Below are 57,671 nucleotides of genomic sequence, written 5' to 3'. Positions count from 1 at the left end.
CACCACATTGTTTTCAAGTTATAAACAAGAAAAGCCGTTATATAAAGATGCCAAGCAGCCTATTGAGAAACGTATAGACGATTTACTGACCCGTATGACCTTGCAAGAAAAGGTCATGCAGTTGAACCAATACACCTTGGGACGAAACGATAACGCTAATAACATGGCCGATCCTGTAAACGATATTCCGGCAGAAATTGGCTCTTTGATTTATTTTGGCAGCAATGCCGATCTACGTAACAAAGTGCAGAAAAAAGCAATGGAGCAGAGCCGTCTGGGTATTCCAATTATCTTCGGCTACGATGTGATCCATGGTTTTCGTACCATTTATCCTATTTCTTTAGGGCAGGCTTGTTCTTGGAACCCTGCATTGGTAGAAAAAGCCTGTGGGGTAGCAGCGCAAGAAGCTAGGATGTCAGGAGTGGATTGGACTTTCTCGCCCATGATCGATGTGGCAAGAGATGGTCGTTGGGGGCGTGTTGCCGAAGGATATGGTGAAGATACTTATACCAATGCCATTTTTACGGTGGCTTCGGTTAAAGGTTATCAGGGAAAGGATCTTTCGAGTGAAAAAAACGTGGCTGCTTGTTTGAAACATTATATCGGCTATGGCGCCTCAGAAGCTGGACGCGATTATGTGTATTCGGAAATTTCTAACCAAACGCTTTGGGATACTTACATGTCTCCGTATGAAGCAGGAGTGAAGGCTGGTGCGGTAACTTTGATGAGTTCGTTCAACGATATCAGTGGAACCCCAGGCTCTGCGAACCATTATACTTTAACGGAAGTACTGAAAAAACGCTGGAAACACGATGGTTTTGTGGTTTCGGATTGGGGTTCTATAGAACAACTTCGTCCGCAAGGCGTAGCTGCAAACAAAAAGGAAGCCGCTTTAAAAGCATTTATGGCTGGCGTAGAAATGGACATGATGAACAGGTCTTATGATAGCCATCTTGGCGAATTGGTTAAGGAAGGTAAAGTGTCTGAAGATTTGTTGAATGACGCGGTAAGACGCGTACTCAGGGTAAAATTCAGATTAGGATTATTTGATAGGCCATACACACCAGCCAGTACTGAAAAAGAACGTTTTTATCGCCCAGAAAGCTTAAAAATTGCCGAACAGTTGGCCGAGGAGTCTATCGTGCTGCTTAAAAATCAGCATAAGGCATTGCCGCTAAATAACGTTTCTAAAATAGCAGTAATCGGCCCAATAGCAAAAACAAAGTGGCATTTGCTGGGTTCTTGGGCGGCTCAAGGCAATTCGGAAGATATCATTACCATTCATGATGCTTTGCAAGCAGAGTATAAGGGCAAAGCGGAAGTGTCTTATGCTTTAGGCTGCGATTTTGAGGGTCAGGATAAAAAAGCTTTTGAGGAGGCTAAGGCTTTAGCAGCGAAATCTGATGTGATTGTGTTGTGCTTAGGTGAAAAGAAAAACTGGAGTGGCGAAAATGCTTCTCGCTCCACTATTGCTTTGCCACAAATACAGGAAGAATTGGCTATGGAACTAAAAAAGCTAGGTAAGCCTATAGTCTTAGTCTTATCTAATGGTCGTCCTTTAGCACTTAACCGATTAGAACCAATAAGTGAGGCGATCTTGACCATGTGGCAGCCAGGAACTCCGGGAGGCAGACCACTTGCAGGTGTTTTATCTGGTCGTGTAAATCCTTCTGGTAAATTGGCTATGACTTTTCCCTTTTCAACGGGTCAAATTCCTATTTATTACAACTACAGACAAAGCGCTCGTCCGCACCAGGGCAAATATCAAGACATCCAAAGTACGCCTTTGTATGAGTTTGCTCACGGATTAAGTTACACTACTTTTGAATACGGTGATCTGAAAGTTTCATCCACTCAATTAAAAAGAGGTGAAAAACTAACGGTAGAAATTGCAGTGAAAAATACTGGAGAAAGAGACGGGGTGGAAACAGTACACTGGTTTATTCAAGATCCGGTTTGTACCATTTCTCGGCCAATAAAAGAGCTTAAATACTTCGAGAAACAGTTGCTAAAGAAAGGCGAAACCAGGATTTATAAATTTGAAGTAGACTTAGACCGCGATTTGAGCTTTGTTGATGGAGATGGCAAACGCTTTTTAGAGGCTGGCGATTACAATATCATCGTTAAGAACAAGAAAATTAAAATAGAAATCGTAGATTAAGGGCTCAAAATCCATCTAAATATTTATCGAATAAATATATCATGGATGGTGGGGAAAGCTATTCGACAGTGCATTTGCAACGTTTGGCGTCCACGCTAAACACTAGCTTTAAATTATTTTCCATTTTTTTAAAATTATGGACCAATTGAAAACGAAGCCTTAATTAAATGAAGAAATACGTCCTTGTTGCTTGTTTTATTACGCTACTTTTTCACAGTGTTTTTGATATTGATATCTCCAAGTATCGATTTCATGTAATGCCCGAAACTTCCTATTACGGGGGAATACAGAGTATTGCAAAAGATAGTTTGGGAAGAATGTGGTACACAGGACCTGATGCCCTTTTCATGTACGATGGCAACAGCTTTTATCAGTTAAATGATATTGTTTTTGCCATTCAACCCAAAGTGAAGTGGGGCTATGGTTCGGTAATTAGAGACAAAAAAGGAAACCTATTTCTAGGTACTGGACATGGCCTATTAAAATTCGATTACGAGAAATTTTCATTCGATCTAATTGTTAATGGAAAAATTCGATCACTTTGTTTGCACGATGACGGTAAACTATACATGTTGTCGGGAGATACGGTGAAGCGTTATGATCAACAGGCTAACAAAACACAAGTCTTTGCACTGCCTAAAAATCAATCCTATAATCATCTCATTAGTGTGAAGGGCAATATTTATATTACGCAAGATGCTATTCTTCAAAAAGTGGATATGGTTAAACGTAAATTGGTGCCGTTTGCCAATTTCGGAGCAACAGTAAATGCTGTAAATGATGGGCTGGAATATCGAGGACTGTATTATTTCCTCACTCAGCGGGGTGGAATTCACGTTACTGATGCATCTGGAGCTTTGAAACAACGAATTCCTGTAGTGGTTGCGGGCAATCAATCTATGTTATCTAAGAAGCTATACATAGATCAAACAGGGGTGATATGGGTAGCCACACAAGCAGGACTTTTCTTCTATGATCCAGTTAAGGAGATTAGCAATTACCTGCGCATGAATCTGAACGATGCCTTTTCATTGCCAACCAACTCCATTTGGACCATTTATCCCGACCCTGACCAAGGTGCGTGGATAGGAACTTATGGAGGTAAAATTGCCTATTGTTCCCTTTATGATTCGCAGGTTCGTTACTTTAATCCAAGCCCAGGTGGTCTTAACCATCCCATTGTAAGCAGTTTTCAGGAAGATTATTTAGGGAATATTTGGATTGGAACAGAAGGTGGGGGATTAAATTATTGGGACAGACAGAGTGATGCCTTTACCCACTATTTAAAGTCGCAGGGTAATTCGCCAAATTCTAATATGATTAAGCGTTTAAAGTTTGATTTTGAAAATAAACGTTTATCCATTTCGGCATTTAGCGGTGGAGTGGGTACCTACGATATGGGGAACAAAATCTTCAGAAGTTTTGACTTCCTTTCGCCAGAAAGCAAACAGCCGCTGACGGTTTATGATTTTGTACAAGGTCAGCAAGGTACCTGGTGGATGAGCGATCCTGATAAAACATTTTTTTATCGGAAAAAACCACAAGGAGCCATAGAGATGGTAAGGGTGACGGGAGCCGATGGGAAGGCATTGGGTTTAGAAGTGGAGGCATTGTATATTGATAAGCGAAATCAACTTTGTTTGGTTACCCATCAGGGCTTTTTTATAGTAGATCAAAACACATTGAAAGTGTTAAAACACTATTTGATAAATGATCCTTCTTACTCTGCCAACTACCTTTGCAGTTTTAACCAAGCATCCAACGGCGATTTATGGTTTGGAACCCTGGGCAAAGGTGTAAATGTGCTTAAAAAAGACGGAACCTATGTAAATTACAGTGCAGCTAATGGTCTGCCTGCCAAAATGGTGTTCGGTATATTGGAAGATTACAATTCGAAAAACATGTGGTTGAGTACAAGCGATGGATTGTATTTTTATGATAGCAAATCTAAGGGATTTGAGAAGGCAAGATTTTATCAAGAAAATAGCTGTGGATCATTCTACATGCGCGCTGCATATAAAACAGCCAAGGGCGAAATGCTATTTGGTGGCACCAATGGATTTATGCTATTTGATCCGGCTTACCTGAATAAGAACCCCCAAAAACCAAAAGTATTTTTTACCGGATTTTTTGTGAATAATAAACAGGTAACAGCGTACTCAGAAGATTCGCCCTTGGCAAAGGATATAGCCAGTCTTTCTAATCAAAAGGATAATAGAATACGACTTTCGAGCAGCCAATCTAATGTAGAGATCAGATTTTCGGCCAATAGTTATCTGTCTTCAGATAAGAACCAGTTTGCTTATCGAATGAAGGGGCTTGGCGAAAAATGGCAAATTAGCCATGCCAACCAAAAATCGGTACAGTTTCTTAATCTGCCTAGTGGCGATTATACCTTCGAGATCAAAGCTTCTAATAATGATGGTTTATGGGGCGATCAAATATCGAGGTTATATATTCATGTAGATCCGCCATTTTTCCTGTCTTGGTGGGCTTATTGCTTTTACAGTACTATAGCCCTTTCTTTGCTGTTCTTTATTACTAGATACTACACCAATAAAAAAGTTTTCAAAGAAAGATTGGCCCTGGAAGCTTTGAAAGAACAAAATATGCGTGAGCTCAACCAAGCACGTACAGATTTTTTTACCAATATCTCCCATGATTTAAAAACACCATTAACCTTGGTTATTCAACCGTTAAAACAATTAAAGCAAACGTTAGCAGCCAATGATAGTGCGGTTGGCTATATGGAGTTGATAGAAAAGAACGTATCCAGAATACAGCGAATGATTAGCCAGCTGTTGCGCTTTCGCGAAATTGAAAGTCAAAAAATTACACTTAACCCGCAAGTTGGCGATTTTATCAACTTTGTGAGAGATCTTTTTGGGCTTTTTGAACTCTATGCCAACAAAAAGGAAATTGAAACCAATATTGCTACACATATGGATAATTTGTATGTAGCTTTTGATTATGATGTCATTGAAAAAATCTTGACCAATCTCTTCTCAAATGCATTAAAATATACGCCAAATAAAGGTTATGTTGGGGTACGTATCTACCATTCTACCGATGAAGAAAAGGAAAGGTTTGCGGAAAAACCGGACGAGCAAGAAACAGAATATATTTCAATTGAAGTATTAAATAGTGGTGATGGGTTTTCTGAAGAACAGATTGCAACGCTTTTTACTTCATTTAATCGCTTGTCATCTCACCGACCAACTTTTGAGGAAAGTTCGGGTCTTGGCTTGGCCATTGTGAAAGAACTTGTTGAGGTGCTGGAGGGAAAAATCTGGATGGTAAACAAAACGGACAAAATCTCATTTACGATTATGTTGCCGCTAAAAAAACAAGCTGGCTCGGGAGATATGCAACCAAATGTGTACGATTATACCATTTCTGAAATCGATGATATCATTATGCAAGATACCGCAGCGCCAGAAAATGGAGCTACCAGTGCAAGGAAAACAGATAGCATATTGTTGATTGAAGATGATCCGCAAATGCGTGCCTATTTAGAGCAAAGATTGGCAGAAAAGTACAATGTTTATACTGCAAGTGATGGAGTGGAAGGATTGATCAAGGCAGAGAAAATCTACCCCCAATTAATCATTACCGATTTGATTATGCCAAACCGAAATGGTTTGGAAGTTTGCCGTAGTTTAAGGCAAAATTTTAAGACCAGTCATATCCCTATAATCATGATTTCCGGTAACGGAGATGATAACCAGAATAAGATTAAAGCACTGGAATACGGTGCTAGTGTGTTTATTGATAAGCCTTTTAATGTTGATTATCTGCTGCAACAAACAGAAACCATTCTTAAAAACCAACAAGAACTAAAAGAAAAATACAGCAAACGTATACAAGTAGACCCTTCGAATGTGACGGTAACTTCTATGGATGAAGAGCTACTGAGAAAAGCAATGAAGGTGATTGAAGAGAACATTGCCAATGCCAATTATTCGGTAGAAGATTTTGAGTCGGATATGAATGTGGGCAGAACCATTCTTTATCAAAAAATCCATGATATTGTTGGGATGTCTATCAAAGAATTTATCTTAAATATCCGACTCAAAAGAAGTGCATATCTATTAGAAAAATCAGATTTGACGGTTGCAGAAGTTGCTTACCAAACGGGTTTCAATAATGCTAAATACTTCAGCGTATGTTTCAAAAAACAGTTCGAATTAAGTCCTTCAGATTTTAAGAAAAAAACTTCTGTTGGTGCAGGTAAGAAATAGTTTGATTTGGCACTTTCTTTTCTACATCATCCTCTTTTAGGCGAGAATATCAATACCTTATAGAGGTTTCAGGCATATAATGTAAAAACTCCCATAGCATTAAGATCCCAAACTAAATCTGAGATGACGCTCTTGGGAAGGGCGTAGTAAAACAGACCTACAAAGTTTAACTTGGTCTTTGTTATTTTTATTTGTAAAGTTGATGGTTTCGCTATTTTAAAACTTCGTAAGTCTTTATAACACTCAAATCACCTCTTAAAGTACAAAAGCGAACCATTTCTGTACAAAAGTGAACCCTTCTGATTGGCGTTTATGATAGTTTTGACCCTACCGAATCTATACTTGGTGCCAAATATTTCAAACCTAAATAAATGAACAAAAAAGGAACACGCATTTCAGTGCTATTTTTGATTGCGTTAGTCAGCTTTGGTAACGTCAAAGCACAATCTTTGAAAAACGTAATAGACAAAGCTTTTCAAAATGCAGAGCAGCAAAGCTTGTTAATGGCTAAAAAGTACGAAAATCAACCAGGGAGATTTCCTAAGTCTTTTGAAGGTGGTAAAGATACTTCTTCAGATTCGAGGTGGTGGTGCAGTGGTTTCTTTCCGGGTTCGCTTTGGTATTTGTACGAAAACAATAAAAATGAGGAAGTGCTTAAATACGCTAAACTATATACCGATAGGGTAGAAAGGGAGAAATACACAACAGACAACCACGATGTTGGTTTTATGCTGTATTGTAGCTTTGGGAATGGTTTACGCATTACCGGAGAAGAACGCTATAAAGAGGTATTATTAACGGGTGCTAAGTCTTTGGCTACGCGTTTTGATCCCAATGTTGGTTTGATCCGTTCTTGGGACCACAATACGGCCGTTTGGCAATATCCTGTCATTATTGATAACCTCATGAACCTTGAGTTGTTGTTATGGGCAGCTGATTATGCCAAAGATGAAAACCTAAGAAAGATAGCGCTTTCGCATGCCGATAAAACGATGCAGTACCATTTTCGTCCAGATTACAGTTCCTATCACGTAGTGTCTTATGATCGAAAATCTGGAACTCCCCATAAGAAACAAACACACCAAGGCGCTGGTGACGATTCTGCATGGAGCCGCGGCCAATCTTGGGGGCTATATGGTTATACCTATCTCTATCGCGAAACCAAGGACAAACGCTATTTGGAACAAGCAAAGAACATTGCAAATTTCCTCATTAACCATCCGCAGATGCCTAAAGATTTTATTCCGTACTGGGATTATAATGCACCACAAATCCCAAATACAACTCGCGATGCTTCTGCCGCTTGTGTAATGGCTTCGGCATTAATAGAATTGAGCGATTTTGTAGATGCCAAATTAAAAAAGAAATATATGCAAGTGGTTGATACCCAAATTAGAACCTTGGCATCTGATAAATACACTGCCAAATTGGGCGAAAATGGAAATTTCATATTGAAGCATAGTACCGGAGCATATCCTTTCAAATCGGAAATAGATGCTCCCTTAACTTATGCAGATTATTATTATCTGGAAGCATTAACAAGATGGAAGAAAAGGCTTTAAATAATCGTAAAAACAGGTATTCTTGTGTTTCAAATATATAATCAATACAAACTTACAGCAATGGCGATCTTTAAGAAAGCATTATTTACACTCTGTATCTGCGTGTGCAGTTTCAATTTTTTATCGGCAACGTTAATTAAAAAGGCTAACGAGATTTATTTCAGTCCAAATAGGTATAAAACTGGTACGCAATCAGAACGGATACAACGGGCCATAAATGAGGCAAAGAAAAGTACCGGAAAAGTAGTAATTCCCAGATATGATGAGGTCGCAAAGACAACCATTTGGTTGATAGATCAGGCCATTTTGCTGCCTGGAGATTTTGAGCTGGAGCTTAATAACTGTAAAATCAAACTTTCTGACAAATGCAGGGATAATTTTATTCGTTCGGCAAATGCAGGTTTGGGAATTAAGGATATCGTCCCTTTAAAGAACATAAAAATAGTTGGTATAGGCAATGTAATGCTAGAGGGAGCTAATAATCCCCGTTCTACTGGCGATCATAATAAAACATTATCCACTAATCCTAACGGATATGTACAATCTTATGGTACTGATGCAGGCAAACCCAACGAAAACCAAAAAGGAGGTTGGCGAAACCACGCCATTATATTGGCACATGTAGATGTTTTTGAAATTAGCGGTATTACGCTAAAAGATTACCATGGCCATGGTTTGGTATTAGAGCGTAGTACCAATGGTGTGGTTAAAGATATCACCTTTGAGGTAAGGCAAGCGGTGAATGTTGCAGGAGTAGAGAAACAAGTATTAAACCAAGATGGCTTAGGTCTGCGTTTTGGATGTAGAAATATCATCATTTCAAATTGTAAGGGAAGAAGCGGTGATGACTTTATCAATATCGGTTTAACGGATACGGGTGTAGAAGCAGGTAAAGAAAATGTGAATGTAGTGAGCGGCTCAATTTATAGCGGAGAACAGGACAACATCTCAAATATTTATCTTCAGAATTGGCAGGATTTCTATTCCATTTCGCACCGAGCTATCCGCATTATGCCAGTTGGTAAGCTTAAGATCAAAAATGTCTTCATAGAAAATATGGTTATCAACCCCTTATCTAAACAAGGCTTGGTGGCAGAATATGCAGAAAATATTAAAGGGTTATTTGTAAGGAATATGATCAGCCATCATCAAATAAAAGCTAAGGGAATATCAGACGCTAGTTTTAGGGATATTTTCTATGTCGGGGAAGGGTCGGCTATAGATGTTCAACAGAGTGGTACAGTGGTGGTCGACAATGTGAAAAATATTAGAAATTAAATGACTGATGACGTGTTTTTCTTAAAAAAGAAGAAAAAAAGCATTTATAGCTCTATATGTACAAAACCAAACCATTTTCGTACAAAAACGAACCCTCTGAATGGGTGATGTAGATAGTTTTGTTCTAACCATTTATAACAAACCAAATCCAGTATGAAAACTAAACAAATGATAGCCTTAGCTATTATAAATGAAATGGACAGCTCAAAGTCTAAAGTTGCCAGAACACTTAAATAGTGCAGAATGACTGGCCAGGTCCCAATAGCTTATTCATCTAAAAAATTACCGGTAGTTCTCACTGAATATTGCGAACCATCGGGGATAAAAATTGAACTATAACCAAATAAAAACAATGCCTATAGCTGAATTCATAAGAACCTAATTTTCTTCACTTCATTATCATGTGAAGATACACCTAGTAAAGTTTTATTAATCCTAACCAATATAAATCTAAATGATAAAAGAATTACACATTAAGCTAAAAAGCTGGCTAATGATTGTCGCAATGCTAGTGATGGCGACAAATTACAGCTATTCACAAACCACAGATCCAATCAGGATAAAGGGAAAAGTTACCGATGATAAGGGCGAGGCCCTAGTTGGCGTTTCGGTACTCATTAAGGGAACGAGTAAAGGAACATCAACTGACATAGATGGAAATTATGCTATTGAAGTACCATCGACGGCAATCTTGCTTTTCTCCTATATAGGATTTGATCCGCAAGAAGTTAAAGTTAACCCATCGGGGGTCATCAATATTAAGATGGCTGGAGATAAAGTACTTGATCAAGTAGTGGTAGTGGGTTATGGTACTGCTAAGAAAAAAGACTTGACAGGCGGACTGGCAGTAGTGGGCAAGGAACAATTAAGTATGGTTTCTACGCCTAACTTAATGGATCGTTTGGTTGGACAGGTAGCTGGTTTTAGCATCACTACTGGCAATGCGGCTCCCGGTGCCGCACAAACCTTGCTTATCCGCGGAGAAAACTCCATTTCTGCTAATAATTCCCCGTTAATTATTTTAGACGGGATTCCTTACAGTGGCTCTTTAGCAGACATTGATCCAAATAACACTGAAAATATAAGTGTTTTGAAAGATGCTTCAGCGGTGGCTATTTATGGATCTCGTGCTTCTAATGGTGTTATCCTAATCCAAACCAAACGTGGTGCTTTAGGCAAAGCTCAGGTTGCTTATCGTGGCCAGTTAGGTTTGGCCGAACCTATGCAACAGATCGAGGTAATGGGCCCCAACGAATATATCCGTTTTCAACAAGATATTGGTAGGTTAAGACAAGGATACACGGGTTATTTGCTAGACCCAGTTGCGGGAGATATCATTAGCGTAACCGAGCGTGGTAACTACCTAAACGGCATTACCCACAACTGGCAAGACTATATCTTTAGAAGGGCAGCGACGATGGACCACCAGTTGAGTATTTCTGGAGGTACGGAGAATACCAAGTATATGGCTTCCTTAGCTGCCCTAGATCAGGATGGAGTAGTGTATAATTCGCGTTTGTCTCGTCTAAACATGACAACAAATCTCGATCAAACTTTTAATAAATGGTTGACCATTGGTGTCGGCATGCAGTATACTCGAAGAAGCGATGGCGGAGTTACACCCAATATAGAACACGCCATTAAGCAAAGTCCTTATGGCAGTTATAAAGATGCGGCAGGTAATTATGTTCCAGAGCCTATGGAATATTCGCTTATCGCCAATCCAATGCGTAACGTAAATGCTATCCAAGATAGATATAACAATAACTTTTTTCTTTCTGGTTATGCCAATATCTTGTTGCCGGTAAAAGGTTTGTCTGCAAGATCGAACTTCGGATATAACTACAGAAGTGGTTTTACCGGAACTTACTACGGACGCAATACTTTTGATGGTAGAGAGCAGGCAGGTTTAGTAGGCGGTAGTGCTTCCATTAGCAATTCGCACTACAACGACTATACCTGGGAAAATATATTGAAATATGAGCGTGAACTGGGAGACCACCGTTTCGATGTTACAGGTTTATTCAGTATGCAGCAAACGAAAAGTGTAGGTTCTTCTCAAAGTGGACAAGGATTTGTTACTGATGATACACAATATTACATGATGAATACGGCAGCACGTAACATCATTAACGATTCCAGCTTATCGGAAACTGCCTTACTGTCTTACATGGGCCGACTGAACTATAGTTATAAAGGAAAGTATATGCTTACTTTAACCGGACGTAGTGATGGTGCTTCTGTTTTTGGAATAAATAATAAATATGCATTTTTCCCTGTAGCAGCAGCAGCTTGGCATATTGGTGAAGAAAGTTTCTTAAAAGATAATGTAAAATGGATAGACATGTTGAAACTACGTGTTTCGTATGGTGCAAATGGTAACCAGGCCATTACGCCATACAGAACGTTAGATCGTCTGTATTCAAACGTAAAATACATATGGGGAGATGCAGGTATAGCGGTAAATACGGCTTACTTAGCTGGCGATGGCGTTGGTAATCCCAACTTAAAATGGGAAACTACCTACTCTACCAATATAGGATTGGATTTCCAATTTTTTAAAAATAGATTGGGCGGTACCATTGATGTCTATAACTCTAGAACAAAGGATCTGTTAATGACACGTACTGTTCCGATTATGAACGGATATAGCAGAATTTGGGACAACATTGGGGAAACGCAGAATAGAGGTGTAGAAGTAACCTTAAATACGGTTAATGTAAATGGAAGAGATTTCAAATGGAACTCTACCGTTGTTTTTTCGCTAAACCGTGATAAGATCGTAGAGCTAAGAGGCGATGGAAAGGACGATATTACCAACAACTGGTTTATAGGTAAACCATTAAGAGTATTCTACGATTATAATATGATCGGTATATGGCAAACGGGTGAGAATTACAGCATGCAACCGGGAGCAGCTGCCGGTGCTGCTAAACTGGAAGATGTAGATGGTAACGGTGTAATCAATACTAATGATAGAACCATTATTGGCTCTAAAAATCCACGTTATATGGCATCTTTTGCCAATAGATTAAACTATAAGAATTTTTATGCCTCTGCATTATTAACAGGCGTTTTTGGGGTATGGCGTGACGATCACATGGCTAATCTGGGGGCTTGGACTTTCGGCATTACCAATTATGTACACGGTGCTAATTATTGGACACCAGAAAATCCAAATGCCACTATTGTTTCTCCTGGTTATCTAAATACCCAAGGACATGGTTACTACAAGAAAGTGAACTACGTGCAGGTTAGAAATATCACTTTCGGATACAGGGTTCCTCAAAATATAACCAAAAAAGTAGGTGTGAGTGGAATTGACATCAATGCAAGTGTGAACAACCTGCATACCTTCTCCAACATCAGGCAGGTGCTCAATTACGACAACACCTGGATGGCCTCTTATCCAACCGCACGTTCATATATGTTCGGCCTAAATGTAAACTTCTAATTTAATACAACACGAAAAATGAAAAATATTATCAAAACAAGCATTGCGCTTATCGTATTAATCTCATTAGGTGGCTGTAAAAAGTTTTTGGAAGAAGATTTGAAAACTGAATTAGCCCCAACCAATACCTATACTAGTACTTATGGATTTGAAGTGGGTAGTGCCGGATTATATGCACTTGCCCGTTCTGAATATAATACTTATGGCGAGGGCGGAGCTTACATCCACAACGGTGCTGCTCCTTACGAAGCTTTGCAGGCAGCAACAGATATTGCAGATGTAATTAACAGCGATGCCTCTTTAATGGCTTTTGCCAACCTTACCCTTACGCCTACAGAACGTTTTGTAGGGACCTACTGGAACTGGGCTTACAGCTTAATCGCTTCGGCTAACTTAATGCTCGTTTATTCAGAGCAGAATACAAATTGGGATTCGCCAACAGACAAAGTTCGTTTCCAGGCCGAAGCACGTTTTTTCAGGGCGTATGCTTATCGTACATTAGTATATCTTTATGGAGATGTACCTTACGTAGAAACGATATTGTACGATTTCAAACTTAATTTCACACGTACGCCAAAAGCTGAAGTAATAGCCCACATGGTAGATGATTTGAAATTTGCAGTACAACATTTACCTACCAATCCAGATCAGGTAAAAGATGGTAAGGTCACCAAATGGGCTGCCAGTCATTTGTTAAGTGAAATTTATTTATTGCAAGGTGATTATACTGCTGCCGAACAAGCTTCTTTGGCTGTAATCAATAGTGGTTATTATGGTTTAATGAAAACTAGATTTGGCGTAAACAAGGATAAAGCAGGCGATGTATTTAGCGATCTGTTTTTAGAGAATAACCAAAATAGATTGGGTGCTGCCGCAAATAAGGAAAGTATTTGGGTATTGCAATTTCAATTTAATGTAGTGGGTGGTGGTACAAATTCTGATGATTGGACACGTAGGGCATGGATACCTAATTACTCTTCGATAACTGGTTTTGTGTTGGCAGATACCTTGGGAGGTCGTGGTATTGCACAGTTGGTACCTATGAAATGGTGGACAGGTACAAATGGTACCAATGCCACCGGAAATGTTGCCGGTATTTTTAGTGCAACGGATATCCGTAACTCAAATTATAACATTAAACGTAATTGGTATTACAATAACCCTAGCGAAGCAGCTTTATTTGGTAAAAAAGCCAATATTACAGAGCAAACCTGGTTTACTACTAAAAATCTGTTCCCTGCTATCACCAAGTTTTTTTATGGACGAGCAGAAAATTTAAGTCTAACAGGTAGTTATAAAGATCGTATGAAATTCCGCTTGGCAGAAACCTATTTGTTGTTGGCCGAAGCTTATCTAGGACAGAACAATCCGGGAAAAGCAGCCGATGCGGTGAACGAAGTGCGCAGAAGAGCTGGCGCCGGAGATGTAGCCGCCGCTCAAATGAATATGGATTTCCTATTGGACGAACGTATCCGAGAATTGGTAGGAGAGGAAAGTCGACGATTTACATTGGTACGTACCAAAAAATACGTAGATCGTGTAAAAGCGTACAATACGGCAATTCAGAATAAGGTTACCGAAGATCACATGCTGTGGCCAATTCCGCAGGCCATTAGAGATGCAAATAGAGATGCGCCATTTCCTCAAAATCCGGGATACAATTAGTAGAATCAAATAAAAAAATGATCTTGATTTAAGAACATCATGAACCCGACATGATTAGTCTAATCGGTAAACACATGGAACAATGATTATGCTAATTATCAAAGGTCCCATCTGAGAACCAGAAACAAAAAAATAAACAGATGAAAAGAATAAACTATTTATATAAAACCTTACTGTTTTTGAGCTTTTTGCTTGGCGTTTCGGCCTGCAAAAAAGAAATTAAGGACATCGAAAAAGTTCAGGAAAAAATGGAGCTTAAGGCTTCGTCAGCAAACATAGTGCTAGACGAAAATAACTTGTCTAAGGACATCATCACCTTCACTTGGAAACCTGCCAGACCACAATCAGATGACCACATGGTAACCTATACAACGAGGTTAGATGTTGTAGGGAATAATTTCGGTACATCAACCGCAATTATGAATTACGAAGATGATGGTGTGTATAGTAAGAGCTTTAGCTCTGAGCAAATACAAAATTGGGCAAATGAAAAATGGAAAATACCTGCCAATCAAACTTTTGTATTAGAGTTTAGGGTGATAGCCGATTGGGAAGGTGGAACCACATTTGAAGCACCAGAAGTACGAACGATAAGAGTGAATGTCACGCCAATTAAAACGGTAGTGTTCGATGCAGATAAGATATTTTTGGGAGGAAGCGCCATCTTAGGGATCAATAAGATCGAGATGCCTAAGACACAGGAAAATGAAAATCAATACGCCTACGTGTTAAATCTTCAGCCAGGTGATTTAGAAATTCCTGTAGAATATAAAGGGGCGACGAATTACATCGCTGCCGCTGATGCAAACACCACCTTAAATGATGGTACTGCCGTGGCTATAAAAACGCGTGAAAACACTTTTGCTTGGAAAATTGAAACTGCTGGTCAATATCGTGTGGTGGTTAATATGCAAAAGGCTACAGCTACAATTTATTCGCCAGCTCAGGCGCTAAAGCCAGCCCTTGCAAATTGGACGTTAGATGGTGCTACCACCACCACAGAGGTTAATGCGCTGTGGACGTATGGAGAACCTACCGGATGGGCATGGAGAGCAGGTAGCTGGACACAGAGTTTGGCCGATCCACAAGTATTCGTATATGTTGGTGCAGCATTATCGGGAAGGACAAAGTTTGGCGTTGCAGCAACCAATCAGGCTTATGTGTATACGGGCAATAATACTGCTACAAATACTGCAGTGACCCTAGGTATATCATATCCTTTGTATAGCGGTTTCAGTGCTAACGAACGCAACGCCTATTTTACCCTGCCTGCAGGAACTAATTTTATGGTGCTAGATATCAGGAACAGGACATTTGTGGCCACAAAACGCTAAAGCAAGTTTGAATAGAAATCAGTTTAATTTATTAAGTATGAAAAAAAATAATTATAAAGCAGTGGTTTATCAAACATTCATGGCCTTGACCTGTTTACTGCTTTTTGCCTGTAAAAAAAATAAGGACGAAGCCTCAAAAGATGCTGAAGGAACTTTGGTCAAACCTAACTATAACAGAAGTACGGTCTTTCGTAATCCATTAAACGGATGGGTAATGTATGGTTCGGGTACTGGTGTTCCATCTTATTGGGATACCGAATATTATGTGCCTGATTTGGGTAAGAGAGTGAAAGCTATAGATTATGCGTCTGCTTGCTATATCCGAACTAATTGGGCCAATTTTAATCCTTCAAATGGTGTTTATGCTTGGAGAGATCCAAGTTCTGCCTTGTATAAAATGATCAAGGGAGCAGAAGAAAGAGGCCTGCCAATTGCATTTCGTATTGTAGTTGATGGACGTGACCAAGGTTTGAACACCCCCCAATTTGTGTTTGATGCAGGAGCAAAGTATTATGTAGAAAATCCTTCCTACCCGAATAGAAAAACTCCTTATCCCCAAGATCCAGTTTTCAGACAGTATTATGCTAAATTCATAGAAGAGTTGGCGAAGGATTTTAATGATCCAAGGAAAACTTCATTTATAGACGCTTACGGACTTGGTAAATGGGGCGAGGCACATAACGTGATCTATTTCGATCCAGCTACCGCTTCTGGTCAAAATGTAGAAGCAGCTAAAGAGGAAGTGATGGATTGGATTTCCGATCTTTATGTTAGAACATTTACCAAAATACCTTTGGTGATCAATTACCATCGTGTAATAGGCGATCCGGTAAGCTGGGGTTCGGCAAATCCCAATGCAGATCGATTGTTGACCAAGTTGATCAATAAAGGTTATAGCCTTAGGCAAGATGCTTTTGGAATGACCGACTACTACCAAAGTTGGGAAAAAGCCTTTGCTAAAAGTTGGAACTTTAAACGCCCAATTCTGATGGAAGGTGGTTGGATTACCAGTGGTACACATCGTTACTGGACCGATCCGAGCGGTAAATACAGAGAGAATTTCCCAGAAGATGTAAGAAAAGGCGAATTTGATGCTTCATTGGAAGCCGCAGTAAATATGATGGACTTCCGTATTGGAGAAACAGAAAGTTGGTTCACAAGAGCATTTTCATTGGTACAACGTTTTACTTCTGAAGGTGGGTATCGTGTATATCCCGATCAGATTTATCTGCCAGAAAAAGTTAACAGTGGGGCCGAAGTTACCATTACACACCGTTGGAGAAACATGGGATGGGCTTATTTTCCTAATAATATCCCGCAATGGAATTTTAAATACAAGGTTGCTTTTGCACTGCTAAATGCTGACGGTAGCGTTAATAAAGTTTTCCTGGATAAAGATGCTGAACCTTCAAATTGGCGGAAGAATGCTCCGGTAAAATATGAACTAAAAGCGGCCTTAGGCGTGCCGGCCGGAACATATACTTGGGCAGTTGCCATTGTCGATACCACAAAAGACAACCAGCCAGGAATTAGGTTGTCTGTAAATGGCGATATCACTACCGAAGGTTGGTTGAAATTGATGAACGTGACTATACAATAGGTTTTTATATAAAAACGCTTAAGCTTTTTAAGTTCACTATATTCTAAAAATGCCCACATGGTTTAGCCCTTGTGGGCATTTTTTATGAAGACGTGAAATTATAAGATTTCGTAAAATTTAAAATCAAGTATAAATAGAAAGATTTAAGCTATTGAATTTGTCCATTACATGCTTTAAACAGGGGGGATTCTGTCGGTAAGCAAGCAGATTTGCTGCTTTTTAAACCGAAATAGGCAGCTCAAAATATAAAGTGTCCATATACATCAATTTTGTACAAAACCAAACCATTTTCGTACAAAAACGAACCCTTCGAATAGGTGATGCCTATAGATTTGTCATAACCATTTATAAAACCAAACCTGTTATGAAAACTACCCAATTGATAGTCATCACTATGATTAGGCATTCCGATTCCAATCGCCCTAATACCCCCAAAAGAAAATCTAATATTCAATGTTTTTCTAACCATAATTCGGTTGGCTAGAAAGTCAATTTACATAAGTTTTACCACACTTTCTATATCTATTGAGTGATGGGTTAGCCTTTAAATAAAGTTGCCTGAGAAAAGTATAATAGCTTTTACATGGAACCGTAGAGGTAATTCGAACAATAATAAATAACCAAAATCGAGCTCGCGAGCTCATTAATATCGTCCGAAAATATATAAATGACCATTAATAAATTAAAACGTATGAGAAAATTTTACTTGAAAACACTAGGCATTTTATGTCTGAGCTTATTTGCTCTTAATGTTAGCGCACAAACAACCTATTATGTTAAAACTGATGGAACAGGTGCTGCTGCTACAGCTACAAGTTGGGGAATGGCCTCAAAAGACTTGCAGGATGTAATTAATACGGCCCAAGCTGGAGACAAAATTTTTGTAGCAAGGGGCACTTATGTGCCAAATAGACCTGCCAATACACCTCATGTAATTGATGTTACAAACAGGGATAATGCTTTTGTGCTTAAAAATGGTGTGAATATTTATGGTGGTTTTGCAGGTACAGAAGCTAACGAAACCCAGCGGATTGCAGGAAATGAAACCCTATTAAGTGGCGATTTGAATGGGAATGATGTGGATGAGAATAGCTCAAATATCAACTCCTATATGACTTTAAATAAAGCCGATAATGCATATCATGTAGTGCTTGTCCTTTCTATAACCTACCCTACAATTTTTGATGGATTTACGGTCACCAAAGGAGATGCTGCTGCTAATACGAGCTCAACACTAACTGTTAACTCCAAAACGATAGACCGAAGACTTGGTGGGGGTATTTACATTTTGGAATCTAGTGATGATCTTAGAATTTCTAATGTTACGGTAACCATTAACAGGGCAAATGGAGACGGAGATACCTTAGGTGGTGGTGGCTCTGGATTTTACATTAACAATAGTAGTCCAACTATTGACAATTGTGAGATCACCAAATCTTTCAATATGAATGCTACGCCTAAAACAGGAGGCTACAATTATGGTTCGGGCATGTCACTGGTGGTATCAAGTAATGCGAATATCACAAATACCGTTTTTTCTGAGAATTTTGGTGGATATGGAGGTGCCGTGGGCATACATACCAGTAGTCCTACATTCACAAATTGTACGTTTAAACTCAATCGTGGTAATGGTAGAGGCGGAGCAGTAGATATTCGCGTTGGTTTTCCAACTTTTACCAATTGTTTATTTTCAGAAAATACGGCGACTGGAAATGGGGGAGGTGCTGTTTATAATTATAATGGAAGAGTGAACTTCTTAAACTGTATTTTTTATAAAAACAGCACTAATGCTACCGGCTCGGCTTATGGATCTGAAAATAATCTTAATTATGGAGCCACTTTTACCAACAACACATTTTATGAAAATAGAAATACCCGTGCAGGTGCTGCGGCAAATTATTGTGCTGGGGTGCACGTTTCAGGAGTGAACAGCGGAACCACATATGCCGACAAAAAGACTTATGTTTATAATAACATCTTTTTCAGTAACACTTTCACGGTAGCAACCAGCGGTACTAACACGCCAGATTTGTACGTGGCTAACGCAACAACTTTGCTTGGAGGTTTCGACTACAACATTATTCAGCATACGGAATATTTATCGGCTGGCCAAAACAATCAAGCCAATGTAAACCCTTTATTTATAAGTACAACACCTGGACATATAGGTTTTTTAGCGCCCCAAAACACTAGTCCAGCCAAAGATGCTGGTAATGATAGCTATAACAATAGTACAATTGATTTTAATGGTAGAATCCGAAAAAATGGCACTATTGATATTGGCGCTGTAGAGTACCATGCTGTATTACCGGTGTCATTGATCAGCTTTATGGCAAAAGTAATTACAGAAGGTGCACAGCTAAACTGGAAAGTTGGCTCAGAAACGAATAATAGACAATATATCATCAGCCGTAGTACCAATGGAAAGCATTATGAAGTGCTAACAAAAGTAAAAGGTATAAGCACTAATGTTACGGCACTCAGTTATAGTTATACAGATAAAACGGTTGTTCGCGGTACCTACTACTATAAATTGGAGCAGGAAGATCTAGATGGAAAAGTTAATTACCTGGCTACCCAAGCGGTAAAAATAAATTTATCTGCTAATTTAAATATTTATCCAAATCCAACCAATGGTCAGGCAACGATAGCCGTAACTGCAGGTAATTATAGCAAATATAGCGTAATCGGTTTGCAGGGCACAACTGTACTTGAGGGCAACATAAGTAGCACTGAGCAGCAAGTAAGTATAAATTTAGTTGGTTTGGTAGCAGGTACATATATCATCAAATTAACAGGAGCGAATGGCAATGGATTTTCAAGGGTAATTAAGCTGTAATAGTCCATATAGCATTTTTCTTTACCATGATGTATCTAATTATTACATAAATCTCTACAATATCAACATCAATATAAGAAGAGGTATTTCTCCATGTTTTCAGCTAAAAAAGCTAAAAAACGATTACCAGAATTTGCTAATTTTTTTTGCTGAAATAGTCTTGTTAAGGTATTCAAAGCTTTGACAAGACTTTATTTTTTAGAGTCTATATGCAATAAAATCAGTTTAAATGTTCAACGTATTTTTGTCGATTGGTACAAAACCTTCTTATTTTTGCGGTTTTTTTATTTTGTAATTGATTCGTTTGATATATTAAGCATAGTTTATGATTTCAAATAATGAACTTAAAAGACGTTCAGGAGAATTATTCGAAAATGAAAATCGGAAAATTTAAAAATTCAGATCTTTCTATTGCCTTAAACGGGAAATCACAAGGGACTTCTTTTTTTAATTTGGAAAAAAGAATATAAAAAATCACTTTTGAGGGGCAAGAATTTTATAGATATAGTTTAGGGCAATAGATTGCACTTTACTAATTTTCCTGAAGTTTTATATATAGTTTAAAAAGTCAGTTTTAATAGTATATTTGTCCTATATATATAGTAGATATTTGATTGGCTTTGACATTAGCTCCATACCATATTTTAACATGCAATCTCCGTTGGATATAGAAGAACATAGCTTATTGTTAAAGTTGCAAAATGGAGATCAATTGGCCTTCAAGAAGCTGATGGAAACCTATAAAAGGGTGTTGGCCAAACGGATTTTGCATATTTTAAGATCTCCGGAAGATACCGAAGAGGTACTGCAGGAATTATTCGTACGGGTCTGGATCAATCGAAAAAAGATAAATCCAGACTTGCCCATAAAAGCCTATCTGTTCCATATTGGCGAAAATCTGGTTTTTGATATGATACGTAAAGCTAACCGCGAAAAGCGTTTTGTTTTAGCCTATAGAAATGTACAGTCCAAAGAAGCTTATAGCCATATTGAAGAAAGCTTATACTTAAAAGAAAATCGGGAGCTATTGGACCAAATTATTGCACAGGTTCCGGAACAATCTAGAAAGGTATTTACACTGTGTAAACTGGAGGGGCGAAGCTACGATGAGGTGAGTAAATTACTGTCTATCTCTATAGCGACCGTTAATTCACATATTACCAAAACCAATCGTTTATTGCGGGGGTATCTAAAAGACAATTCGGGTGTCGCTACAATTCTGGCTTTAGGCTATATTTTCTCAAATTTAAACTAACCATCGTTAGTGCTTTCCTGCTGAAGAAAAATAGGGAAAGCTATGAAGATTTTTCAATGATTGTATTCATAACCGATGTTTTTTTTAAAATTATTTGTCTGTTAATCAGTTTTTTGTGATTTTTTTTTGATTAGCAATCATTGCTTTTTTGCATAGGAACGTATAGGGTTAATATAAAAACGCAATCATACATAAAGTGAAAGAAGAAAGACTACAGCTGCTTTTTAAAAAATATATGCGGGATAGCCTAACGGCTGAAGAAGCCAAAGAGCTGGAAAGATATATTGACGACCCTTCGTTGGGGCCACAGCTGCAAAATAGCATAACAGAAGAAGCAAATAGATTCGAGGAAAATGGAGCTATTGCTGACCAGGACATAGATGCTATAGTGGAAGGCTTAGAAAATAGGGTTCAACAACGTTTAGACAAGATGAAAAGAAACAAACAGGTGCCTATACCGCTTTATTGGCGTTACGCGGCGGCCATTATTGTAGTGTTTCTATCTGTAGGTTTACTCTTTTATCCGCTTAGTAACCGACTTGGTTCAACTCAACATTTTTCTACGATCAAAGATATACCTCCAGGCACCAATAAGGCAACTTTGGTACTGGCTAACGGAAAGTCTATAGCACTTAAAGAAAATGTGGAAGGTATCAATGTAACAGATCACCTGATCCGTTATGACGATGGTACTGTGCTGTTGGATCATAGCAACTCACAATACCTAAAGTTGGTCGTTCCAAGGGCTGGAAAGTATAAGCTTAAGCTTTCAGATGGCACCCAGGTATGGTTAAATGCGGCCAGTTCACTGAAATATCCAAGTACTTTTCAGGGAGCAGAGCGTGTAGTTGAAGTGCAGGGGGAGGCCTATTTTGAAGTACAACATGATAGCGAGCATCCTTTTGTTGTGAAGACTGCAAAACAGACGATTAAGGTGTTGGGCACGGCATTTAACATCAACAACTATAGTGATGACAAGGCGACCACTACTTTGGTGCATGGTAAAATAGCACTTACCTCGGTAAGGGGAGCATACAAGGTGCTTGCGCCGGGCGACCAAGCCATCATTAAGGGAGATATCTTTACAATCAACAAAGTCAATACACAAGATTATATTGCTTGGAAGGAAGATCTGATCGTGCTTAACGATCAGGATATACACGATGTTTTTAGGCAGCTTGAACGATGGTATGATGTAGAGTTTGTGAATATAGATGTCATTAAAGCTAATAAGACACTATCTGGGGAAATACCGAGGAACACAAATCTATCTGCCATATTACAGGCGCTCGAAGAACAGATACATGTCAAATTTGAAATTAATGGAAGGAGAATTATGATAAAAACTTAACCCAAAAAACATTGGGCTGGACATAAAAAACCGCAGATGCTACGAACACCTACGGCTAATTGCCAGGCCATAAAAAAGAGATAAATGCTAACACCTATTAATCATTAACCTAACTATACAAATGTATGGATTATAACATACTTGTCAAGGAATCCGGGCGTATTCTTCGCTTGAAGGGAAGGCTTGGCAATAACATGCTGGCATATTACAGATTGATCATGAAACTAACCCTGTTTTTGACGTTTTTTTTTACTTTCGAAGTAGCTGCTTATACACATGCACAAAAAATTAATATAGAAGTTAAAAATGCTCCTATGAAAAGTGTATTGCAGGAACTTAGGAAAAAAAGCGGTTACGCTTTTATATACAATGATCGCGATTTAGATAAGGCTGCGCCAGTTTCTGCAAAAATCAATGACCAAGAACTACTTGAAATATTGCCCTTTATTTTTGAAGGCCAGCCCTTATCCTATACCATAAAAGATAAGCTGATCAATATTACGCCAAAGAAAATGGCCAATGGCACTAATATTTCGCTAAACATGGCCTACCAAGAACCTATTATCGGCCGTGTAATCGATGAGAAAGGCCAGCCCTTAGCGGGAGCTACCATATTTGTTTTAGACAAAGATGGCAAAAGAACCAACAAGCAGACCGCAGCCGATAGAGAGGGTAATTTTCAGCTCATAGGCGTAGCTGATGGAGCCATACTCGAAGTGTCTTATTTGGGGCATGTGCCCACTAAAATAGCGGCAAAAGCTCAGCTGGGTGCCATAACTTTGAAGCCTTCCGTAACCGAAATGAAAGAAGTTGCTGTAGTGGCTACCGGTATGACGGTGCGTGATAAGGAAACTTTTACAGGGGCAGCATCCGTTTATTTGGGCAAAGAACTTAAGGCTGTTGGAAATGTGAATGTAATCCAGAGTTTAAGGTCATTAGATCCCTCGTTTTTATTGATTGAGAACAATCTTGCTGGTTCAAATCCAAATGTTTTGCCAACTATAGAATTACGCGGACAAACCAGTATTACTACCACATCGCTCCGCGACGAGTTTTCAGACGATCCGAACCAACCATTGTTTATTTTAGATGGTTTTGAGGCTTCGCTAAGAACAATTGTAGATTTAGACATGAACCGTGTATCTTCTATTACGGTACTAAAAGATGCTGCTTCAACAGCCATTTATGGTTCTCGTGCCTCTAATGGGGTAGTGGTAGTAGAAACCATTCAGCCAAAGGCAGGACAAATTCGCTTAGGCTATACCACCGATATGACTTTAGAATATCCAGATTTAAGCGCATACAACATGATGAATGCATCGGAAAAACTTCAGTTTGAAAAGTTGTCGGGTGTTTACAATGCCCCATCAGCCTATCCCGAAATGCAAAATGCTTATTATGACCCCTTGTATTCGCAAAAACTACAGCAAGTGGTCAGTGGCGTTAACTCTTATTGGTTAAGCGACCCTTTGCAAACAGGTTTTTCGCAACGCCATACTTTATACGCAGAAGGTGGGTCACAAGCATTGACTTTTAATGCTGGGGGTAATTATCGTGTGTTACGTGGCACTATGAATGGTTCTGGTCGAAAAGATTGGGGAGTTCGTCTTAACTTATCTTATCGTAGCCATAAACTCAAAATAAATAACAACGCTTATGTAAATGGCTATAGGGCCGACGAATCTAACTATGGTAGCTTTTCTACCTGGGTAAATATGAACCCTTATTATGAAAAGGTCAGTGCAGCTGAACCGTATGTGTTCAGTTTTTATGATTCGAATAGTAACACTTACTACAATCCTAATGTACCAACAAGTTATATTCGTGTAAGTAATCCACTCTATAATGCAAGCTTAAATAGTTTCGATTATGCCAGTAATGTTTCTATAACAAACAATCTACAGCTTATTTACGACCTGTCTAAAGCTTTAAGAATACAGGGTTCTCTCCAGGTTTCTAATAGTTCTACTGCTACAAATGTCTTCAAATCACCATTGCATACTAGTTTTGAAGATGTAGAGCAACTGAAAAAGGGAACCTACCAATACAAGCAAACTACGGGCTTATCTTATACCGCTAACGCCATGGTTTCTTATGCCAAACATACAGGTAAGCATGCTTATCAGGTCAATTTGAGGGCAGAACTACAAGACAAGACCAACAGACTTAAAGGTTTTATAGCTGAAGGTTTTCCTACTTCTACCAATGGTAATCCACGTTTTGCCTATGGTTATCAGGAAAATGGTAGTCCTCTTGCTGTGAATAGTGTTTCAAGACGTAATTCTTTGATTGCTAATGGATATTATTCTTATGACGAAAGGTATAATGCAGACGTTTCCTTTACTTATGATGGATCTACATCTTTTGGGGTTCAAAATAGCTATCAACCATTTGCTTCTTTTGGTTTAAGTTGGAACATCAATAAGGAAAAGTTCCTGAAAGCTGCTGACTGGATTGATAATTTAAGGCTAAGAGCTTCGTATGGGGTAACAGGTAACCAGAATTTCACTTCTGCAACTTCCATATCTACTTATAGCTACATGACGAGTTTTAATTATTTTGGACAGGGCGTAGAACTGACAAAATTGGGCAATGCCAACTTGAAATGGCAGAATACCTATCAGACGAATTTAGGCTTAGACGCGGCATTGTTTAACAATAGGTTCACCCTACAGGTTAATGCCTATCGCAAGTATACAAACCCATTAGTAATTGCCATCGGTTTGCCTACTTCTACCTCATTGGCCGACTATGCCATTAATGCTGGCAATTTAAATACCAAAGGGATAGAAGCTAATATCCGCTTTGCGCCAATATATAAACCTGCAGAAAGGTTTACTTGGTTTGTAGGGGTAACAAGTACGGTGATGAGCCAAAAATACAATGGCTTTAATAATATTCTATCGGGATTAAATGAAAGCCTGCAGTCACTAAATTCGCTTACACGTTATAAAGATGGCTACGATTTTTATGACCTATGGACCGTACCTTCCTTGGGCATAGATCCTGCCAGCGGTAGAGAGATTTTTCTCAAAAAAGATGGTACCCAAAGCTTTACCTACAGTTATGACGACGTGGTTAAAGTGGGTAACAGTCGTCCAGATTTCCAGGGAGTGATTAGTAACACTTTGTCCTATAAGGGGCTAACCTTTGCAGTGTATGCGCGTTACATAATTAATAGAGACGTTTGGAACGATGCGCTTTTTAACAAGGTGGAGAACGTATCACTGAATAGGATTATTAACAACAATTTAGATGCCAGGGCATTATATGACAGGTGGCAACAACCAGGAGACCAGGCACAATTTAGGGCTGTTTCATTAACCAGTACCACCAATATGTCGTCTCGTTTTGTACAAAAAGAAAACGCTTTATCTATAGAATCTGTAAGCTTAGGATATGAGTTTAAAAAGAATAAATGGATGGATAAAGTGGGCGTTTCTAATTTAAGGTTAAATGGATTTACCAACGATCTGTTTTACCTCTCAACGGTAAGAAGAGAACGCGGTGTAGATTATCCCTTCGCCAGATCTTTTTCATTTAGCTTAACGGCAAATATCCAATAATGTAAATCTTATGAAGAAATTAAAATACTTATTTTTTATCCTTGTATTACCTATATTATTAGGTTCATGCAGTAAATGGCTCGATGTACAGCCAGAGGATAAATTAACAGAACAACAGATTTATTCCTCGAGAGGAGGTGTGGCCGAGGTAATAAATGCCTTGTACCTAAAACTTGGTTCCAATAATCTCTATGGACAAAATCTCACCTTGGACAAGTTGGACTTGTTTGCACATCGATACCATGCTTATGCAACTAATTCAAGGTATTATAATTTTATCCACCATAATTACGAAGATGAGACCGTTAAAGCGTCTATAGACAATATATGGAAGGGATTATATGAAGTAATTGGCAATGCCAACCAGTTTTTGGCCAATCTTAAAAAATACCCTGGTGTATTAACCAAAGCTCAAGAAGAGCAGTACATGGGAGAGGCTTTAGCAATTAGGTCTTTGGCCCATTTCGATCTTTTGCGTCTTTTTGGACCGGTATATGCTCAAAATCCTATGGCACCTTCTATACCTTATTATCGTAACCTTGGTGCAGAAGTAGGCAGTTTCTTACCTGCAAATGTAGTGCTCCAATATATTTTGGAAGATTTAGATCAGGCAATCGTTTATTTAGGTAAAGACCCCATTATTAATCAAAATGGCACAGATAACTATAATAATTATCGATTGAATCTGTATGCTACATTGGTGCTCAAAGCTAGAGCATTGATGTGGAGAGGCGAGGCAGCTGATAAAGCGAAAGCATTGGTACTGGTTAAGCAAGTAATTGCCAATGCGGCTAAGTTTCCTTGGGTTACCCATGCAGAGGTTACAGGAAGTGCAGCAGATGCAAATAGGATATTCTCTACCGAAATTCTCTTTGGCACCTTTAACAATAAACTTTATGAACAGCAGAACTTATTGTTCTCTTCCAGTATATCAGAATTGCGTATTCTTTCTACAGGACCAAGTAACTATGTGGATAATGTATATGAAGGCAACCAAGGCGATTATCGCTTTGTATATTCTTGGCCATATCCTTCTGGTGGTGCAGTTACTTTCAGGACCTTTATCAAATATCAGGACATGTCTACTTCTACGCTCACCCGTAGGTTTACCATTCCCTTAATTAGACTAAGTGAAGCCTATTACATAGCGGCAGAGTGCGAAACAGACCAAAATCAGGCTTTGGATTACCTAAATACGGTGAGGCAGAAGAGAAATCTATTGGTGAATATTACCAATTACAATAACTTAAGGAGCGAACTTACCAAAGAATATTTGAAAGAGTTTTATGGTGAAGGGCAGTTATGGTATTATTATAAGCGTAATCAATTTACGAGCATACCTAGTCCAAATACCGTATCTGGAGCAGGTAATTTCTCTATAGCGCTTTCTACTTATGTATTTCCGATACCTGATTCGGAGCTTAATTCACGTTAAATTGTACGTTATATGTATAACAGAAATAAATTATCAATTACTTTAATAGTGGCTACTTTAGTTTTGGCAACTTGGTCGTGTAAGAAAAAAGACTTAACCTTATATGATGAGACCGCCAACGGTAGTAGCGTGTATTTTAAAGAAGCCATTAATGCCAAAACCCAGCTGATAAAAACCATATCATTTGGTTACGAGGGCTATAGTGTGAAAGATTCAATAGTGGCTATCCCTGTAGCGGTTACCGGGTATCCAAGTAATCAAGATAGGCCTTTTAAGCTAAAACTTACTGATGCCACTACGGCAATAGCCAATCATCATTACGCTTTCCTTCGCGAACCCGTTATTCGTGCTGGTAGGGTGGTAGATACCCTGTTGTTGAAGATTAACAGAACTGCCGATATGACCACTACTCAGTTTGCAATAGATCTACTTTTAGAAGAAAATGAGACCTTTACTACTCGCTTGGTTGATCCAACTAAAATTTACCTTAAGTATACGGTCTTGGTGGATGATATTGCGGGTATTTCCCACTTATGGACAACCTCTGTTAGGGCCACCGCCGTATTGTCTTATTTTGGTACATATTCGCGTAAAAAGGTAGATCTCATGTTAGAAGTATTGAAACTAGACCCCGCTTTCTTTTATGATACTTCTGCTACCGCACCAACCGTTACACAGGTACTTTCCTACTCAAGATATATGTTCTATTGGCTTAACAAAGAAGCCGCAGAAGGACGTATCTATTTGGATGAAAAAGGAGAAGTAATCAAAATGGGTCAATATGCAGGTTAGTTAGATCATAATAACATTAACATGTTTAAATGGAAATTATGAAACATCATGGCTTAACATCTTCGGATTTATGCCGACGGTTTCATCAAAAAACAAATTTATGCAAATGAAAAAACAATATCAGGGCGTCCTTGTGGCCATTACCCTTTTGGTAGGAATAAGTATTATGGTTACCGGATGCCGTAAAGATTTAGGGAATTATACCTATGATCAAATAGATTCACTAGCGATAGGCAATATATTGGAAAGCTATCAGTACAGTACGGGTATTTCTGCTAATATTCAGCCAGAACTTAAGTTTCTACGTGGAACATCTTTTAACGAAAACGATTATAGTTACGAATGGGCTGCTTATACCGGTAATACCTCTACTAAGAAAATTATACATACCGAAAAAAACCTGGATGTAGCACTTCCATTGCCTATAGGCAGATACACGGTATATTATGTAGTTAAACAAAAATCAACAGGCATTACTTGGCAAAGAAGGTTTAATCTTGAAGTATTTGGAGCTTTCCAGCCTGGTGGTTGGTTTGTACTGAATGATATTTCGGGTAAATCGAGATTAGATTATTACCAAGAAAATCGAGATACTTGGAATTCCTTTCCCGTCATTTATCGTGATTTAACCTCACTTATAAAGGATGTTAATACAGGTAATTCAATGCAACTTAGTGGCAAACCGCTGTCAATTACGGCTTTTTACAATAAAGATGGGGTTAACGCCAGTTCGCATTATCGTCTTTATATCAATACAGACAAGGAAACTGAATGGATTAATGTGACCACAGGTTTTACTTGGGATAAGTTACGCTATGCTTTTAGCAATGAAACGGTTTCGGGAGAACCTGCTTCCGTTTCGGCGATATATCCAGGGACTACAGCTTGTGCATATGCTTATAAAGACCACCAACTTTACCTATACCATCAAGTTTACTCCTTATATGGTACGCCAGTTAACCGTATATCAGGTATTGCTGGTACTTTCCCAATATCAGAGCATTTTGCCGCTCCATATAATACGGCTATGCATGCCATCTTTTTCGATACCCAGAACAAACGTTTCCTCAGAAGCTTTATGTCTTCGGTTGGGGCTACTGTGCTAAATATATCTGGACAGGGACTTAATTTGGCCAATGTAGGTAAGGATTTGGTTTGGATGGGATATACAAGATCTTTTAATGGGCAAGCCGTTGCGATATTAAAAGATGCTGGTCGTTATTATTTAGCACGACTTGGTTTTCCTTATCCTACTACTACAGCTACTGCCATTACCATTAATGTAACTTCCTTTGAAGATATTACCGATCGATTAACTGGTATCGCCACAGCAGATAAATTTGTGCTCGATCAACAATATGGCTACTTATTTTATGTGAGTGGTAGTAAGCTCTACCAGTATGATATGGATAATAAAACTGTTAAAGTAGCCAAGGATTATGGGAGTAGGGCGATATCGCTGTTAAAAGTGAATAGGCTTACCTTAACGAGTTCTTCAACAAATATTTCAGGAAGACTGCTTTCCCCAGGCTATGGTATTATTGTGGCCAGTTATGACGTACAGAATCCAAACACTTCGGGAACAGTCGAATTTTTTGTGGCATCTGCATTAATGGGAAATCTGACTACCTCTACCGAAACCTTTAGCGGTTTAGGCAAAGTAGTAGATATAGCCTACAGTGAGCTTTAAACATAAAATTAGTGCGGATTTCGCATGATTAATCATCAGTATTAAATTTTGAATATGAAAAAAATAATTTTATTTGCGGTGTTGATATTGCCATTTTCGGTTTTTGCACAGCAGTCATTTACAATTAAAGGTAAGGCAGGTGCACTCAAAGATGGCAAAAAAGTTTACCTATCCTACTTCTCTAAAACAGGAAATGTATTAGATTCAAGTACTATAAATAAAGGACAATTTTCCTTTAAAGGACGCATTAATGAGCCTTCAAAAGGTACTTTGTCACTAAAACCCGAAATAAAAGGGGATAAGAAAGATGCATTGGTCCTATATTTAGAACCAGCTACCATTTTAATTGCTGTTGCCGATTCGTTGAAATATGCACAAATTACAGGATCTGCTGTGAATGCAGATGAGGCAGTACTTAGGGAATTGGCCAAATCGGCACAAGATGAGATAAATACGGTAAATGTAGCGTATCAGAAAGCAACCCCTCAGCAAAAAAGAGAAGCCGAATTTATGAGGTCTTTCTCTAAGCGTTATACAGAAGCCACAGAAAAGTTATTGCAGATACAGCTTGCATTTGCCAAAGCACATCCTAATTCCTTTGTTAGCATAGAAGCTTTAACATCGTTAGCTTCAAAAGAAAAACTTTTAGATGAGGCAGAGAAGGTATTTTTGGCCTTGTCGCCAGAAGTTAGGCAAACTAAAGCGGGGAAAGCCGCTGCAGAAACTTTTACAGCAGCTCAGAAAACTAAAATTGGACAACCAGCCATTACAATTATCCAAAATGATGTTAACGGAAAACCTGTAAGTTTGGCCGATTTTAAGGGGAAATACGTCCTAATTGATTTCTGGGCTTCCTGGTGTGTGCCGTGCAGAAAAGAAAACCCGCATTTGGTTAAAGCATACCATCAGTTTAAGGATAAGGGTTTTACCATATTGGGCATATCACTAGATAAACCCGATGCTCGTGATGCCTGGATAAAAGCAATAGCCGACGATCAATTGGAGTGGCCCCAAGTGTCTGATCTTAAATTTTGGGATAACGAAGCGGCCAGAGCCTATGGTGTAAAATCCATCCCGTCAAATTTTCTGATCGATCCAAATGGAAAGATTATTGCCAAAGGTCTTAGAGGAGAAAGGCTTGCTACTAAACTTGCCGAATTGATAGGCAGTGAAACGAACGGCAAATAGTGCATTAACAGGCTCACCAAATCCAATGTGCTAAAGTAAGTCTTGTTAAGGTGATCTTCATCTTGGCAAGACTTAACTTCTTAAAAACTTTAAATGATTTTTTTTCGAACTGCTCATTGATAAAGTTTTTTTTGTAACAAAAACCATCTTAAATAGCTAAATCTTCTTACTGATTGGCAAAAGGCCAGGTCGAAATTTATTATCGCTACCCACTTCCAATTCTTATTGCCTATCTCCGAGAAATTGTTTATGGGTTCAGACAAATAGGAATAACAACCAAAAGGTATAAAGAAACAGCGCTTTTTAAGGCTTATGCTAATTTTATACAAGATAGTGATAAGCACGTACGTTATTTATTGGCAGAATAATGGGCTATTGATTTTAGCTCTGTGGTCTTAACTTCGTTTATTAAATGATCCACATTTCCTTGTATATTGCAACTTTATGGCGTTAAAGGGTGGTTATGGTAAATGAAAGTGAAAAACCTGAATTTTGGGAATCTAGTTTTATTGAAAAGCAAGAAATGTGGGGTCTTGAACCTTCAAGATCGGCCATATTGGCAAAAGATTTTTTTATAGAGAAATCAGTAAAAAATATACTTATTCCGGGAATTGGCTATGGCAGAAATGCGCAGATTTTCAAAGAAAATGCAATAACCGTAACAGGAATTGAGATCTCAAAAACGGCTATTGAAATGGCAAGAAAGCATTATGGAAGAGAGATGATGATTCATCATGGATCTGTAACCGACATGCCATTCGATAACTACCTGTACGAAGGCATATTCTGTTATGCGCTGATCCATCTACTTGATGCCAGTGAACGGAAGAAATTGATCGAGGATTGTTATCGCCAACTATCAGATCATGGCTATATGATTTTTACGGCCATTTCCAAAGAAGCACCCAATTATGAAAAGGGTAAGCTTATAAGCAAAGATCGTTATGAAATCTTTGAAGGAGTGAAGATGTTTTTTTACGACAGAATATCAATTCAATCAGCATTTGGAAAATTCGGACTATTTGAAATCATAGAAATTAAGGAGAACCAGCCATTTTTTTTAATTAAATGTAAAAAAGAAAAATAGATAGATTGGCTATAGCAACAACTTCTATCTAAATTTTAATGTTGTTTTTCGGTTTTCTTGTTTGGTTTTCTTTTGGATGATTGATTTCTGTTTGGGCTTTTTTGAACCTTATTTAACTGTTTTCTAATGTAGATATGTTTTACATTGCCCTTACCACTTTCCCTTTCATCCACTTCCAGTCCTTCTATGCTCTTGATCAATGGGAGCAATTTGGTGAAACCATAGTTTCTGGAATCAAAATCGGGTTTTTTCTTGATCATTAAACTGCCAAGGTCACCAAGGTAGGCCCAGCCAGACTCATCTGCAAGATCACTAATACTGTCAGAAAAAAGCTTGATGATCCCCGAATCGACTGTGCTCAAAGGTTGTACTTTTTGTGATTTTATGGAGGTTTCTTCTTTGTTGGGGAGGGTGGTGTCTTCAACAGGAAGTGGGTTGAGACTAAGTATCTCAATATAGATAAATTTATCGCAGGCCGTTATAAAGGGTTTTAAAGTCTTTTTTTCACCTATGCCAATAACCTTCATGCCGGCTTCACGTAGCCGGGTAGCCAAACGGGTAAAATCACTATCGCTAGATACAATACAGAAACCATCCACTTTTCCAGTGTACAGGATATCCATAGCATCGATAATTAGCGCACTGTCGCTCGAATTTTTTCCGCTTGAATAGCTGTACTGTTGTATAGGGGTAATGGCATTTTCCAAGAGCACTTTTTTCCAGCCAGAAACCGTTGGTTTGGTCCAATCTGCATAAATCCTTTTAAAAGTTGGAGTGCCATATTTAGCAATTTCCTCGAACATTTCCTTTACATGTACATAGGGTACATTGTCTGCATCGATTAATACCGCAAGTTTTAAATCTTTTTCCAACTTCATGGAGTTTAGTTTATAAATCTTTTTCCCAAATATAGGTTAAAGTTAGACATTCTTTACTTAAGCAGATTATCGTGGCAATTATAAATGCTTAACGAAGCAATTAAGAGCTTCGCTTTTAAAAGAGATAAGAAAGCTGAAAAATGATTTTATAACAAACCGGATGTTTGGTATCTTTGATGTTATGGAGAATGCTTATAAACGTAAAAAGGAGCCGGAAGTGAATAGGCAATTGATTATTGATGCAGCTACCGAGATTGGAGCGAGAGAAGATTGGCATCAGGTTACTTTTAAGGCCATTGCCGATCAGACCGGACTGAGTAAGGGAGGTATCATACATCATTTTAGGAACAAGGAAGAGTTATTGGAGGAAATGATGAAACAAGGGCTTGATGAATTGACCGAATCGGTAAGACAATATAAGTTGGATAGTGGTCCTTTAGAAAAAGATGGTAGTTTGGCCTATCTGAAATTTATTGTCAGTAAGAGTGATGATGAGCATTATAGAAAGAAAATGCGAATTGTTCTTCAGGCCATTATGGCCTATGGGCATTATAAGGAAATGTGGGATCGTTGGTATCAGGAAAATATATTGCCGCCAGAGGGGGATATAGATGTACACGGACTGATCACCATGTTGGTTGCCGATGGCATATGGTACACCGAAAACTTGGGTTATGCTGTGCTAACCGAGAAGAATAAGCAGGATATAATTGACTATTTAAAAAGAAAACCATGAAGTATTTATGTCTTGTGCTGGCCATCTAAGTTCTGGTTTTCTGAATGCTGTTAACCAGTTTACTATTTATTCTTCCATCATTTTATAAAATCTTTTTTATGAGCGAATCTCAAGAATCCGTTGTCCATGAGGATAAAACATTTACAAATATTGATTATACCGAGAAAAAGTTGTTGAACAGAGCGTTTGTCAGGTGCGAATTTATAAACTGCAACTTTACAAAAAGTGATTTGCGCAACAATGACTTTGAAGGCTGTCACTTTAAACAATGTAATTTCTCTATGGCTGTGATTGATGGTGCAGGTTTCAGAGATGCAATCTTTACAGAGTGTAAGATACTAGGAGTTAATTTTACCAGGTGCAACAGGCTCATGTTTTCCTTTTCTTTTATAAAATCCTACCTTGATTATTCTACTTTTTTTGGCACAAAGTTGAGGAAGACAAACTTTATAGATTGCTCCTTGAAGGAAGTAGATTTTACCAAAACTGATTTGACCGAAGCGGTTTTTGGGAATTGCGATTTAATTGGGGCTACTTTTTTGAATACTACTTTGGAAAGGACAGATTTTAGAACGGCCTATAACTTTGGTATTGATCCAGATATGAATAAAATGAGAAAGGCCAAATTCTCTATAATGAACCTTAACGGCTTGCTTTATAAATATCATCTGGATATTGATGAAAATCGGGATTAACCGTTGGCAATTTTGTTTAATCGTGATTAGAATTCATTGGAAATTGCATTTGTAAGGTCATATAACAGCCATTGCTGTTGTTTTATGGCCGTTTTTTCTTGCCCAAGCAATTTGATAAAATCCTGTACGCCTATGGGTTCATTCCCATTACCATGGATAAGCACCAAGCTGCCGGCCTTGGCCTGTTGCCCTTTTGCAAGCCAAGCATCACTGCCAATGGGAATAAGGCCATAACTGCTAATTTTGTCAACAAGTTGTTGATCGGAAATCAGACCGGGAAACCTGAAAAATACCGAAGGCATCAATCCCTCCCTTAGCATGGATACTTCCAATCCCAAAATTTCGAAATCTATATCGGTGCCAGCAGCTAAAAGGAAATTTTTATTGAGCTGTAAAGAAGGATTATAATAGTGGTTATAGGTATGATTGACCCAGGTAATGCTAATTTTTCCTGAACTGACCAGACTCTTTAGCCATTGCATATCATCCTGATGGGTAAGAGAAAAACGACCCGTTAATGAAAGTGCAACAGGGACGGGACGTTCCGTATACTGAAAAGCATTGATAATGGAGGTGAACAAGTTACGGTCGAGCCCTTTGTGCGATGGGCAAAGATCTATGGTTAAGGTAATGCCCTTTTCTTTGGGAAAACCATGGGTAATGCCTGCATTTTGTAAGGGTAATGCGGCTGCTTGTGTCTGTATTAAGGCTTTGATATAAGGTGAAGTAATTAAGGTCGACTTTAATTGATCAAATGAACAGGGACTAAATTTGGCAAGTGTGGTTGCGGCCATGATTTTAGTCGTCATGTCTTGTGGGTTGACCGTCAGATAGCAGGTTTTGCCATCTTTTTCGAACTGGCGTAAAATAATCAGGTTTTTTCCTTGGTCATCGGCGGTTGCAAATCTGACTTTGTAGTTGGTAATGATAGTCTGTGCTGTTGCCGACAGGCAGTTTATAACCAAATGTACTATTAATAAGATTGCTGGGAGGATAAAATGACGAGAGGTTTTCATGCTATTTTGATAGGGCTTATGAGGTGATTACTTTTTTGGCTATACTTAACTTAAATATAAACATATCTATCTTAAAAAGTGTACAGCCAAAAACTAACCACTATCCTCCTCTTTATTTTTTACTGTGCATCGTAAATGATCACCTTTTCAAAATAAATCCTGAATTCATCTAAAAAGGCTTTATGTATAGGATGTACCTGATATACATCATGAGCAGCCAGATCATCAAAAAATAAAATCAAGCTAAAAGTATAGGTGGTATCAACTACAGAACGTTCAATAGGTGCTGGAGTGCCCACATGAAATTTTTGAACAACTTCAATTTGCTCTAAAGAATTAAGGCCAGCTAAAAAAGCTTCTTTTTGTGCTTCGGTGGTATCGGCTTTTAACCAAAATAATACATGGTGTGCAATCATATTTTTTTTTTGGGACGAAGATAGAAAAATTGGTTAACTGTTTAAATTGGTTATTTGGTTAATTGTTCATAGATCTATTTCTAGAAGTTTTATTAGGTCGGTGTTATTTCTACAGCTTCAACAATTAAACAGTTCAAACGATTAACCCATATCGTCAATTCTAGAAACTATTTTATTTGATAAAATTCATGGGTAGGAATTTTGTTTTCTGCCAGTTTATTTAAAATAAATGGTCGATGATAAAAACCTGTAATGACGATGATTTTTTTTTCAGGGTTTAGTTTAATCTGTTTCATCACATTGCTGGCAATGGCGTTGTTTCTTAGGTTGCCTTCAAAATTTGCCCATAATGCAAAATATTGTCTCATGGTCACGGTATCTTTTTTTGCATCAATTAGCTTTGACTCTGCAAATACAGGGTTGGTATCTACGATTTTTTTAATTGATAAATATTTGGATATGATTAAGTTGTTGATGATTTGGTCAATTTTGGGTTGGTTAATGCTTTGTAAGCTGGCATTTTTATAAGCGCTTGCAACAGAGTCTAGGTAAGCTAATTCGTCCCAGATTTTCTGCTCCTCTTTATTGAATTTTTTTTCGTTGTTAAGCTGATTTAGTTTTTGCCATACAGGCCCTGCTTCAGGATATATTCCAATACTTTTTCTATAACTATTCCTACCTTCAAATTCAATAGGCCTAATGTTAACCAAAGGATTTTTCATTTTATATCTTACGGTGGCAATATATTCATTCTCGTCATAAAGATGTTTGAAGGTAAAATCATCATAAAAATTGCTTGAGTCTGCTTCGAGCAAAATAATATCAGGTTTAAATTTTTGTAAGATGTTAAAAAGAGAATCAGCATTTACTTTTTGAGTAGGAAAATGAACGCTACCCAAAACAACAACTTTAGGTTGAGCTAGAACATGATTTAACGAAATAAAAATTAAAATTAGACTTGTTGGTAAATGGATGAGCTGTTTTTTCATTTTTAATTTTAAGGACGATAAAGTTTAATGAATGTTGCATCATTTTATTTTAATAATGGAGAGGTATGGAGTAACTCAAGTAACGATTAACCAAATTTTAAAGTTTAAATAATTAACAGTTGCTTTCAATTCTATAACAAAAATTAAAAATTATATAAAAACCTTTCCTTCTTTTTCTTCATCTTTGTTAAATAATGAAAAAAGTACTGTTAACCTTTATGGCTGTTTTTTATCTGGCAATTGCCAGTGGAGCAGGTGTGCACCTTCATTATTGCATGGGCAAACTGGTAGATTGGAGCCTAGTTAAATCTGAAAAGAAAGCTTGTGGTTTCTGTGGAATGGAGAAAAAAGAAACTGCAAAAAAATCTTGCTGTAAGGATGTACAACATCAGGCAAAGGTAGACCAAGCGCAGAAAACAAATGCGCAGATTTACAAATTTGAGCAGCAGGTTTTTATTTTACCTTCGTTAAAGCCTATTACGGCCGAATCGACTCCTTTGGTAAGCACTATTGCTTACGAGATCAATAGTAATGCCCCTCCTTTAGGGCAGCAACTTCCCCTTTTTATTAAAAACTGTACTTACAGGATTTAAAATACCCTTTTTCTTTTATTGATTGGGTTTTTTGCTATCATCATCATTTTGATGAGTTTAGTGAAAAGACATCTATTTTAGTTTGAAGCATTTTCACTACAGATTTCTCACCTACGTTCGAAATGACATGGTAGACTACCCAATTGGCTATTCAAGCCATTTTATCCAAAAACCAATTTATTAATCCGTTGATTCCTTTGTGCTTTGCTTATGTAAGCATTTTGATCGACAACAAAAAAATTAAACATGAAAGCATTAAAAACGATTGCTATTGTAGCATTGACTATGATTGGAAGTGCAGCTTTTGCCCAAACTAAAACCGACAAAATCAAAGTATTGGGTAATTGTGGTATGTGTAAAAAACGTATTGAAACAGGTCTTAAAGATGCAGCCATCACTTCGGCAGTTTGGGACAAAGACACCAAATTTTTAACTGTAAGTTATGATAGTGCGAAAATTAACAATGAAGCTATTCAGCAAAAAATAGCTGACCTGGGTCATGATACGCCTAAAATGAAGGCCAAAAATGAAACATATGACAATTTGCCGGGCTGTTGTAAATATGACCGTACCGGTAAAACAGAAAAAGCACACTAGTTCAGCAACCCGTCATTGCGAGTAACATCGTGAAAGGCAATGACGGGTCACAAATAATAAAGAAAGAGGGTTATTAAAACATGGTACATAGCATTATAGAATGGTCAATGCGTAACCGATTTATGGTATTACTGCTGGCTATTGCATTATTTGTTTGGGGTGTTTATGCGGTCAAGAAAAATCCTATTGATGCCATTCCAGACCTTTCCGAAAACCAGGTAATCGTTTTTACCGAATGGATGGGCCGTTCCCCCCAACTGATAGAAGATCAGGTAACCTATCCTTTGGTAACCAACTTACAGGGTATTCCCAAGATTAAATATGTAAGAGGATCTTCCATGTTTGGAATGAGTTTTATCTATGTCATTTTTGAGGACGATGTGGATGTTTATTGGGCACGGGAAAGGGTAATGGAACGAATTAGTACGATCTCTAAAACATTGCCAGATGGGGTTGCTCCACAATTGGGACCAGATGGAACAGGTGTAGGCCATGTATTGTGGTATACACTCGATGCACCCAACTTAGATCTTGGAGAACAGCGGGCCATACAAGACTGGTATGTGAAATTTGCCCTTCAAAATGTACCCGGGGTAAGTGAAATTGCTTCTTTCGGTGGTTTTCAAAAACAGTATCAAATTGCTATAGACCCCAATAAGCTTTTGTATTATAAGCTGAGCGTGCCACAGGTAATTGCTGCGGTGAGGAGTAACAATAATGAGGCGGGCGGGCGCAAATTCGAAATGAGCGATATCGGCTATATCATTAAGACTTCAGGGTATCTTAAATCTATTGATGAGATTGGCAATATTCCGGTAAAGAATCAAAATGGTACCCCCATTCGAGTGTCTGATCTGGGCACTGTACAAATGACGGGAGAAACCAGGTTGGGTATTTTTGACCAGAACGGTGAAGGAGAGCGTGTAGGAGGGATAGTCGTAATGCGTTATGGAGAAAACGCAGCCAAAGTTATAGAGAAGGTAAAGTTAAAAATGGCTGAAGTGGCCAAAGGATTGCCCAAGGGTGTAAAATTCGACATTGTTTACGATCGTGGTGAATTGATCAAGGAATCGGTAGACTCCATTAAGAATACCTTGATCGAAGAGATGATTGTGGTTTCGTTGATTGTCATCATTTTTCTTTTCCATTGGCGGAGTGCGGTAAGTATTATTATCCAAATCCCCATTACCATAGCGGCCAGCTTTATTTTATTGAATGCTTTTGGTATTTCCTCTAACATCATGTCGCTAACAGGTATTGCCCTGGCTATAGGGGTTATTGTAGATAATGGAATTATCATGAGCGAAAATGCTTATAAACATTTGTCAGAACGCTATGCACAATGGCAGGCTGACCAAAAATCGTCTGAAATATTATGATACAGTGGTTAAAAAATAAATTTCGCAAATCACCGCAGTGGATCAGCGAAGAAGAACGTTTGGCAATCATCACCAAATCCAGCAAACAGGTGTCAAGAGGGGTGTTTTTTGCTACCGTAATTATCATTGCTTCTTTTCTGCCCGTTTTTATGCTTACTGGTCAAGAAGGCAAATTATTCCACCCTTTGGCCTATACCAAAACGTTCATTATGATAGTGGATGCCTTGTTGGTCATTACCCTGGCTCCGGTGCTTATTTCTTTCTTTATGAAAGGGAAATTTAAACCTGATCATGCCAATCCCGTGAACCGTTTTCTGGAGAAAATATATGAACCTATCATCAGAAAAGTATTGGAATGGAGAAAAACAACCATTGCCATTAATGTTATTGCTTTATTAATAACTATTCCTCTACTTAAAAACTTGGGTACAGAATTTATCCCTCCACTGGATGAACAAAGTATCTTGTTTATGCCGGTTACCTTGCCCGATGTATCTAATGCCGAAGCCAAAAGGATTTTACAGGTACAGGATAAGATCATTAAATCGTTGCCAGAGGTGGACAAGGTATTGGGTAAAGCAGGTAGGGCAAGCACGGCAACTGACAATTCGCCCATTAGCATGATCGAAACGATCATTACACTTAAACCCAAAAGTCAATGGCGTGAAGGTATGACCAAAAAAGACATTGTAGCCGAGTTGGATGCCAAGCTGCAAATTCCAGGCGTGGTGAATGGCTGGACACAGCCCATTATCAACCGGATTAATATGTTGGCCACCGGTATACGTACCGATGTGGGCGTGAAAGTATTTGGTCAAAATCTGGATACCATTGCCCATATTTCCGAAAAAGTGAAAGCGACATTGGAAGGTACACCTGGAATAAGTGATTTATTTGTAGAACCCATTACCGGGGGGAAATATCTTGCCATCGACATCAAGCGGGAAGAATTGTCCCGATACGGCTTAAATATAGATGAAGTGAACCAAGTGGTAGAAACGGCCTTAGGCGGTGCTACCATTGGCAATACCATTGAAGGCAGACAACGTTTTTCGATCAGTGTTCGTTTGGGACAGGAATATAGGAACAGTGTAGAGCGCATCCAACGCATACCATTGCAGTCTTCTGCCTTTGGCGAAGTTCCCTTGTCGGCTGTTGCCAATATTAAATTTGAAGATGGCCCTCCAATGATCAGTTCTGATCATGCAATTTTACGAGGTGCGGTGATGTTCAATGTGAGGGATAAAGATTTGGGAAGTACCGTGAAAGCGGCAATGGAAAAGCTTAATCAAGAAAAAGGCATCCTGCCTGAAGGTTATTTCTTGGAGTGGAGCGGACAATACGAAAATCTGATCAGGGGGAAACAGACTCTCATGTGGATAGCCCCAGTGGTACTGCTCATCATTTTCTTCTCCCTGTATTTTGCCTTCCATTCTATTAGGGAAGCTTTCCTGAGCCTGATTACCGTACCTTTTGCCTTAATTGGAGGCGCTTATATGATCTATTTCTGGGGAGTAAACCTATCGGTAGGCGTTGCAGTGGGTTTCATCGCCTTATTTGGTATCGCCGTAGAAACGGGAATTGTGATGGTGATTTACCTGAACGATGCCATGCAACAGCTCATCAAACTCAAAGGAAATTCCAGTGAAACGATTACCAAAAATGACTTGAGGGAATATGTTGTTCATGGAGCAGCCAAAAGATTGAGGCCTAAATTAATGACGGTTTGCGTATCATTATTTGGTTTAATACCAGTGTTGTGGGCCACAGGCGTAGGGGTAGATGTGATGCAGCCTATTGTATTGCCCATGATTGGTGGAGTGCTTACTTCCTCTACACACATTTTATTGGTAACACCACTCATCTTTCTCATGGCTAAAGAATATGAATTAAAGAAATATGGAAAATTGGAGGTGCATGATGTACAACATTAAAAAAAATATATTGATAATTCCTCAGCTTCGCGAATGCTTGCATGTTAAGACGATTATTTATAAAGGAGCTTCTTGTTTTGGTATTACCATGCCTAATCAGGTTGGGCATGACAGTGGGGGCGATAAAGTGGCCTTAAAAGTTAAAATATTATGGTTGTTGTTACTATTTCCACTTTTGACCATAGCACAAAGGCCTATACTCTCACTAGACACTATTCTGCAAAGGATAGACCAAAATAACCTCTTATTGCAATCTTATGGACTAAAGGCCGAAAGTTACCAATATGCCGCAAAAGCTGCTACTTCATGGATGGCACCCATGATAGGGGTAGGAACTTTTATGACGCCCTATCCCGGTCAGATGGTGATGGATGGAAGAGATAAAGGTTCGCTGATGTTACAATTGGAACAGGATATTCCGAATTATTCGAAGCTCAATGCCAATAAGAAATATATTGAGTCTAAAGGCAAGGTAGAAAAAGCTGCTAGGGAAGTTACGCTGAATGACTTAAAGGCCCAAGCTAAAAAGCTTTATTATGGTTGGCTAGTGGCGCAACAAAAATTAGTGGTATTGAACAAGAATGCCCAGCTGATGCAGACCATGAAAAAGATCGAAGAGATCAGGTATCCCTTTAACCAATCAAAATTGGGGAGCGTATACCAGACTGCAGCAAAGCTAGAGGAAAACGAAAATATGAAAAGGATGCAGGAAAGTGCCATAGCTAAGGCCAGAGCCTGGTTAAACAGTTTGATGAATACTTCAGGTCAGACAGACTTTACCATTGATTCGACCTATCGGCCTGTATTTATCCCAGCCATGGCCATAGATACCGCAAGCTTAGCATTGGCTAGAAAAGACATCCTTAAAATGGATTATGGTATTCAGTCCATGCAATTGAACATTGAAGCCATGAAAAAGCAAAGCCGACCCGATTTTAAACTGCGTTTCGACCATATGTCGCCTTTAAGCGGTATGATGCCCAAGGCCTTTAGTGTAATGGGCATGGTAAGTATTCCCATTGTGCCCTGGTCATCTAAGATGTACAAATCAGAAGTGAAAGGCATGAAATATGAAGTGCAGGCCATGGAAAAAGAAAAAGCGGCCATGTTACAGGAAACACAAGGTATGTTATATGGGATGCAGTACGAGATCAAATCTATGCAACAACAGATTACAGCATTGGAAAGTAAGATCATTCCTACCTTGGAAAAAAACTTGGCGGTAAGTATGCTCAGCTATCGTGAAAATAAAATGGATCTGCCCGAAGTGCTGAACGCTTGGGAAGCCTTAATCATGATGCAGAACAATGCACTGGATGAAAAACTGAAACTTTATATCATGATTGCAGACTATGAAAAAGAATTATATCGTTAAAAGTAGCCTTGTGCTGATGGGCTTTGCCGTATTGTTTCTTGTTTCATGTAAGCCTAAAACCAAACGGGAACATATTGATTTGGGCAAAGTACAAATAGACAGTAGCCTGTTGCACTTACTTCAGCCAGTGAATAGACAAGTAGAAGCTAAACTGCCTGTTGTTAAGGCAATTTATGAAACCAAAATATTTACGATTGAAACCCAGGGAATAGTGAACTACGATAACCGTAGCCAGTCCAGTATAGCCAGCCGTGTAAGCGGTAGGATAGAACGTTTATTGATCAAATATAATTATCAACCTATTAAAAAAGGTCAATTGATCATGGAGGTTTATTCTCCGGACCTGGCGGCGGCACAACAAGAATTACTATTCTTGAAAAAGAATGATGGAGAAGGACAACTATTGGCCCAGGCCAAACAACGATTGTTGTTGTTGGGCATGTCGGCCTCTACCATTCAGCAAGTACTATCTAGTGAAAAAATCAACTATCGCATTCCTGTGTATAGTCCTGTAGAAGGATATATACTAGAACGGTCGGCTAACAATACGCCGGTAGTGTCGGCTTCTACAGCGGTTAATGCTACTGCAGGAGAAGGAATGGCTGGAATGGGAGGGAGCCCTTCTGCGGTAAGTACAACAGCCGTGTCAGCAGTACCTGTTAATACGTCATTGATATTGCGTGAAGGTCAATATGTAAGTGCAGGACAAACGGTATTTACCATTTATAATGCAAAGCAACTGGTGGCCGAATTTTCCTTGAAACCCGATCTGGCAACCTTGGTGAGGCGGGGAAGCAAATTGGCTTTTTATAAAACGGTAGATAAAGAAAATACTTTGCAAATGGCCCATATAGGTATGATCCAGCCCGTATTTAAGGATGGGGAGCAATTTGCCATTGCCCGTGTTTACCTAAATCAATCCGAAATGCATGTAGGTGACCTGCTAACGGCAAAAATACCTGTGCTTTTACCAAAATCTGGTTGGTTGCCTGAAACGGCAGTAATTAACCTAGGTGGAAAAAACATAGTTTTTAGTAAGGAAGCTAATGTTTTCATCCCAAAAGAAGTACGTACAGGTATCAAGATAGCGCGTATGATACAGGTTATGGATGATATTGGTCATTTACAGATAGCCAAGAACGCTGCTTATTTGGTAGATAGTGAGAGTTTTATCAAAATGAAGCCATGATGAATTCAAGAGGTTCACAAACCGAAATGAATAAATGTTCATGATACCTGTTCCGTTTGTTCGGGAACCTCATCACCGATAAAAAACAATTATATACTGATGAAAAATTAAAGATCCGTCAATCATGAAACGAAAAATATTCATTAAAAAAATAGCATTAATGGTCTTGCTCCCTTCTTTGTTGATGGCGGCCTGTAGTGAGGAAAAAAAGCAAAATGCCAATGCTAAAAAAGAGCAGACTTATACTTGTCCCATGCATCCGCAAATCATCAAGAATGAGATGGGCACCTGTCCTATTTGTGGTATGGACCTGGTAACATTTGAAAAGGACAGCCATGAAAAAAAATTGGTAATAGACGCCCAGCGCCAGGCTTTGGCACACATCACTACGGCAACAATTGGTCAAGGCAACCTTTTTGGAAATAAAGTGCTCAACGGCAGATTGGTAATTGATCCTGAACAGAGTAGTTATATTTCAGCTAGGATTTCGGGTAGGATAGAACAACTCTATGTACGTGAAACAGGGGTGCAAGTGCAGAAAGGACAAGCCCTTTATCAGCTTTATTCGGAACAATTGGCTGCCCTACAACAAGAATACCTCATGGCTATTGCCCAAGAAAAGCAATTTCCTGGAGATCAGATAGAAAAGCAAATTGTAAGTTCGACCAAACAGAAGCTATTGCGCTATGGTCAAACAGAAGCACAATTGCAACAGTTGGTCAATACACAGAAAAAAGACCCGTATGTTACCTTTTATGCTACACAAAGTGGAATAGTAGCCGAAGTGTCTATTAGCCAAGGCCAATATGTAAACGAAGGCAGTGCTATTCTAAAATTGGAAGGTTATGGTAACCTTTGGGTAGAGGCCGATGTTTATCCTGACGAAGCCAAAGGCTTAAAAATAGGACAACAGGTGAAGGTAATAGTAGCAGGTTGGGAAGACCAACCAAAAAGTATGGGGATAGATTTTATGACGCCAGTGTTGCAGTCAGGCACTCAACTTACCCAGATTAGAGGACGCATTACCAATCCGAATGGACAATGGCAACCAGGCCTGCAGGCTAATGTGTGGTTGTCTACAGGTAAAACAGGTAGTGCACTTACTTTGCCCGTAGACGCCGTGGTGCGTGATGGTAAAGGGATGCATGTTTGGGTCAAGACCGGAAAAGATAAGTTCGAACCTAAAAAGGTGACGACTGGAGTGGAAAATGAAGCAGGTGTAGTAATTGCCTCTGGTTTGCAAGCCGGAGAGGAGGTGGTGGTTACGGGAGCTTATTTATTATATAGTGAATACGTGTTGAAAAAAGGGAAAAATCCTCTAGATGGATTGGTAAATTAAATTTTAGCTCATCGCAGTCAGATTAGTCTTTAAATATGAGAATCATAAATAGCATTGATCAAATAAAATCAAATATATCATGAACATTAAAAACAATATTATTTTGGCCCTAACTATAATCGCCATAACTTTAGTAACCGCTTGCGGAAATCAGCATAAAGCCAAAGAAGAACATGCAGGGCATAATCACACGGTTGCAGAGCATAGGGAGGATGTGCCCCTAACACAAACATCAGCATTGGTAAGTTTAAAAGATGATCAGCTGAATGCCATATACCAGCACTATGTTCATTTGACCAATGCTTTGATTAAAGGTGATCTTGCTGAAGCCAAGATAGCAGCTAATGCAATAGAACTCGGTGCAAAAATACTCCCTAATGGTAGTGCATTATCTTCTTTGTCAGCTAAGATAAGTGCTGCGCCATCGCTAGATGCCCAACGTATTTTATATGCCGATTTGAGCAATGAATTCATTGCGAAGGTGAAAAGTTCGGGGCTAAGTGCGGGGGAAATTTATGTGGAGTATTGTCCAATGGCTCTAAATGATAAAGGAGCTTCATGGTTGAGCAATCAAAAGGAGATTAAAAATCCTTATTTTGGCGACAGTATGATGAATTGCGGAGAGGTGAAGGAAACTTTGAAGTAGGATTTTGGAAAGTGGGTTAAAAAATCTGTTCTTGTGTCCCTAACTCGCCAGCTTATGGCAGGTGAGCTAGGGGTTTTAAAGCGGGTAATGTATTCATTTATTGTATAGTTACCTCACCTGAAACTTTTCCCTATACTGTGTGGGGGTCATGCCCACTGTTTTCTTAAATATTTTTCTAAAAGCCTTGGGGTCATTATAGCCAGAACTGTAAATGATTTCGTTCATCTGCTGGCTGGTCTTTTCCAATAGTTTCTTTGCTGCTTCGATACGGGTCTGTTGCAGGTATTCTATGGGCGTAATACCCGTTATGTGCTTAAAACGACGCACCATATTTCTTCTGCTCGATGGAATATCTTTGATCAGCTCTTCAATGGTGGCGGCATCATGATAGTTTTGTTCTATTTTTCGTTGGGCAATAGCCACCAGTTCATCATTATGGTCTTTAGAAGGCTGAAAGGTGCTGAAATAGGATTGCTTATCCCGATCCATATCTATGGCAAAAACCTTGGCAATGCGTATGGCCATCTCTTTACCACAGTACTCATGTACCAAATGCAACAATAAATGGAACGAAGAAGTGGCACCACCGCTGGTGTATAAACGTCCATCTTGGGTAACGGTTTTGTCTGCCTTTAAATTGACTTCTGGAAAGGCCTGAGCAAAGCCATTGCTGGCATCTACATGGGTAGTGGCAATTTTACCGTTCAATAGTCCACTGGCACCCAGCAAAAATGCACCTGTGCAAAAGCTGCCCAAACAAGCACCTTTTTGATATTGTGCAACCAAATGAGGAATGCATTGCTGGTTTGCCAAGAGCGAGGCCATCATATTTTCTGAGGTAAATGCAGGTATCAGGATAATCTGCATTAATGGGGCATCTTTCAGGGGAGTGAGCTGGTAGCCTAAAGCCTCTTTAGTATGGGCTATTGTTTCGTCACCGGCAAGTAGATAAATATCAAATGGAATATCTTTTTGGTCTGCTACAGAAAATTTATTCACCGTTTCAAATACTTCTAGCACAGCGGCAACACTTAATAATTTATAGTCTTTGCTTAACAACAATCCAATTCTTTTCATGTTTATATCTTGATTAATCTAAAATAACAAATGTCTCGTATGCACCCAAACTTTGACATTAATGATGGCGCTAATTTGTTGAAAGAGACTGTAATTTAGTGTTATAAAAATTAAATGTTATGAAAATTAAACCAGTAAGTAATAGAATGTATGGTTTTTTGGTGCTATATGATATGCACACCACGTATTACCATAGTGTTTTGGAAGGTATTACCAACGAAGATGCCATCAAAAGGTTGGACACCAAGGCTAATCATGTGGCTTGGTTGGCTGGAAGTTTGCTGCAAGAGCGCTATGAGTTGGCCAATTTATTTGGTGTAGAGGCAAAATCTAGTGCCTATGAATTATTTAAACACCATCAGGGAATTAAGGAAGATCAAAAATATCCTGCCTTAAAAACCTATGAAGAAGAGTGGGATAAAATTTCACCTGTATTAAGAGATAAACTGCTAAATGCAAGCGAGGAGAAACTTGATAAGATCTTAGATTTTCCGGTAGAAGGCATGAGCTTCCCAATGTTTGAAATGGTGAGTTTTAACACCTATCGGGAAGCAAATTGCATTGGTCAGATCGCATTATGGCGTAGGTTGTTGGGCTACGAAGCCATGAAATATAGGTAGGCCATGGAAACAAAAACAGAAATAACAGAATCTTTGAACGATGTTTTTTCGGGGTTAGAAAAAGCTATTAAACGTTTCGATGCAGAATCTTTTAACCATAAGTCGACAAAAGACACATGGTCGCCGGCCCAAGTAGCACAACATTTGGTGCTGGCAGGGGCCGATTTTGATAAGGTACTCTCTGGAAATACCAAATTTACAGATGGGCCTGCCGATGCAAGAGTAATTCCATTAAAGGAAATATTGCTAAACTTTGAGCTAAAAATGAAGGCTCCAGCATTTATAGAACCAGTCGATAAAAACTATAATCAACGAGAGTTGTTACAACAACTAGATCATATTGGCAAAGTAGTGGCAAAACTCATTTCTGATCTGGATTTAACGGAAACTTGTTTAGATTTTGAACTGCCTGGCTTTGGCCACATTACACGGTTAGAGGCTATTTATTTCCTTATTTATCATACACAGAGGCACACCTACCAGTTAAATAAAATGTCCTCATAGAAAGATGTCTTAAACGCCCCTTAAATTTGGCCAATTAGGCAATATTAACAATTACAGACAATACATAAATTCGCATTAGATCATTTAATCAAATCAAAATATTAGAACGATGATAATTAATCCTTATTTAAACTTTAACGGTAATACCGAAGAGGTTTTCAATTTTTATAAATCAATTTTTGGGGGCGATTTTCCTTTTTTGATGCGCTTTAGCCAAGCACCGCCAGAACCTAATGATGCAGAGGGCTGTACAGATCAGTCCATACCAGAAGAGGAAGCCAATGGGATCATGCATATGGCACTGCCGATTGGTAGTAGCATGCTAATGGGTACCGATGTGCCTTCTACCATGCCACAGGTAAAGTCTGGTACAAATATCTCCTTGTGCATAAGTGTAGACAGCCGAGCAGATGCAGATCGTATTTTTAAAGCTTTAAGTGAAGGCGGGAAGGTGCAAATGCCCATGCAGGATATGTTTTGGGGCGATTATTATGGCATGTTGACCGACAAGTTTGAAATACAATGGATGATAAGCTATAACGAACAACAGCATGGAAAAGCTGCACAGTAAGCATTTTATTGGAGGATGGATATTAATTTCTTCCATTTATAGGTAAACGTATTAAAGAGTGGGCTTATGTTGGCTGAGGTATCAAATACATTTCTGAACTTATTGGGCACTTGGCCATTGATGGATTTTATTCCTATGTCTTTTGCGCCTTTTAGTGGTATTCGCCATTTTGACAACGTCATACTATCATCAGTTACTAAAATATAAATCAATTTCCTAACTCAAATAGGTAGCATGAGCAGATGGGAAGAGGCTGTCCAAAATATCCATTTTGTTCCCTTTGAACAGAAATTGTTGAACGTTAAATGAAATGGATATATTTTTACTAAAGTTACGTGCTCCAATTTTGGTTGATACAGGTAATGGCTTAAGAAAGAGGTGTGTGTTTTTTTTGATAGCCCCTTGTTTTTTAGGATTTTTCCAATATTTTTCAATAAATTTGGAATAGGCTGTCAAATAGAAAGACCTAAATTCAGGAACCACTAATCTAAATTTCAAACGCTTTTCTATCATTAATCATGATCGAAGTTTTTAAGACCAATGTAAATGATGAAGTAATAGCCCAGAGGCTCATTAAACAGCTTCATGACACATTTATAGGTTGCAGTGCTAATTTCGATCTTACGGATTGTGATCTCATCCTGCGTTTATGTCATGAAGGTGTTGAACCTATGTTGGTAGATTCGGTAATCGATCTCTTTAAACAGCATGGTTACTGCGCCGAGGAATTGACAGAAGGAGAGCAGCCTTTAACGATTACTTATGCCATACAAGAAAATAATAGTTTAAGTAGTACTATAGGTGTCATTTTTTGTCTATTATGACGATTAAGTTTTAATATCTCATCCTAATCCTTAACTTTAAGAAAAGGTTTAGATGGCATGGATCAGCGTACCTTGATCATAATAGATAAAATTCGTATCTGTTCCATTGTCGGTTTAGACTGGTTTTTAATCAATTAAAAATTAGGCTTATGTTAAGGAAATCTTCAGTTTTGATTTTATTATTGCTTTGTGCATCAGTTGTTTTTGCTCAAAAAAAAGATGATATTTTAGGTAAATGGCTAAATCCTTCTGGTGAAGGACAAATTGAAATTTATAAAAAAGGTGAAAAATATTTTGGAAAGCTGGTCTGGATTAAAGAGCCCAATGATGACCAGGGCAAAGCCAAAACAGATGTTAAGAATCCAGATGAGGACTTGCGTTCAAAACCTATATTGGGTTTAGAAATTCTTAAGAACTTTGTTTTCGATAAAGATAAATGGGTAGATGGCTCTATCTATGATCCTAAATCAGGAAAAAACTATAGTTGTAAACTTACGCTGAAAGATAGCCAGCAGTTGAGCATTAGGGGATATATTGGGGTGTCGTTGTTGGGTAGAACCGAAGTCTGGAAAAGAATAAAATAGAGTTCATAAATTCGCTTTCATGTATAAACTCATCAAGTTATTGCTCTTAGCTTTGGTATTGCCATTTTTGGTCCATTCACAGCAATATAAATTGGAACCTATGTTTATAGGGCCTAATACGAGTATAAGGGGACTTTCCGTAGTGGATGAAAATATCATATGGGTAAGCGGTAACAAAGGCTATATCGGTAAATCATTGAACGGAGGCAAAACTTGGGAATGGATACAGCCTAAAGGTTATGAGAAGTTAGACTTCAGGGATATCCAGGCATTTGATCGGTTAAAAGCAATTGTGGTAAACGCTGGTTCACCCGCTTATATTCTCTCTACCATAGATGGAGGTAAAACATGGAGAGAAACCTATAAAAATATAGATTCAGCCATATTTTTAGATGGAATGGACTTTTGGAATAGCCAGCAAGGCATTGTATTTGGAGATCCGATAAAAAATAAAATGCAACTGTTAAGAACGCAGGACGGAGGTTTAAGTTGGCAGAATATCTCCGACCGGTTAAAGCAGAACCTTGCTGTAGGAGAGGCTGGTTTTGCTGCAAGTGGCACATCTATTAAAGCTTTGCCTGATGGCAAGGTGTGGATTGCAACTGGAGGCACAGTAGCCAAAGTATATTTTTCGCCTAATTATGGCAATTTATGGAAAGTATACGATTGTCCAATTATGCAGGGCGAAAGTAGCACAGGTACTTTTTCTATTGACTTTTACAATGAACGAAAAGGAATAGCCGTAGGAGGGAATTATCTTAAAGACAAAGACAACACCAATAATGTACTGATCACTAAAAATGGCGGTAGAACTTGGAAAAAACCAGTGATTCCTGTTTTTGGTTTTAGGTCTGCTGTAGTGTATATCAATGAAAATCTGTGTTTTGCCACCGGAACTTCCGGTACCGATCTATCTGTAGATGGCGGTAAAAAATGGATGAATATTTCGTCGTTGGGATTTAATGTCATTAAAAGTGCACCAAATGGAAAACTGATTGTACTGGCAGGAGGTAAAGGTCAAATCTATCGGTTAAATATGATTCTTTAGTGTAAAATTTCTACATTGCGGGGAAAAAATTACTTTGTTGGAAAATAAAAGAATTGCTAGGCTTAACATAAAGCTTACAATTCTTTAAAAGGGATAGATTTAATGCTATTTTTACAATACTGGTAAAGTAATTGCAGTATTAAAGTACTGGAGGGTTGTATGTCAAAAATATTAATTGCCGAAGATGAGGTACTGATGCTTAAAGCATTGGAGTTTAAATTGAAAAAAGATGGATATCAGATAGATGTGGCAGCTGATGGTAGGCAGGCTATGGAGAAGGTAAAAAGTAATACCTACGATTTGATATTGACCGATATTATGATGCCTTTTGTGGGAGGAATGGAGATACTAAGCTATATCAAAAATGACCCCGTTAAAAAGATCACACCTGTAATTTTACTCTCTGCAGTTGGTCTAGAAAATATTGTACTGGAGGGCTTCGCCTTAGGCGCAGAAGACTTTGTATACAAGCCTTTTAACTTGAATGAACTTTCTGTAAGGATCAAGAGATACATCAAACAGAATGTTTTTTAGGTTTTGTTTTCTGCCGAGCCATGAGTTTTTTTAATCCTGCATTTACTTATATAAGAGAGATTTTTACCGAACGTCTCCCTTATTTTCCTGCTAATATCAGGGCATGTTTGTTTATTATCCTCTTTTGTGTAGTGGCTATTGTAGAACTTTACATTTACATTGCCCTTCGCCGTATTAATCAATATAAAAAGAAAAGCCAAGAAAAAAAATGGAAAGCACATATCCATAATATGTTGGCCAATTTGGTGATTTATGATGAAAGTGATGATACCGACGAAATTATTGAACATTTTTTTCCCCGATTGCAAAAATTACCACTTCATATTCCTATTGTTAAAAAAATCTTAATTACCGAAATCCTAACCTATCATAAAAACTTTATAGGCAAACCGGCAGAATTGCTCTCTTTACTTTATGTGAAGCTGCATCTTGATCAGCGATCGAGAGAGAAAGTGAAAAATAAAAACTGGGAAGTTAAAATTGAAGGCATACGTGAGGCCAATGAAATGGAAGTGGGCGAAATGGCCGATGATATTATCAAATATACAGATGATGAAAATGCACTTTTAAGAATGGAAGCACAGGCCGCTTACATCAAGCTGTCTCCTAAAGACCCTTTTCGTTTTTTAGATAGGGCTCAGGAAAGAATATTGGATTGGCATCAATTGGTGCTATTCGAGATCATTACCAAAGATAAAAAATTGCAGATCCCTTCCTTTTCTAAATGGCTTCGTTCTTCGAACGATACAGTGGTTATGCTTTGTTTGAAGCTTATAGATCATTTTATGCAATTTGATGCAGCAGAGGAAGTAGAAAGATTGCTAAAGCACCATAATACCAAGATTGTAAAAAAAGCCATCGAAATTATTGGGAAATTAGAGCTTGAAAGTGCAGAAAAACATATGTTTGAAGTTTATTTTGACCAACCTCTGGAAATCAAAACAGAAATTCTTAACGCTATTGGAAGAATATCTTCCGGTAGGTATAGTGATTTTCTTTCTTCTAGGATTTATTCTGATAATTACAAAATCAAAAGGGAAGCGCTTTATGCGATAAAAAGAAGTGCTGACCTAGGAGAGGCAAAACTAAGAGAGATATATAGACAAACTAGTTTAGAAAATCAGGCTATTATCAATCATGTATTGGATAGTCGTATCAAATCATAATGAGAGAGTTTTTTTACTTCTTTGAAACATTTTTTAATAATGCCATATTTTACTATGCCATTTCTGTAATGACATCTTATGTCATATTAATCTTTCTATCTGCCATAGAGATGAATGCTTATATGAAGAAGAACAGTTATGTGAACTATCGTGAAATATTAGTTTCTCCCTTGGTACCATCGGTATCGATCTTAGCTCCCGCGTATAATGAAGAGGCTACCATTATCGAAAATATTCGTTCGCTTTTATCACTCCATTACAATAATTATGAAGTGATTATAATCAATGATGGTAGCAAAGACAATACCTTTCAGCGAATGTTTGATTATTATCAGCTTGAAAAGGTAAATTTTGCAGTCGATTATCAGATTAAATGCCATGAAATAAGGGGAGTCTACAAATCAAAATTGCCCTCTTTTTCTAAATTAACTGTAGTTGATAAGCTAAACGGAGGAAAATCTGATGCACTGAATGCAGGTATTAATGTTTCAGGAAAGGAGTTGATATTGTGTATAGATGTAGATTGTATTGTACAGGAGGATGCCCTGTTGAAACTTGCCAAACCCTATCTAGAAGAGAAATATCAAGTAATAGCCAGTGGGGGAGTAGTTCGAATTGCCAACTCTTGCAAGGTAGAAGATGGAAAATTGGTGGAGGTAAATATGCCCAAAAATATATGGCCGCGTTTTCAGGTACTGGAATACATTAGGGCTTTTTTAATGGGAAGAATGGCATGGAGTAGGCTCAATGGCCTGCTGATTATTTCTGGGGCAATGGGCTTGTTTGTGAAAGATATAGTGATTAAGGTGGGGGGATATGACGATAAAACCGTAGGTGAGGATATGGAGTTGGTAGTAAGAATGAGACGTTATATGTATGAGCAGGATAGGCGGTTTAAGGTTGTTTATATTCCAGACCCTTTATGCTGGACCGAAGCACCAGCTGATTTAAAGATATTGGGTCGGCAGCGTAACCGATGGACCAGGGGTACTATAGAGACATTATGGATGCATAAAGATCTTTTTTTTAATCCAAGATATGGTGTGCTGGGCTTATTAAGCTATCCTTATTGGTTCTTTTTCGAATGGTTGGCTCCTGTTATAGAGTTTTTGGGTATTACCATATTTATAGCACTTGCCATCATGGGAAATATCAATTGGGAATTTTCGTTGATTCTGATTTCAATGGTCTATTTTTTCTCTATTGCCCTATCCACTATTGCAATCTTATTTGAAGAAATGTCATATCAGCAGTATACCAAAGGAGGAGATCTTGTTAAATTGCTTCTTGTGGCATTTTTAGAACCTATTTTCTATCACCCATTTACTATTTATTGGGCCATGAGAGGTAATATTGATAAGTTCTTAGGACGTAAAGCTTGGGGAAACATGACGAGAAAGGGATTTAAAGAGGAGAAAAATAAGGAAGGAACAACACCGCATACTGTAACTTAATATGGAAAATACTTTTTTTGAAGCACCGGAATATCCAGTTTTAGATAAGCTAAAAAATAGTTTAATCTTATTCCTTAAATATTCTTTGGCCTTATTGGCTACTATTTTTTTTATGAAGATTTTGGAATATATCTATATAGCCATTAAGGGGCAGCTACCTACGGGTTTTTTCCTACAAGGGCTTAAGGCATTGTTTTTTGATGTCATCTTCTTCTTAAAATGCTTCCCTTTCTTATATATACTATTTGTGCTTTTCTTTTTCTCATTGAAAGTGAAAAAATATATTTTAATAAGTGCAGGGATTATTTTTAGCCTTTATATCCTCATATACCTAATATTGCTCAAATATTTTTTTACGGCGCTAGTTCCATTGGGCTCCGATTTATATGGTTATTCTGCCAGTGATATCAAACAAACGGTTAGTGCTGGCCTAAGTATAAACTTCCTGACCATTATCCTTTTTATATTGCCTTTTGTGTTTTTATGGTTTGTGCTCAAATGGATGGAGAAAATCAATTTTATAAAAATCAATGTGGCAGTGGGGGTGATGGTGGTAGCACTTGCCCTGCTTTATTTTAACGTATCGGCAGTACCAAACCCAAATGGTTTTAAGACAGATTATGCTTATAATGTTGCCATTAATAAGCAGGCCTATTTCTTTGAGCGAAGCTATGCGTATTTTTTTGATAACGAACCAGACATTGATATTTACGCCTCGAATTATTTTGAGGATGAGTCGGATGGAGAAAATGGAGGGAAGGAAGTTTTTAAATATGTAGATGCCAATTATCCATTTTTGAGGGAAGACCATACTCCAGATGTATTAGGGAACTTTTTTACAACAGATAGTGCAAATAGACCTAATATTGTTATTATACAGGTAGAAGGTTTAGGCAGGGCATTTAGCGGACCAAATGCTTATTTAGGCAGCTTCACTCCATTTTTGGACCAACTGAGATCGAGAAGTTTATATTTCGAAAATTTTCTAGCCTCGCAGGGTAGGACTTTTGCTTCGCTTCCTTCTATTTTAGGATCGTTGCCCTTTTTTGAAAAAGGCTATAACGATTTGGGCGCAGCTATGCCTAATGCCATTACCACATTAGGTTTGGTAAAACGTAATGGTTACCATACTTCATTTCTTATGGGAACTAATGTCACTTTTGATAATGAGGGCTTGTTCATTAAAGGGCAAGGGGTAGACCGCATGATATCAAAAGCTGATTTTTCAGAATTTCCCATCGAACACAACTCCTATTGGGGCTATCCTGATTTAGACCTCATGAAAAAGGCAATTGCTTATTATAGCAAACAGCCTAATGGACCCTTTATGAGCTATATTCAAACCATTTCCATGCATACACCTTATAAAGTACCCGATATGGATAGGTATTATGCACAGTTTGAAGATCTGTTGAAAAAAATGGGATTTAATGAAGCGCAAAAAGAAGAACATAGAATCTATAAGGATCAATATGCAAGTATCCTGTATACAGACGAAGCCCTAAAATATTTTTTCGAAGCTTTTGCCAAGCTGCCCTCTTATCAGCATACTATTTTTATCCTTACCGGAGATCACAGATTGCCAGAAATTCCCATGTCGACCAAGATAGACAGGTATCATGTACCTTTGATCATCTATTCGCCCATGTTAAAACGTACGGCCAGCATTAGGTCTATGTCCAGCCATTTAGATATTGCCCCATCACTTACCAAGTTTTTACAGGTTAACTATGGCATGGTAGCACCCAGTTTGGTAACTTGGGTAGGTTCAGGATTGGATACGGTGAAGCAATTTAGGAACATACATAGGTACCCTTTGAAACAAACCGTTAACGACCTGATCGATTATGTTTCTGGAGAATATTTACTTAATGATAAGACCCTGTTCAGTATTGGAGATAATATGAACCTTCAGCCTATGCAGGATGATAACAAGGCCAACCAACTTAGGGGAGAGTTTCTCCAGTATAAGTCGCAGAATAACCAGCTTGTCCAAAGTCTTAAATTATTGCCTGATAGTATTTATAAGAAATTTAAGCCCTGATTTATAAATATACTCAATTTGCAGCGTGTGCTTTTGATTGATCTGTTATAAACAAAGGCCATCCTATTTGCGATGTTCTTGGGTGCCAAAAACGGTAGCTTTTTCAGTCCTTCAATTTTGGAAGGTTAGGTAATATTTACTTTACCTCATATTTTTAACTGTTTGCCCATAGGGAAGTGTTATGATAAGGATGGCCAAAAGCGTGCTAATCTTTTTTATGCAGGTCTTTGTAGTAGTCTTTAAGAATAGTGCGGATCATGGGTTGGTAAAACTCCCAAAAGAAACTGATACGTTCAGCTGCGATATCATCATTGTAGAATAAGCTTCTGAAATAGGTAATGCCCTTAAAATATGATCCCCCTTGCGAAATGGGATTGTCGGCAAAATCTCCGCAGAAATAATAAAACTTATAATCATCTCTATAGTGCTCTATAATGGCAGGAAATTGAGAAGGGATATTATTTTGGGTAAGTATATCTAATCCGGCATTATTCACTTTTAGATCGTAGAAGGAAACGATTTTGTTGGCCCTTGATGTCTGTAGGATATCAAACCAAAAAGGGTATTTCATGCTCTTTGGAATATTATATTTTTCTCTTTCTTCCTTGCCTGTTAAGATATAGGGTACTTCTGAGTTGAGGTGTTTAATGTATTCCAGGACTACAATTTTATCATTTTTGTTAACGAATGCAATTCCAGCTTTTTTAAATGGCCATTTATTATTGTTCTGGCGTTTATAGTTTTCAACTAACCATTTGGGCAACTCTTTGTTTTGAGTGGTGTCAAAAGAATCAAAATATTTACCTACCCAACCGGTCCATTTTACCTTAAATGTCCTTTCAAAATCAAAAGAAATCCGTTTAGCATTGACGAAGGTGAGATTACACCTAACTTAAAAGTAAAACGCCGTGTGGTAGAGTAGAAATATTTACCGGCAATTGCAGAGATGTATACCAAGGAAGTGG

At 38.3% G+C, this 57,671-nt stretch carries 44 protein-coding genes (1 of these 44 running past the window's edge); 37 read left to right on the top strand and 7 right to left on the bottom strand.

Annotated features, from left to right (window positions below; genetic code table 11):
* From JHD79_RS02405 to JHD79_RS02325, 17 genes are all read left to right on the top strand, one after another.
* Positions 1-2,161, top strand: partial view of a glycoside hydrolase family 3 N-terminal domain-containing protein gene (locus JHD79_RS02405; RefSeq protein WP_199117503.1) — the 3' portion only. 35 nt of this gene lie to the left of the window's left edge; the window shows 2,161 of its 2,196 coding nt (coding positions 36-2,196); its start codon lies off the left edge, out of view; its stop codon occupies positions 2,159-2,161.
* Positions 2,162-2,328: 167 nt separating this feature from the next.
* Positions 2,329-6,402, top strand: coding sequence for a hybrid sensor histidine kinase/response regulator transcription factor (locus JHD79_RS02400; protein WP_199117502.1), 4,074 nt, complete (start codon positions 2,329-2,331; stop codon positions 6,400-6,402).
* Positions 6,403-6,773: 371 nt separating this feature from the next.
* The gene (locus JHD79_RS02395) at positions 6,774-7,964 is read left to right on the top strand and encodes a glycoside hydrolase family 88 protein (RefSeq protein ID WP_199117501.1); all 1,191 of its coding nucleotides are present in this window, start codon (positions 6,774-6,776) and stop codon (positions 7,962-7,964) included.
* 60 nt (positions 7,965-8,024) lie between these two features.
* Entirely contained in the window at positions 8,025-9,242 is a 1,218-nt protein-coding gene (locus JHD79_RS02390; RefSeq protein WP_199117500.1) for a hypothetical protein, read from the top strand.
* Between the two features lie 454 nt (positions 9,243-9,696).
* Positions 9,697-12,696: a TonB-dependent receptor gene (locus JHD79_RS02385; protein ID WP_199117499.1), complete on the top strand. Its 3,000-nt coding sequence runs from the start codon at positions 9,697-9,699 to the stop codon at positions 12,694-12,696.
* A gap of 18 nt (positions 12,697-12,714) precedes the next feature.
* Positions 12,715-14,361 (top strand): RagB/SusD family nutrient uptake outer membrane protein, encoded by a 1,647-nt coding sequence (locus tag JHD79_RS02380; protein WP_199117498.1) that lies wholly within the window; start codon positions 12,715-12,717, stop codon positions 14,359-14,361.
* Positions 14,362-14,501: 140 nt separating this feature from the next.
* Positions 14,502-15,695 (top strand): SusE domain-containing protein, encoded by a 1,194-nt coding sequence (locus JHD79_RS02375; protein ID WP_199117497.1) that lies wholly within the window; start codon positions 14,502-14,504, stop codon positions 15,693-15,695.
* 37 nt (positions 15,696-15,732) lie between these two features.
* Positions 15,733-17,295: a DUF4832 domain-containing protein gene (locus JHD79_RS02370; protein WP_199117496.1), complete on the top strand. Its 1,563-nt coding sequence runs from the start codon at positions 15,733-15,735 to the stop codon at positions 17,293-17,295.
* A gap of 691 nt (positions 17,296-17,986) precedes the next feature.
* Positions 17,987-20,134: a T9SS type A sorting domain-containing protein gene (locus JHD79_RS02365; protein WP_199117495.1), complete on the top strand. Its 2,148-nt coding sequence runs from the start codon at positions 17,987-17,989 to the stop codon at positions 20,132-20,134.
* A 649-nt stretch (positions 20,135-20,783) separates the two neighbouring features.
* Positions 20,784-21,389 carry an RNA polymerase sigma factor gene (locus tag JHD79_RS02360; RefSeq protein WP_199117494.1) on the top strand — a complete coding sequence of 202 codons (606 nt, stop codon included), beginning with the start codon at positions 20,784-20,786 and terminating at the stop codon, positions 21,387-21,389.
* 196 nt (positions 21,390-21,585) lie between these two features.
* A complete protein-coding gene (locus JHD79_RS02355; RefSeq protein ID WP_199117493.1) occupies positions 21,586-22,740 on the top strand; it encodes a FecR domain-containing protein in 1,155 nt (384 codons plus the stop codon).
* A gap of 125 nt (positions 22,741-22,865) precedes the next feature.
* Positions 22,866-26,306, top strand: coding sequence for a SusC/RagA family TonB-linked outer membrane protein (locus JHD79_RS02350; protein WP_199117492.1), 3,441 nt, complete (start codon positions 22,866-22,868; stop codon positions 26,304-26,306).
* Positions 26,307-26,316: 10 nt separating this feature from the next.
* On the top strand, positions 26,317-27,741 hold the full coding sequence (locus JHD79_RS02345) for a RagB/SusD family nutrient uptake outer membrane protein (RefSeq protein ID WP_199117491.1): 1,425 nt from the start codon (positions 26,317-26,319) through the stop codon (positions 27,739-27,741).
* A gap of 12 nt (positions 27,742-27,753) precedes the next feature.
* Positions 27,754-28,533, top strand: coding sequence for a DUF4843 domain-containing protein (locus JHD79_RS02340; protein ID WP_199117490.1), 780 nt, complete (start codon positions 27,754-27,756; stop codon positions 28,531-28,533).
* Positions 28,534-28,639: 106 nt separating this feature from the next.
* Positions 28,640-30,223, top strand: a complete 1,584-nt coding sequence (locus JHD79_RS02335) for a PKD-like family lipoprotein (RefSeq protein ID WP_199117489.1) — start codon at positions 28,640-28,642, stop codon at positions 30,221-30,223.
* A 54-nt stretch (positions 30,224-30,277) separates the two neighbouring features.
* Positions 30,278-31,411, top strand: a complete 1,134-nt coding sequence (locus JHD79_RS02330; protein WP_199117488.1) for a TlpA disulfide reductase family protein — start codon at positions 30,278-30,280, stop codon at positions 31,409-31,411.
* Between the two features lie 463 nt (positions 31,412-31,874).
* Positions 31,875-32,498: a bifunctional 2-polyprenyl-6-hydroxyphenol methylase/3-demethylubiquinol 3-O-methyltransferase UbiG gene (locus JHD79_RS02325; protein WP_199117487.1), complete on the top strand. Its 624-nt coding sequence runs from the start codon at positions 31,875-31,877 to the stop codon at positions 32,496-32,498.
* A 35-nt stretch (positions 32,499-32,533) separates the two neighbouring features.
* Here JHD79_RS02325 and JHD79_RS02320 read toward each other — a convergent pair whose 3' ends face one another.
* Positions 32,534-33,376: an NYN domain-containing protein gene (locus JHD79_RS02320; protein WP_199117486.1), complete on the bottom strand. Its 843-nt coding sequence runs from the start codon at positions 33,374-33,376 to the stop codon at positions 32,534-32,536.
* A 160-nt stretch (positions 33,377-33,536) separates the two neighbouring features.
* On the opposite strand from JHD79_RS02320, the gene JHD79_RS02315 reads away from it, so the two are divergent.
* A complete protein-coding gene (locus JHD79_RS02315; protein ID WP_199117485.1) occupies positions 33,537-34,112 on the top strand; it encodes a TetR/AcrR family transcriptional regulator in 576 nt (191 codons plus the stop codon).
* 98 nt (positions 34,113-34,210) lie between these two features.
* Positions 34,211-34,807, top strand: a complete 597-nt coding sequence (locus JHD79_RS02310) for a pentapeptide repeat-containing protein (protein ID WP_199117484.1) — start codon at positions 34,211-34,213, stop codon at positions 34,805-34,807.
* Positions 34,808-34,833: 26 nt separating this feature from the next.
* Here the strand turns inward: JHD79_RS02310 and JHD79_RS02305 are convergent, their stop codons facing one another.
* From JHD79_RS02305 to JHD79_RS02295, 3 genes are all read right to left on the bottom strand, one after another.
* The gene (locus tag JHD79_RS02305; RefSeq protein WP_233164525.1) at positions 34,834-35,823 is read right to left on the bottom strand and encodes a polysaccharide deacetylase; all 990 of its coding nucleotides are present in this window, start codon (positions 35,821-35,823) and stop codon (positions 34,834-34,836) included.
* Positions 35,824-35,942: 119 nt separating this feature from the next.
* Positions 35,943-36,239: a Dabb family protein gene (locus tag JHD79_RS02300; RefSeq protein WP_199117483.1), complete on the bottom strand. Its 297-nt coding sequence runs from the start codon at positions 36,237-36,239 to the stop codon at positions 35,943-35,945.
* 167 nt (positions 36,240-36,406) lie between these two features.
* A complete protein-coding gene (locus tag JHD79_RS02295) occupies positions 36,407-37,228 on the bottom strand; it encodes a hypothetical protein (protein ID WP_199117482.1) in 822 nt (273 codons plus the stop codon).
* A 194-nt stretch (positions 37,229-37,422) separates the two neighbouring features.
* Here JHD79_RS02295 and JHD79_RS02290 point away from each other — a divergent pair, with 194 nt between their 5' ends.
* The 8 genes from JHD79_RS02290 to JHD79_RS02255 all read left to right on the top strand — a co-directional run bounded on the left by JHD79_RS02290 (position 37,423) and on the right by JHD79_RS02255 (position 46,280).
* Positions 37,423-37,821, top strand: coding sequence for a hypothetical protein (locus tag JHD79_RS02290; RefSeq protein WP_233164524.1), 399 nt, complete (start codon positions 37,423-37,425; stop codon positions 37,819-37,821).
* 246 nt (positions 37,822-38,067) lie between these two features.
* The gene (locus JHD79_RS02285) at positions 38,068-38,418 is read left to right on the top strand and encodes a heavy-metal-associated domain-containing protein (RefSeq protein ID WP_199117481.1); all 351 of its coding nucleotides are present in this window, start codon (positions 38,068-38,070) and stop codon (positions 38,416-38,418) included.
* An 80-nt stretch (positions 38,419-38,498) separates the two neighbouring features.
* Positions 38,499-39,797, top strand: coding sequence for an efflux RND transporter permease subunit (locus JHD79_RS02280; RefSeq protein ID WP_199117480.1), 1,299 nt, complete (start codon positions 38,499-38,501; stop codon positions 39,795-39,797).
* Positions 39,794-41,731: an efflux RND transporter permease subunit gene (locus tag JHD79_RS02275; protein ID WP_199117479.1), complete on the top strand. Its 1,938-nt coding sequence runs from the start codon at positions 39,794-39,796 to the stop codon at positions 41,729-41,731. Before JHD79_RS02280 ends, JHD79_RS02275 begins: the two co-directional genes overlap by 4 nt.
* Entirely contained in the window at positions 41,715-43,106 is a 1,392-nt protein-coding gene (locus tag JHD79_RS02270) for a TolC family protein (RefSeq protein ID WP_233164523.1), read from the top strand. Before JHD79_RS02275 ends, JHD79_RS02270 begins: the two co-directional genes overlap by 17 nt.
* A complete protein-coding gene (locus JHD79_RS02265) occupies positions 43,084-44,295 on the top strand; it encodes an efflux RND transporter periplasmic adaptor subunit (RefSeq protein WP_199117477.1) in 1,212 nt (403 codons plus the stop codon). The genes JHD79_RS02270 and JHD79_RS02265 overlap by 23 nt, the downstream gene beginning before the upstream one ends.
* A gap of 124 nt (positions 44,296-44,419) precedes the next feature.
* Positions 44,420-45,634 carry an efflux RND transporter periplasmic adaptor subunit gene (locus JHD79_RS02260; RefSeq protein WP_199117476.1) on the top strand — a complete coding sequence of 405 codons (1,215 nt, stop codon included), beginning with the start codon at positions 44,420-44,422 and terminating at the stop codon, positions 45,632-45,634.
* A 79-nt stretch (positions 45,635-45,713) separates the two neighbouring features.
* Positions 45,714-46,280 carry a DUF3347 domain-containing protein gene (locus JHD79_RS02255; protein WP_199117475.1) on the top strand — a complete coding sequence of 189 codons (567 nt, stop codon included), beginning with the start codon at positions 45,714-45,716 and terminating at the stop codon, positions 46,278-46,280.
* Between the two features lie 108 nt (positions 46,281-46,388).
* Here JHD79_RS02255 and JHD79_RS02250 read toward each other — a convergent pair whose 3' ends face one another.
* Entirely contained in the window at positions 46,389-47,357 is a 969-nt protein-coding gene (locus JHD79_RS02250; RefSeq protein WP_199117474.1) for a GlxA family transcriptional regulator, read from the bottom strand.
* Positions 47,358-47,476: 119 nt separating this feature from the next.
* Here JHD79_RS02250 and JHD79_RS02245 point away from each other — a divergent pair, with 119 nt between their 5' ends.
* The 3 genes from JHD79_RS02245 (at position 47,477) to JHD79_RS02235 (ending at position 49,052) form a co-directional block, all read left to right on the top strand.
* Positions 47,477-47,977, top strand: a complete 501-nt coding sequence (locus tag JHD79_RS02245) for a DinB family protein (protein ID WP_199117473.1) — start codon at positions 47,477-47,479, stop codon at positions 47,975-47,977.
* Between the two features lie 3 nt (positions 47,978-47,980).
* Positions 47,981-48,481 carry a DinB family protein gene (locus JHD79_RS02240; protein WP_199117472.1) on the top strand — a complete coding sequence of 167 codons (501 nt, stop codon included), beginning with the start codon at positions 47,981-47,983 and terminating at the stop codon, positions 48,479-48,481.
* A gap of 109 nt (positions 48,482-48,590) precedes the next feature.
* Positions 48,591-49,052 carry a VOC family protein gene (locus tag JHD79_RS02235; RefSeq protein ID WP_199117471.1) on the top strand — a complete coding sequence of 154 codons (462 nt, stop codon included), beginning with the start codon at positions 48,591-48,593 and terminating at the stop codon, positions 49,050-49,052.
* A gap of 216 nt (positions 49,053-49,268) precedes the next feature.
* Here the strand turns inward: JHD79_RS02235 and JHD79_RS02230 are convergent, their stop codons facing one another.
* Positions 49,269-49,565: a hypothetical protein gene (locus tag JHD79_RS02230; RefSeq protein WP_199117470.1), complete on the bottom strand. Its 297-nt coding sequence runs from the start codon at positions 49,563-49,565 to the stop codon at positions 49,269-49,271.
* Between the two features lie 5 nt (positions 49,566-49,570).
* Here JHD79_RS02230 and JHD79_RS02225 point away from each other — a divergent pair, with 5 nt between their 5' ends.
* From JHD79_RS02225 to JHD79_RS02195, 7 genes are all read left to right on the top strand, one after another.
* Positions 49,571-49,876 carry a hypothetical protein gene (locus tag JHD79_RS02225; protein WP_199117469.1) on the top strand — a complete coding sequence of 102 codons (306 nt, stop codon included), beginning with the start codon at positions 49,571-49,573 and terminating at the stop codon, positions 49,874-49,876.
* A gap of 149 nt (positions 49,877-50,025) precedes the next feature.
* On the top strand, positions 50,026-50,460 hold the full coding sequence (locus JHD79_RS02220) for a DUF2147 domain-containing protein (protein WP_199117468.1): 435 nt from the start codon (positions 50,026-50,028) through the stop codon (positions 50,458-50,460).
* A 19-nt stretch (positions 50,461-50,479) separates the two neighbouring features.
* Positions 50,480-51,508 carry an oxidoreductase gene (locus tag JHD79_RS02215; RefSeq protein WP_199117467.1) on the top strand — a complete coding sequence of 343 codons (1,029 nt, stop codon included), beginning with the start codon at positions 50,480-50,482 and terminating at the stop codon, positions 51,506-51,508.
* Positions 51,509-51,667: 159 nt separating this feature from the next.
* Positions 51,668-52,042, top strand: a complete 375-nt coding sequence (locus tag JHD79_RS02210; protein WP_199117466.1) for a response regulator transcription factor — start codon at positions 51,668-51,670, stop codon at positions 52,040-52,042.
* 20 nt (positions 52,043-52,062) lie between these two features.
* Positions 52,063-53,208, top strand: coding sequence for a HEAT repeat domain-containing protein (locus tag JHD79_RS02205; protein WP_199117465.1), 1,146 nt, complete (start codon positions 52,063-52,065; stop codon positions 53,206-53,208).
* Entirely contained in the window at positions 53,208-54,662 is a 1,455-nt protein-coding gene (locus JHD79_RS02200; RefSeq protein WP_199117464.1) for a glycosyltransferase, read from the top strand. The genes JHD79_RS02205 and JHD79_RS02200 overlap by 1 nt, the downstream gene beginning before the upstream one ends.
* 1 nt (position 54,663) lies before the next feature.
* Positions 54,664-56,706 carry an LTA synthase family protein gene (locus tag JHD79_RS02195; protein ID WP_199117463.1) on the top strand — a complete coding sequence of 681 codons (2,043 nt, stop codon included), beginning with the start codon at positions 54,664-54,666 and terminating at the stop codon, positions 56,704-56,706.
* A 205-nt stretch (positions 56,707-56,911) separates the two neighbouring features.
* Here JHD79_RS02195 and JHD79_RS02190 read toward each other — a convergent pair whose 3' ends face one another.
* On the bottom strand, positions 56,912-57,469 hold the full coding sequence (locus JHD79_RS02190) for a hypothetical protein (RefSeq protein ID WP_199117462.1): 558 nt from the start codon (positions 57,467-57,469) through the stop codon (positions 56,912-56,914).
* Positions 57,470-57,671 lie beyond the last annotated feature (202 nt).

The sequence above is a fragment of the Pedobacter sp. ASV28 genome (genome assembly GCF_016428855.1).
Classification (GTDB): domain Bacteria; phylum Bacteroidota; class Bacteroidia; order Sphingobacteriales; family Sphingobacteriaceae; genus Pedobacter.
This window is presented reverse-complemented; position numbering and strand designations above follow the sequence as displayed.

Coding starts and splice junctions, on each gene's coding strand:
- JHD79_RS02400 (WP_199117502.1), top strand. CDS start 2,329: ATGAAGAAATACGTCCTTGTTGCTTGTTTTATTACGCTACTTTTTCAC.
- JHD79_RS02195 (WP_199117463.1), top strand. CDS start 54,664: ATGGAAAATACTTTTTTTGAAGCACCGGAATATCCAGTTTTAGATAAG.
- JHD79_RS02385 (WP_199117499.1), top strand. CDS start 9,697: ATGATAAAAGAATTACACATTAAGCTAAAAAGCTGGCTAATGATTGTC.
- JHD79_RS02310 (WP_199117484.1), top strand. CDS start 34,211: ATGAGCGAATCTCAAGAATCCGTTGTCCATGAGGATAAAACATTTACA.
- JHD79_RS02230 (WP_199117470.1), bottom strand. CDS start 49,565: ATGATAGAAAAGCGTTTGAAATTTAGATTAGTGGTTCCTGAATTTAGG.
- JHD79_RS02240 (WP_199117472.1), top strand. CDS start 47,981: ATGGAAACAAAAACAGAAATAACAGAATCTTTGAACGATGTTTTTTCG.
- JHD79_RS02395 (WP_199117501.1), top strand. CDS start 6,774: ATGAACAAAAAAGGAACACGCATTTCAGTGCTATTTTTGATTGCGTTA.
- JHD79_RS02235 (WP_199117471.1), top strand. CDS start 48,591: ATGATAATTAATCCTTATTTAAACTTTAACGGTAATACCGAAGAGGTT.
- JHD79_RS02350 (WP_199117492.1), top strand. CDS start 22,866: ATGGATTATAACATACTTGTCAAGGAATCCGGGCGTATTCTTCGCTTG.
- JHD79_RS02210 (WP_199117466.1), top strand. CDS start 51,668: ATGTCAAAAATATTAATTGCCGAAGATGAGGTACTGATGCTTAAAGCA.
- JHD79_RS02255 (WP_199117475.1), top strand. CDS start 45,714: ATGAACATTAAAAACAATATTATTTTGGCCCTAACTATAATCGCCATA.
- JHD79_RS02280 (WP_199117480.1), top strand. CDS start 38,499: ATGGTACATAGCATTATAGAATGGTCAATGCGTAACCGATTTATGGTA.
- JHD79_RS02315 (WP_199117485.1), top strand. CDS start 33,537: ATGTTTGGTATCTTTGATGTTATGGAGAATGCTTATAAACGTAAAAAG.
- JHD79_RS02295 (WP_199117482.1), bottom strand. CDS start 37,228: ATGAAAAAACAGCTCATCCATTTACCAACAAGTCTAATTTTAATTTTT.
- JHD79_RS02225 (WP_199117469.1), top strand. CDS start 49,571: ATGATCGAAGTTTTTAAGACCAATGTAAATGATGAAGTAATAGCCCAG.
- JHD79_RS02275 (WP_199117479.1), top strand. CDS start 39,794: ATGATACAGTGGTTAAAAAATAAATTTCGCAAATCACCGCAGTGGATC.
- JHD79_RS02200 (WP_199117464.1), top strand. CDS start 53,208: ATGAGAGAGTTTTTTTACTTCTTTGAAACATTTTTTAATAATGCCATA.
- JHD79_RS02305 (WP_233164525.1), bottom strand. CDS start 35,823: ATGAAAACCTCTCGTCATTTTATCCTCCCAGCAATCTTATTAATAGTA.
- JHD79_RS02215 (WP_199117467.1), top strand. CDS start 50,480: ATGTATAAACTCATCAAGTTATTGCTCTTAGCTTTGGTATTGCCATTT.
- JHD79_RS02340 (WP_199117490.1), top strand. CDS start 27,754: ATGTATAACAGAAATAAATTATCAATTACTTTAATAGTGGCTACTTTA.
- JHD79_RS02360 (WP_199117494.1), top strand. CDS start 20,784: ATGCAATCTCCGTTGGATATAGAAGAACATAGCTTATTGTTAAAGTTG.
- JHD79_RS02290 (WP_233164524.1), top strand. CDS start 37,423: ATGAAAAAAGTACTGTTAACCTTTATGGCTGTTTTTTATCTGGCAATT.
- JHD79_RS02345 (WP_199117491.1), top strand. CDS start 26,317: ATGAAGAAATTAAAATACTTATTTTTTATCCTTGTATTACCTATATTA.
- JHD79_RS02285 (WP_199117481.1), top strand. CDS start 38,068: ATGAAAGCATTAAAAACGATTGCTATTGTAGCATTGACTATGATTGGA.
- JHD79_RS02375 (WP_199117497.1), top strand. CDS start 14,502: ATGAAAAGAATAAACTATTTATATAAAACCTTACTGTTTTTGAGCTTT.
- JHD79_RS02270 (WP_233164523.1), top strand. CDS start 41,715: ATGATGTACAACATTAAAAAAAATATATTGATAATTCCTCAGCTTCGC.
- JHD79_RS02205 (WP_199117465.1), top strand. CDS start 52,063: ATGAGTTTTTTTAATCCTGCATTTACTTATATAAGAGAGATTTTTACC.
- JHD79_RS02390 (WP_199117500.1), top strand. CDS start 8,025: ATGGCGATCTTTAAGAAAGCATTATTTACACTCTGTATCTGCGTGTGC.
- JHD79_RS02370 (WP_199117496.1), top strand. CDS start 15,733: ATGAAAAAAAATAATTATAAAGCAGTGGTTTATCAAACATTCATGGCC.
- JHD79_RS02250 (WP_199117474.1), bottom strand. CDS start 47,357: ATGAAAAGAATTGGATTGTTGTTAAGCAAAGACTATAAATTATTAAGT.
- JHD79_RS02220 (WP_199117468.1), top strand. CDS start 50,026: ATGTTAAGGAAATCTTCAGTTTTGATTTTATTATTGCTTTGTGCATCA.
- JHD79_RS02380 (WP_199117498.1), top strand. CDS start 12,715: ATGAAAAATATTATCAAAACAAGCATTGCGCTTATCGTATTAATCTCA.
- JHD79_RS02325 (WP_199117487.1), top strand. CDS start 31,875: ATGGTAAATGAAAGTGAAAAACCTGAATTTTGGGAATCTAGTTTTATT.
- JHD79_RS02330 (WP_199117488.1), top strand. CDS start 30,278: ATGAAAAAAATAATTTTATTTGCGGTGTTGATATTGCCATTTTCGGTT.
- JHD79_RS02300 (WP_199117483.1), bottom strand. CDS start 36,239: ATGATTGCACACCATGTATTATTTTGGTTAAAAGCCGATACCACCGAA.
- JHD79_RS02265 (WP_199117477.1), top strand. CDS start 43,084: ATGAAAAAGAATTATATCGTTAAAAGTAGCCTTGTGCTGATGGGCTTT.
- JHD79_RS02335 (WP_199117489.1), top strand. CDS start 28,640: ATGAAAAAACAATATCAGGGCGTCCTTGTGGCCATTACCCTTTTGGTA.
- JHD79_RS02320 (WP_199117486.1), bottom strand. CDS start 33,376: ATGAAGTTGGAAAAAGATTTAAAACTTGCGGTATTAATCGATGCAGAC.
- JHD79_RS02260 (WP_199117476.1), top strand. CDS start 44,420: ATGAAACGAAAAATATTCATTAAAAAAATAGCATTAATGGTCTTGCTC.
- JHD79_RS02245 (WP_199117473.1), top strand. CDS start 47,477: ATGAAAATTAAACCAGTAAGTAATAGAATGTATGGTTTTTTGGTGCTA.
- JHD79_RS02365 (WP_199117495.1), top strand. CDS start 17,987: ATGAGAAAATTTTACTTGAAAACACTAGGCATTTTATGTCTGAGCTTA.